This is a genomic window from Streptomyces sirii, assembly GCF_045690365.1.
GTDB classification, from domain to species: Bacteria; Actinomycetota; Actinomycetes; order Streptomycetales; family Streptomycetaceae; genus Streptomyces; species Streptomyces sirii.
Genome location: NZ_CP147982.1, coordinates 8,325,976 through 8,379,294, shown reverse-complemented (window position 1 = coordinate 8,379,294; position 53,319 = coordinate 8,325,976). Strand labels below are relative to the sequence as shown.

The 53,319-nt window shown below is 69.6% G+C and carries 60 protein-coding genes and 8 pseudogenes (2 of these 68 cut by a window edge); 32 read left to right on the top strand and 36 right to left on the bottom strand.

The features are described 5' to 3' along the window. The 11 genes from WAB15_RS37300 to WAB15_RS37250 form a co-directional block, all read right to left on the bottom strand. On the bottom strand, nt 1-118 hold the 5' portion of the coding sequence (locus tag WAB15_RS37300; protein ID WP_407289022.1) for a 2OG-Fe(II) oxygenase. It extends 623 nt beyond the left edge of the window; the window shows 118 of its 741 coding nt (coding positions 1-118); it begins with the start codon at nt 116-118; the stop codon falls past the left edge of the window. A gap of 63 nt (nt 119-181) precedes the next feature. Continuing rightward, nucleotides 182-700 (bottom strand): methylated-DNA--[protein]-cysteine S-methyltransferase, encoded by a 519-nt coding sequence (locus WAB15_RS37295; protein ID WP_407289021.1) that lies wholly within the window; start codon nt 698-700, stop codon nt 182-184. A gap of 56 nt (nt 701-756) precedes the next feature. Then, on the bottom strand, nt 757-2,304 hold the full coding sequence (locus WAB15_RS37290) for an AlkA N-terminal domain-containing protein (RefSeq protein ID WP_407289020.1): 1,548 nt from the start codon (nt 2,302-2,304) through the stop codon (nt 757-759). Nucleotides 2,305-2,466: 162 nt separating this feature from the next. Beyond that, complete coding sequence (locus tag WAB15_RS37285) at nt 2,467-2,637, bottom strand: hypothetical protein (protein WP_407289019.1); 171 nt, start codon at nt 2,635-2,637, stop codon at nt 2,467-2,469. 130 nt (nt 2,638-2,767) lie between these two features. Then, nucleotides 2,768-2,995, bottom strand: a complete 228-nt coding sequence (locus tag WAB15_RS37280; protein WP_393496191.1) for a hypothetical protein — start codon at nt 2,993-2,995, stop codon at nt 2,768-2,770. 391 nt (nt 2,996-3,386) lie between these two features. Then, on the bottom strand, nt 3,387-4,283 hold the full coding sequence (locus WAB15_RS37275; RefSeq protein WP_407289018.1) for a 2-hydroxy-3-oxopropionate reductase: 897 nt from the start codon (nt 4,281-4,283) through the stop codon (nt 3,387-3,389). Nucleotides 4,284-4,334: 51 nt separating this feature from the next. Further along, complete coding sequence (locus WAB15_RS37270; RefSeq protein ID WP_407289017.1) at nt 4,335-5,186, bottom strand: TIM barrel protein; 852 nt, start codon at nt 5,184-5,186, stop codon at nt 4,335-4,337. A gap of 136 nt (nt 5,187-5,322) precedes the next feature. Then, a complete protein-coding gene (gene gcl, locus WAB15_RS37265) occupies nt 5,323-7,104 on the bottom strand; it encodes a glyoxylate carboligase (RefSeq protein WP_399151164.1) in 1,782 nt (593 codons plus the stop codon). 338 nt (nt 7,105-7,442) lie between these two features. Continuing rightward, nucleotides 7,443-7,934 (bottom strand): cupin domain-containing protein, encoded by a 492-nt coding sequence (locus tag WAB15_RS37260; RefSeq protein ID WP_399151165.1) that lies wholly within the window; start codon nt 7,932-7,934, stop codon nt 7,443-7,445. A 282-nt stretch (nt 7,935-8,216) separates the two neighbouring features. After that, on the bottom strand, nt 8,217-8,654 hold the full coding sequence (locus tag WAB15_RS37255; RefSeq protein WP_399151166.1) for a VOC family protein: 438 nt from the start codon (nt 8,652-8,654) through the stop codon (nt 8,217-8,219). A 1-nt stretch (nt 8,655) separates the two neighbouring features. After that, nucleotides 8,656-9,228, bottom strand: coding sequence for a DinB family protein (locus WAB15_RS37250; protein WP_407289016.1), 573 nt, complete (start codon nt 9,226-9,228; stop codon nt 8,656-8,658). 61 nt (nt 9,229-9,289) lie between these two features. On the opposite strand from WAB15_RS37250, the gene WAB15_RS37245 reads away from it, so the two are divergent. From WAB15_RS37245 to WAB15_RS37235, 3 genes and pseudogenes are all read left to right on the top strand, one after another. Then, entirely contained in the window at nt 9,290-10,249 is a 960-nt protein-coding gene (locus WAB15_RS37245) for a helix-turn-helix transcriptional regulator (RefSeq protein ID WP_407289015.1), read from the top strand. A 306-nt stretch (nt 10,250-10,555) separates the two neighbouring features. Continuing rightward, nucleotides 10,556-10,996: a VOC family protein gene (locus WAB15_RS37240; protein WP_399151169.1), complete on the top strand. Its 441-nt coding sequence runs from the start codon at nt 10,556-10,558 to the stop codon at nt 10,994-10,996. 167 nt (nt 10,997-11,163) lie between these two features. Beyond that, nucleotides 11,164-11,439: pseudogene (locus tag WAB15_RS37235) on the top strand (GNAT family N-acetyltransferase); the annotation flags it as partial. 18 nt (nt 11,440-11,457) lie between these two features. Here WAB15_RS37235 and WAB15_RS37230 read toward each other — a convergent pair. Beyond that, nucleotides 11,458-11,903: pseudogene (locus WAB15_RS37230) on the bottom strand (pyridoxamine 5'-phosphate oxidase family protein). Nucleotides 11,904-12,119: 216 nt separating this feature from the next. Continuing rightward, complete coding sequence (locus WAB15_RS37225; RefSeq protein ID WP_407289014.1) at nt 12,120-13,532, bottom strand: globin domain-containing protein; 1,413 nt, start codon at nt 13,530-13,532, stop codon at nt 12,120-12,122. Nucleotides 13,533-13,701: 169 nt separating this feature from the next. On the opposite strand from WAB15_RS37225, the gene WAB15_RS37220 reads away from it, so the two are divergent. Beyond that, entirely contained in the window at nt 13,702-14,436 is a 735-nt protein-coding gene (locus WAB15_RS37220; protein WP_407289013.1) for a response regulator, read from the top strand. A 154-nt stretch (nt 14,437-14,590) separates the two neighbouring features. Here WAB15_RS37220 and WAB15_RS37215 read toward each other — a convergent pair whose 3' ends face one another. Further along, complete coding sequence (locus WAB15_RS37215) at nt 14,591-16,264, bottom strand: GAF domain-containing protein (protein WP_407289357.1); 1,674 nt, start codon at nt 16,262-16,264, stop codon at nt 14,591-14,593. A gap of 371 nt (nt 16,265-16,635) precedes the next feature. On the opposite strand from WAB15_RS37215, the gene ctaD reads away from it, so the two are divergent. Then, complete coding sequence (gene ctaD / locus WAB15_RS37210) at nt 16,636-18,609, top strand: cytochrome c oxidase subunit I (RefSeq protein ID WP_407289012.1); 1,974 nt, start codon at nt 16,636-16,638, stop codon at nt 18,607-18,609. 24 nt (nt 18,610-18,633) lie between these two features. On the opposite strand, the gene WAB15_RS37205 is transcribed toward ctaD, so the two are convergent. Beyond that, nucleotides 18,634-19,443, bottom strand: a complete 810-nt coding sequence (locus WAB15_RS37205) for an alpha/beta fold hydrolase (protein ID WP_407289011.1) — start codon at nt 19,441-19,443, stop codon at nt 18,634-18,636. A gap of 103 nt (nt 19,444-19,546) precedes the next feature. Here WAB15_RS37205 and WAB15_RS37200 point away from each other — a divergent pair, with 103 nt between their 5' ends. Further along, nucleotides 19,547-19,915, top strand: a complete 369-nt coding sequence (locus WAB15_RS37200) for a MerR family transcriptional regulator (protein ID WP_407289356.1) — start codon at nt 19,547-19,549, stop codon at nt 19,913-19,915. A 124-nt stretch (nt 19,916-20,039) separates the two neighbouring features. Here WAB15_RS37200 and WAB15_RS37195 read toward each other — a convergent pair whose 3' ends face one another. Next, nucleotides 20,040-20,282: a HisA/HisF-related TIM barrel protein gene (locus WAB15_RS37195; protein ID WP_407289010.1), complete on the bottom strand. Its 243-nt coding sequence runs from the start codon at nt 20,280-20,282 to the stop codon at nt 20,040-20,042. Beyond that, nucleotides 20,283-20,531, bottom strand: coding sequence for a hypothetical protein (locus WAB15_RS37190; protein ID WP_407289009.1), 249 nt, complete (start codon nt 20,529-20,531; stop codon nt 20,283-20,285). 319 nt (nt 20,532-20,850) lie between these two features. On the opposite strand from WAB15_RS37190, the gene WAB15_RS37185 reads away from it, so the two are divergent. Together WAB15_RS37185 and WAB15_RS37180 are read left to right on the top strand one after the other, a co-directional pair. Next, nucleotides 20,851-21,690 (top strand): MerR family transcriptional regulator, encoded by an 840-nt coding sequence (locus WAB15_RS37185; protein ID WP_407289008.1) that lies wholly within the window; start codon nt 20,851-20,853, stop codon nt 21,688-21,690. A 262-nt stretch (nt 21,691-21,952) separates the two neighbouring features. After that, nucleotides 21,953-22,567 carry a hypothetical protein gene (locus tag WAB15_RS37180; RefSeq protein ID WP_407289007.1) on the top strand — a complete coding sequence of 205 codons (615 nt, stop codon included), beginning with the start codon at nt 21,953-21,955 and terminating at the stop codon, nt 22,565-22,567. Nucleotides 22,568-23,137: 570 nt separating this feature from the next. Here WAB15_RS37180 and WAB15_RS37175 read toward each other — a convergent pair. Next, complete coding sequence (locus WAB15_RS37175) at nt 23,138-23,425, bottom strand: hypothetical protein (RefSeq protein ID WP_407289006.1); 288 nt, start codon at nt 23,423-23,425, stop codon at nt 23,138-23,140. A gap of 448 nt (nt 23,426-23,873) precedes the next feature. Here WAB15_RS37175 and WAB15_RS37170 point away from each other — a divergent pair, with 448 nt between their 5' ends. The 3 genes from WAB15_RS37170 to WAB15_RS37160 all read left to right on the top strand — a co-directional run bounded on the left by WAB15_RS37170 (nt 23,874) and on the right by WAB15_RS37160 (nt 26,620). Further along, nucleotides 23,874-24,971, top strand: a complete 1,098-nt coding sequence (locus tag WAB15_RS37170) for a PP2C family protein-serine/threonine phosphatase (protein WP_399151173.1) — start codon at nt 23,874-23,876, stop codon at nt 24,969-24,971. Between the two features lie 158 nt (nt 24,972-25,129). Next, nucleotides 25,130-25,870 carry a DUF6333 family protein gene (locus WAB15_RS37165; protein WP_407289005.1) on the top strand — a complete coding sequence of 247 codons (741 nt, stop codon included), beginning with the start codon at nt 25,130-25,132 and terminating at the stop codon, nt 25,868-25,870. A gap of 252 nt (nt 25,871-26,122) precedes the next feature. Continuing rightward, entirely contained in the window at nt 26,123-26,620 is a 498-nt protein-coding gene (locus WAB15_RS37160) for an N-acetyltransferase (protein WP_407289004.1), read from the top strand. Nucleotides 26,621-26,666: 46 nt separating this feature from the next. On the opposite strand, the gene WAB15_RS37155 is transcribed toward WAB15_RS37160, so the two are convergent. Further along, entirely contained in the window at nt 26,667-27,203 is a 537-nt protein-coding gene (locus tag WAB15_RS37155) for a GNAT family N-acetyltransferase (protein WP_407289003.1), read from the bottom strand. Nucleotides 27,204-27,541: 338 nt separating this feature from the next. On the opposite strand from WAB15_RS37155, the gene WAB15_RS37150 reads away from it, so the two are divergent. Further along, a complete protein-coding gene (locus WAB15_RS37150; RefSeq protein WP_399148128.1) occupies nt 27,542-27,988 on the top strand; it encodes a TIGR03618 family F420-dependent PPOX class oxidoreductase in 447 nt (148 codons plus the stop codon). 42 nt (nt 27,989-28,030) lie between these two features. On the opposite strand, the gene WAB15_RS37145 is transcribed toward WAB15_RS37150, so the two are convergent. After that, complete coding sequence (locus WAB15_RS37145) at nt 28,031-28,897, bottom strand: leucine-rich repeat domain-containing protein (protein WP_407289002.1); 867 nt, start codon at nt 28,895-28,897, stop codon at nt 28,031-28,033. On the opposite strand from WAB15_RS37145, the gene WAB15_RS37140 reads away from it, so the two are divergent. Then, entirely contained in the window at nt 28,896-29,261 is a 366-nt protein-coding gene (locus WAB15_RS37140) for a VOC family protein (protein WP_399148127.1), read from the top strand. The genes WAB15_RS37145 and WAB15_RS37140 overlap by 2 nt on opposite strands. Here the strand turns inward: WAB15_RS37140 and WAB15_RS37135 are convergent. Continuing rightward, nucleotides 29,259-29,351 (bottom strand): annotated as a pseudogene (locus WAB15_RS37135) (IS5/IS1182 family transposase); the annotation flags it as partial. The gene WAB15_RS37140 and the pseudogene WAB15_RS37135 overlap by 3 nt on opposite strands. Before the next feature lie 60 nt (nt 29,352-29,411). On the opposite strand from WAB15_RS37135, the gene WAB15_RS37130 reads away from it, so the two are divergent. The 3 genes and pseudogenes from WAB15_RS37130 to WAB15_RS37120 form a co-directional block, all read left to right on the top strand. Next, nucleotides 29,412-29,663 carry an LLM class flavin-dependent oxidoreductase gene (locus WAB15_RS37130; protein WP_407289001.1) on the top strand — a complete coding sequence of 84 codons (252 nt, stop codon included), beginning with the start codon at nt 29,412-29,414 and terminating at the stop codon, nt 29,661-29,663. Beyond that, a pseudogene (locus WAB15_RS37125) lies at nt 29,657-30,334 on the top strand (Imm21 family immunity protein); the annotation flags it as partial. The gene WAB15_RS37130 and the pseudogene WAB15_RS37125, both read left to right, overlap by 7 nt. A 631-nt stretch (nt 30,335-30,965) precedes the next feature. Then, a pseudogene (locus WAB15_RS37120) lies at nt 30,966-31,210 on the top strand (IS5/IS1182 family transposase); the annotation flags it as partial. Nucleotides 31,211-31,857: 647 nt separating this feature from the next. Here WAB15_RS37120 and WAB15_RS37115 read toward each other — a convergent pair. Both WAB15_RS37115 and WAB15_RS37110 read right to left on the bottom strand, forming a co-directional pair. Next, on the bottom strand, nt 31,858-32,151 hold the full coding sequence (locus WAB15_RS37115; RefSeq protein ID WP_407289000.1) for a hypothetical protein: 294 nt from the start codon (nt 32,149-32,151) through the stop codon (nt 31,858-31,860). 350 nt (nt 32,152-32,501) lie between these two features. Further along, nucleotides 32,502-32,626, bottom strand: a pseudogene (locus tag WAB15_RS37110) (IS5/IS1182 family transposase); the annotation flags it as partial. A 210-nt stretch (nt 32,627-32,836) separates the two neighbouring features. Between WAB15_RS37110 and WAB15_RS37105 the strand changes: the two are divergent. From WAB15_RS37105 to WAB15_RS37095, 3 genes are all read left to right on the top strand, one after another. Continuing rightward, nucleotides 32,837-33,046: an HTH domain-containing protein gene (locus WAB15_RS37105; protein ID WP_399148125.1), complete on the top strand. Its 210-nt coding sequence runs from the start codon at nt 32,837-32,839 to the stop codon at nt 33,044-33,046. 1 nt (nt 33,047) lies between these two features. Next, nucleotides 33,048-33,620, top strand: coding sequence for a Clp protease N-terminal domain-containing protein (locus tag WAB15_RS37100; RefSeq protein WP_407288999.1), 573 nt, complete (start codon nt 33,048-33,050; stop codon nt 33,618-33,620). Nucleotides 33,621-33,755: 135 nt separating this feature from the next. Continuing rightward, entirely contained in the window at nt 33,756-33,878 is a 123-nt protein-coding gene (locus WAB15_RS37095) for a hypothetical protein (RefSeq protein WP_407288998.1), read from the top strand. A 105-nt stretch (nt 33,879-33,983) separates the two neighbouring features. On the opposite strand, the gene WAB15_RS37090 is transcribed toward WAB15_RS37095, so the two are convergent. From WAB15_RS37090 to WAB15_RS37080, 3 genes are all read right to left on the bottom strand, one after another. Continuing rightward, on the bottom strand, nt 33,984-34,472 hold the full coding sequence (locus tag WAB15_RS37090) for a hypothetical protein (protein WP_407288997.1): 489 nt from the start codon (nt 34,470-34,472) through the stop codon (nt 33,984-33,986). A gap of 10 nt (nt 34,473-34,482) precedes the next feature. After that, nucleotides 34,483-34,629 (bottom strand): hypothetical protein, encoded by a 147-nt coding sequence (locus WAB15_RS37085; RefSeq protein ID WP_407288996.1) that lies wholly within the window; start codon nt 34,627-34,629, stop codon nt 34,483-34,485. 220 nt (nt 34,630-34,849) lie between these two features. Next, nucleotides 34,850-35,815, bottom strand: a complete 966-nt coding sequence (locus WAB15_RS37080) for a RimK family alpha-L-glutamate ligase (protein WP_407288995.1) — start codon at nt 35,813-35,815, stop codon at nt 34,850-34,852. Between the two features lie 246 nt (nt 35,816-36,061). On the opposite strand from WAB15_RS37080, the gene WAB15_RS37075 reads away from it, so the two are divergent. Next, the gene (locus WAB15_RS37075) at nt 36,062-36,550 is read left to right on the top strand and encodes a hypothetical protein (RefSeq protein WP_407288994.1); all 489 of its coding nucleotides are present in this window, start codon (nt 36,062-36,064) and stop codon (nt 36,548-36,550) included. A 244-nt stretch (nt 36,551-36,794) separates the two neighbouring features. After that, a complete protein-coding gene (locus tag WAB15_RS37070) occupies nt 36,795-37,184 on the top strand; it encodes a VOC family protein (RefSeq protein ID WP_407288993.1) in 390 nt (129 codons plus the stop codon). A gap of 151 nt (nt 37,185-37,335) precedes the next feature. On the opposite strand, the gene WAB15_RS37065 is transcribed toward WAB15_RS37070, so the two are convergent. Further along, complete coding sequence (locus WAB15_RS37065; RefSeq protein WP_407288992.1) at nt 37,336-37,878, bottom strand: MarR family winged helix-turn-helix transcriptional regulator; 543 nt, start codon at nt 37,876-37,878, stop codon at nt 37,336-37,338. A 58-nt stretch (nt 37,879-37,936) separates the two neighbouring features. Here WAB15_RS37065 and WAB15_RS37060 point away from each other — a divergent pair, with 58 nt between their 5' ends. After that, entirely contained in the window at nt 37,937-38,608 is a 672-nt protein-coding gene (locus WAB15_RS37060; protein WP_407288991.1) for a TIGR03086 family metal-binding protein, read from the top strand. A gap of 440 nt (nt 38,609-39,048) precedes the next feature. After that, a complete protein-coding gene (locus WAB15_RS37055; RefSeq protein ID WP_407288990.1) occupies nt 39,049-39,525 on the top strand; it encodes a DNA-binding protein in 477 nt (158 codons plus the stop codon). Between the two features lie 120 nt (nt 39,526-39,645). On the opposite strand, the pseudogene WAB15_RS37050 reads toward WAB15_RS37055, so the two are convergent. The 3 genes and pseudogenes from WAB15_RS37050 to WAB15_RS37040 all read right to left on the bottom strand — a co-directional run. Continuing rightward, nucleotides 39,646-39,812: pseudogene (locus WAB15_RS37050) on the bottom strand (XRE family transcriptional regulator); the annotation flags it as partial. 3 nt (nt 39,813-39,815) lie between these two features. Next, nucleotides 39,816-40,256, bottom strand: coding sequence for a hypothetical protein (locus WAB15_RS37045; protein ID WP_407288989.1), 441 nt, complete (start codon nt 40,254-40,256; stop codon nt 39,816-39,818). Between the two features lie 127 nt (nt 40,257-40,383). Then, on the bottom strand, nt 40,384-40,593 hold the full coding sequence (locus WAB15_RS37040) for a hypothetical protein (RefSeq protein ID WP_407288988.1): 210 nt from the start codon (nt 40,591-40,593) through the stop codon (nt 40,384-40,386). A gap of 177 nt (nt 40,594-40,770) precedes the next feature. On the opposite strand from WAB15_RS37040, the gene WAB15_RS37035 reads away from it, so the two are divergent. Both WAB15_RS37035 and WAB15_RS37030 read left to right on the top strand, forming a co-directional pair. Continuing rightward, entirely contained in the window at nt 40,771-41,697 is a 927-nt protein-coding gene (locus WAB15_RS37035; RefSeq protein WP_407288987.1) for an NADP-dependent oxidoreductase, read from the top strand. 4 nt (nt 41,698-41,701) lie between these two features. Next, complete coding sequence (locus WAB15_RS37030; RefSeq protein ID WP_407288986.1) at nt 41,702-42,640, top strand: AraC family transcriptional regulator; 939 nt, start codon at nt 41,702-41,704, stop codon at nt 42,638-42,640. Between the two features lie 573 nt (nt 42,641-43,213). Here WAB15_RS37030 and WAB15_RS37025 read toward each other — a convergent pair. Beyond that, complete coding sequence (locus WAB15_RS37025; protein ID WP_407288985.1) at nt 43,214-43,687, bottom strand: MarR family winged helix-turn-helix transcriptional regulator; 474 nt, start codon at nt 43,685-43,687, stop codon at nt 43,214-43,216. Between the two features lie 95 nt (nt 43,688-43,782). Here WAB15_RS37025 and WAB15_RS37020 point away from each other — a divergent pair, with 95 nt between their 5' ends. Then, on the top strand, nt 43,783-44,073 hold the full coding sequence (locus WAB15_RS37020) for a hypothetical protein (protein WP_407288984.1): 291 nt from the start codon (nt 43,783-43,785) through the stop codon (nt 44,071-44,073). A gap of 163 nt (nt 44,074-44,236) precedes the next feature. Here the strand turns inward: WAB15_RS37020 and WAB15_RS37015 are convergent, their stop codons facing one another. Together WAB15_RS37015 and WAB15_RS37010 are read right to left on the bottom strand one after the other, a co-directional pair. Then, nucleotides 44,237-44,704 carry a hypothetical protein gene (locus WAB15_RS37015; RefSeq protein ID WP_407288983.1) on the bottom strand — a complete coding sequence of 156 codons (468 nt, stop codon included), beginning with the start codon at nt 44,702-44,704 and terminating at the stop codon, nt 44,237-44,239. Nucleotides 44,705-44,838: 134 nt separating this feature from the next. Then, the gene (locus WAB15_RS37010) at nt 44,839-45,540 is read right to left on the bottom strand and encodes a MerR family transcriptional regulator (protein WP_407288982.1); all 702 of its coding nucleotides are present in this window, start codon (nt 45,538-45,540) and stop codon (nt 44,839-44,841) included. Between the two features lie 86 nt (nt 45,541-45,626). Here WAB15_RS37010 and WAB15_RS37005 point away from each other — a divergent pair, with 86 nt between their 5' ends. Beyond that, nucleotides 45,627-46,118 carry a DUF6194 family protein gene (locus WAB15_RS37005; RefSeq protein WP_407288981.1) on the top strand — a complete coding sequence of 164 codons (492 nt, stop codon included), beginning with the start codon at nt 45,627-45,629 and terminating at the stop codon, nt 46,116-46,118. A 208-nt stretch (nt 46,119-46,326) separates the two neighbouring features. On the opposite strand, the gene WAB15_RS37000 is transcribed toward WAB15_RS37005, so the two are convergent. Next, nucleotides 46,327-47,088 carry a MerR family transcriptional regulator gene (locus WAB15_RS37000; protein ID WP_407288980.1) on the bottom strand — a complete coding sequence of 254 codons (762 nt, stop codon included), beginning with the start codon at nt 47,086-47,088 and terminating at the stop codon, nt 46,327-46,329. Between the two features lie 145 nt (nt 47,089-47,233). On the opposite strand from WAB15_RS37000, the gene WAB15_RS36995 reads away from it, so the two are divergent. From WAB15_RS36995 to WAB15_RS36985, 3 genes and pseudogenes are all read left to right on the top strand, one after another. Further along, a complete protein-coding gene (locus WAB15_RS36995; RefSeq protein WP_407288979.1) occupies nt 47,234-47,425 on the top strand; it encodes a hypothetical protein in 192 nt (63 codons plus the stop codon). A 61-nt stretch (nt 47,426-47,486) separates the two neighbouring features. Then, nucleotides 47,487-48,179: pseudogene (locus WAB15_RS36990) on the top strand (flavodoxin-dependent (E)-4-hydroxy-3-methylbut-2-enyl-diphosphate synthase); the annotation flags it as partial. Nucleotides 48,180-48,683: 504 nt separating this feature from the next. Then, nucleotides 48,684-49,283 (top strand): hypothetical protein, encoded by a 600-nt coding sequence (locus WAB15_RS36985; RefSeq protein ID WP_407288978.1) that lies wholly within the window; start codon nt 48,684-48,686, stop codon nt 49,281-49,283. A gap of 625 nt (nt 49,284-49,908) precedes the next feature. Here the strand turns inward: WAB15_RS36985 and WAB15_RS36980 are convergent. Next, nucleotides 49,909-51,138 carry an acyl-CoA dehydrogenase family protein gene (locus tag WAB15_RS36980; RefSeq protein ID WP_407288977.1) on the bottom strand — a complete coding sequence of 410 codons (1,230 nt, stop codon included), beginning with the start codon at nt 51,136-51,138 and terminating at the stop codon, nt 49,909-49,911. Nucleotides 51,139-51,300: 162 nt separating this feature from the next. Here WAB15_RS36980 and WAB15_RS36975 point away from each other — a divergent pair, with 162 nt between their 5' ends. Then, nucleotides 51,301-51,948, top strand: a complete 648-nt coding sequence (locus tag WAB15_RS36975) for a TetR family transcriptional regulator (RefSeq protein WP_407288976.1) — start codon at nt 51,301-51,303, stop codon at nt 51,946-51,948. A gap of 75 nt (nt 51,949-52,023) precedes the next feature. Here WAB15_RS36975 and def read toward each other — a convergent pair whose 3' ends face one another. Further along, nucleotides 52,024-52,596 (bottom strand): peptide deformylase, encoded by a 573-nt coding sequence (def, locus tag WAB15_RS36970; RefSeq protein WP_407288975.1) that lies wholly within the window; start codon nt 52,594-52,596, stop codon nt 52,024-52,026. A 185-nt stretch (nt 52,597-52,781) separates the two neighbouring features. Between def and WAB15_RS36965 the strand changes: the two genes are divergently transcribed. Next, nucleotides 52,782-53,319: the start of a MurT ligase domain-containing protein gene (locus WAB15_RS36965; RefSeq protein WP_407288974.1), read on the top strand. Its footprint extends 701 nt past the window's final position; 538 of the gene's 1,239 nt are visible here — the first part of the coding sequence; its start codon is at nt 52,782-52,784; its stop codon lies beyond the right edge, outside the window.

The window sequence follows — 53,319 nt, the reverse complement described above, 5'->3', positions numbered from 1 at the left end:
GGGTCAAGGCGCACCCCGTGGCGTCGAGTTCCTCCCCGATGGCCGTCCAGTCGGCGGCCGCGACCCGGTCGGCGAGGACGGTTTCATGGGCTCGGCGCTTGAGGGTCGTGGTGGTCATGGCGGGCTCCCTTGGGGCGTCGGCGTTCAGGGGCGGCGCGCGGCCGGCCGGCGGCGGGCGCGCTCAGGCGGCGTCCGGTACGGCGCCCTCCAGGCCGAGGAGCTGCCGCTTGCGTTCCGGGCCCCCCGCGTAGCCCGAGAGCGATCCGTCCGCGGCGATCACCCGGTGGCAGGGCCGGACGACGAGCAGCGGATTGGCGCCGATCGCCGTGCCGACGGCGCGGACCGCGCCCCGCGCCGCCCCGATGTCGGCGGCGATCCGTCCGTAGGTGGTCGTGGTCCCGTACGGAATCTCCTCCAGCGCCTGCCATACGCGCCGCTGGAAGTCCGTGCCCGTGCCCGGGGTGGCCGTGAACTCGATGTCGAAGCGGGTCAGCGTCCCGTCGAAGTAGGCGCGCAGCTGGCGCGCGATCTCGGCGAACGCGTCGGGGGCGTACGTCCAGCCGTCCCGGACGGCCGCGCCGCCCTTCTGGCCGGGTACGGTCAGCGAGGTGAGTGCGGTGCCACCGGGTGCGGTGGCCGACTCCTCGCCCACCAGGAGGAGTTCACCCAGCGGGCTGTCGAGCGTGCCGTAGTGCGTCATGGTCCTGTTTCTTTTCTTTCCGTGGTCTGCGGATATGGGTCGGTACGGGGGCCGGTCTACGGACGTGGGTCGGTCTGCGGAGACGGTTCGGTCCGGGTACCGGCGGTGCCGCGGTGCCGGGGCTCCTCCGCTGCGGCCGGCGCGTTCCAGAAGTGGTGCATCGCGTAGGAGCTCCACGGGCGCCAGGCCTGCGCACGGTCCGTCAGATCGTCCGTCGGGGCGCCGGCCCGGCGCATTCCGGCCAGTACGGCCGCGTCGCCGGACAGCAGCACATCGGGGTCCGCCAGTGCGCGCATCCGGATGTAGCCGGCGGTCCAGGGGCCGATGCCGTGCAGGTCGAGGAGCCGGCGCTCGACCTCGTCGCGGTCCGCCCCGGAGTCCAGGGTGAGGGTGCCGTCGGCGAGCGCGGTGCTGAGGGTGCGCAGGGTGTTCCGCCGCTGCTCGGGCATGCCGAGCGCGGCGAGCGAGGTCTGCGCCAGGTCCTCGGGACGCGGGAAGAGGTGGGTGAGCCCGCCCGCCGGTTCGGGCAGCGGTTCCCCGTAGGCGGCGACCAGCGCGTCGCCGAGGGTGCGGCCCGCGGTGACCGAGATCTGCTGGCCCAGGACCGCGCGGATCGCGAGCTCGTGCGGGGCGGGTGTGCCCGGGGAGCGCAGCCCGGGGCGCTGGTCCACCAGCGGCGCCAACGCCGGGTCCGCGGCGAGCCGCTCGGCCACCGCGTACGGATCGGCGTCCAGGTCGAAGAGGCGGCGCACCCGCTGGCTCGCGGTGGTGAGATCGCGCAGCTCGGTCAGGTGCAGCCGGCACTCCAGCCAGCCCGCTCCGGGCGACTCGTCGACCTCGGCGACACCGGGTCCGTTCGGCAGGCGCAGGGTGCGCCGGTAGGTACGGGCTCCGGGCTCGCCGGTCACCTCCTCGACGCCGGTGATCGCGCGGCGCTGGAGGTGGTCGAAGATCTCCCGTGCGGCGTACGGTCCGCGGTAGGCCAGCCGTAGCGGCAATACGCCGGGGGTGGCGGGCGGGATCGTCGGGCCGCGTCGGGGCGCCTTCCCGGGACGGGCGGTGCGCAGCGCACTCGGGGTGAGCGCGTAGATCTCCTTGATGGTGTCGTTGAACTGGCGCACGCTGGCGAACCCGGCCGCGAAGGCGACCTCGGCCACCTGCAGGTCGGTGGTCTGCAGCAGGACCCGGGCGGTGTGGGCGCGTTGTGCCCGTGCCAGCGCCACCGGCCCCGCGCCCAGCTCCGCGGCCAGCTGCCGCTGGACCTGCCGCGCGCTGTAGCCGAGCCGCGCGGCCAGTCCGGACACGCCCTCCCGGTCCACCACCCCGTCGCCGATCAGCCGCATGGCGCGGCCGACGACATCGGCGCGGGCATTCCACTCGGCCGAACCGGGCACCGCGTCGGGCCGACAGCGGCGGCAGGCGCGAAATCCCGAGCCCTGCGCGGCCGCCGAGGTCGGGAAGAAGCTGACGTTGCGCCGCCGGGGCGTGGTCGCCGGGCAGCTCGGCCGGCAGTAGATCCCCGTCGTGGACACGGCGAAGAAGAACGCACCGTCGAACCTGGCGTCTCTGCTGCGCACCGCCTCGTACCTGCTGTCCTCGTTCATCACAGAGTCCACTGTGCGGCAGGCCGGACGGTGACGCTGGCGGAAATCGGACAGCGCGCTCGGCCGCCGAGGAGCGCTATGACGAGCGTGCGCAGAGCCGTACTGCGGAGGCCTACGGCATCGCCCGCGACATCGCCGATATCGCCACCGCTATGACGCCGGCTACGACGCCGCCGCGGCGAGGATCACCAGGATCAGAACGATGACCAGGGTCTCCCAGCGCATGGCTCTGCGTATGACGTCCATGCTCGGCACCGAAGCGGACCCGTGCCTCGTCGAGCCGCAGGTGCCATAGTCGTCGCCGCCGGAATCGCCGTCCCCGCCATCGCTCATAACCCAGCCCCCGTTCCTCACCATCATTGCCCCCGGCCACGACCTGACCGCTGTCCCTGTCATTCATACCCCCTGCCACCGACAGCGGAGTTGGCGCCCCTCCCGGCTGTCGCGGGTCGCGCGTCGCGCGTCACGGCGACGGCATCGGCCAGTCGTCCAGCGAGCCGCCACGCCACTCGACGAGACCGGGATCATCGAGCCGGATGTCCTCGGCCGGGCCGGCGACTCCCGCGCGACGCAGGAACTCGGCAACATCGCCGCGGCCGTGTGCCAGGCCGACGATCTGCCCACGCACGGTCACCCGTCGACCACCGGAGGGCGTCGGCGGGTGCACGATGACGGGCGGGTGCTCGGACATGCATCCAGCGTGCGCCGGGCTCCGCACCCCCGCACCTCGACAGCCTCCACAGGCGTCAATCCTCGGCGGGATGCCGCGGACGGTACGACGAAGCCCCGGCCAGACGGGGGGAACTGGCCGGGGCGGTTCGGGGCGGGTGCTTCGCCGCACCGCACGCCCGATTGAACGGTAAACAACGTATTGCCGTTCCGTGAAGGGGGCGTGAGGAGCGTCACGTCCCGAAATGCCCCCGATACATCACCCGATCCGTCAGGCGCGCCCCGGTGCGCACGGGCACACGGGCACACGGGCACACGAAGCATCCGAATGCATAAACCGGCGCCGCGACTGCAGTGCGGCAGTCGCGGCGCCGGCCGTGTGGCGGCGGTCCGGGGTAGCCCCCGTGACCGGTTCAGCTTTCGGTGGTGTGTCCGGAGAGGCGTTCGACGCCGCGCAGGAGGGCGGAGTGGTCCAGGCCGCCGTCTCCTTGGGCGCGCAGGGAGGCGACGAGGGAGGCGACGACGGTGCCGACGGGGAGGGCTGCGCCGACGGTGCGGGCGGCGTCGGTGACGATGCCCATGTCCTTGTGGTGCAGGTCGATGCGGAAGCCGGGCTTGAAGTCGCGGTTTTTGAAGTTGTCGGTCTTGCGGGCCAGGACGGTGGAGCCGGCCAGGCCGCCGCCCAGGACGTCGAGGGCGGCGGCGAGGTCGACGCCGGACTTCTCCAGGAAGACCACGGCTTCGGCGCAGGCTTGGATGTTGATGGCGACGATGAGCTGGTTGGCGGCCTTGACGGTCTGGCCGGAGCCGTGGGGGCCGCAGAGCACGATGGTCTTGCCGAGGGCTTCGAGGACGGGGCGGGCGGTGTCGAAGTCGTCCTGTTGGCCGCCGACCATGATCGACAGGACGGCTTCGATGGCGCCGGCCTCGCCGCCGGAGACGGGGGCGTCCAGGACGCGGATGCCCTTGTCGGCGGCGGCCTTGGCCAGGTCGATGGAGGTCTGGGGGGTGATCGAGGACATGTCGATCAGCAGGGCGCCGCGCTTGGCGTTGTCCAAGATGCCGTCGGGGCCGTAGGCGATGGCCTCGACCTGCGGGGAGGCCGGGACCATCGTGATGACGATGTCGGCGTCCTTGACCGCTTCGGCGATGGAGCCGGCCGCGGTGCCGCCGGCCGCGGCGAGGCGCTGGAGCTTGTCGGCTTCGAGGGTGTAGCCGGTGACGGTGTAGCCGGCCTTGATCAGGTTCTCGGCCATGGGCGAGCCCATGATGCCCAGCCCGACCCATGCGATCTTGGGGAGATTGCTCATTGGAAATGCCTCTTTCAAGCAGGTGCGTCAGCCGGCAGGTCGGCTGATAGGTCAGGAGGTGGTGGGGGTGGCGGCGCGCAGGGGGGCGGGGAGCCATTCGAAGGCGCCGGCGCTGGGGCCCTCGCCGGGCTTGTACTCCAGGCCGATGAAGCCGTCGTAGCCGGCCTTCCTCAGGCGGTCGATGAGGCCGTCGAAGTCGAGTTCGCCGGTGCCGGGGGCGCCGCGGCCGGGGTTGTCGGCGATCTGCACATGCGCGGTCTTGGCGGTGTAGCGGTCGATGACCTCGTCGAGGTCCTCGCCGTTCATCGACAGGTGGTACAGGTCCATCAGGAACCGGGCGTTGTCCAGCCCGGTCGCCGCGTTGACCGCGTCGATCACCTCGATGGCCCTGGGCGCCGAGACGATCGGGCACCGGGGCGACTCGGGCGCGTTGAGCGCCTCGATCAGCAGCGTCCCGTCGACCTCGCCCACCGCCCGCGCGGCGAAGGCGAGATTGGCCAGCGCCAGCTCGTCCTGCTCCGCGGGGTCCACACCCTCGACGCGGTTGCCGTACAGGGCGTTGAACGTGGTGCAGCCCAGCGAGGTGGCGAAGGCGATCGCGACCGGCACATTGGCGCGGAAACGCTCCGACTCCTCACCCGGCACCGACAGTGCGCCGCGGTCGGGGCCCGGCAGCCGACCGGCGTAGAAGTTCAGCCCCACCAGCCGCACCCCGGCGTCCTCGAGCGCGACCCGCAACGCATCCAGCTCCGCCTGCTCCGGTACCGGGGCGTCCACCCACGGCCACCACAGCTCCACCGCCGTGAACCCCGCCGCCCGCGCGGCCGCCGGCCGCTCCAGCAACGGAAGCTCGGTGAACAGGATCGACAGATTGACGTTGAAGCGCGTGTCCGTGAAACCCATAAAGGCCGGCGCTCCTTCCGGATAGCGGATTTTTGTTTCTGTTCTACGAGATAGTGGCGATGCCGGGCGCGCCGGTCAAGCGCGCCCGGCCCACCGTCCGGGCCGGATCCGGGTCAGGTCCGGATCCAGCTCGGCGTCAGGACTTGAGCGGCTTGATCGCGGTGGGGGCGTGCCCCGGCTCGGTCGCGATCTCCTCCCACTCGTTGACGCTGGCGATGTCGGAGCCGCTCATCGAGATGTTGGTGATCCGCTCCAGAACGGCCTCGACGACGACCGGGACGCGGTACTCGGCGGCCAGCTTCTTGGCCTCCTCGAAGGCGGCCCCCAGCTCGTTCGGGTCGGTGACCCGGATGGCCTTGCAGCCCAGGCCCTCGGCGACCTTGACGTGATCCACGCCGTAGACGCCGATCTCCGGCGAGTTGATGTTCTCGAACTCCAGGTTGACCTGGAAGTTGATGTCGAGGTTGCGCTGCGCCTGGCGGATCAGGCCCAGGTACGCGTTGTTCACCAGGACGTGGACGTAGGGGATCTTGTGCTGGGCGCCGACGGCCAGCTCCTCGATCATGAACTGGAAGTCGTAGTCGCCGGAGAGCGCGACGACCGGCGACTCCGGATCGGCGGTGGCGACACCCAGCGCGGCCGGGATGGTCCAGCCCAGGGGGCCGGCCTGGCCGCAGTTGATCCAGTGGCGCGGCTTGTAGACGTGCAGCATCTGGGCGCCGGCGATCTGGGAGAGGCCGATGGTGGTGACGTAGCGGGTTTCCGGACCGAAGGCCTTGTTCATCTCCTCGTAGACGCGCTGCGGCTTCATCGGGATGTTGTCGAAGTGCGTACGACGCTGGAGCTCGGCCTTGCGCTCCTGGGTGGAGGCGGCCCAGGCGCCGCGGTCGGGCAGCTTGCCGGCGGCCTTGAGCTCCTTGGCGACCTCGACGAACAGCTCCAGCGCGGCCTTGGCGTCCGAGGCGATGCCGAAGTCCGGGGCGAAGATCTTGCCGATCTGGGTCGGCTCGATGTCGACGTGGACGAACTTGCGGCCCTGGGTGTAGACGTCCAGCTTGCCGGTGTGGCGGTTGGCCCAGCGGTTGCCGATGCCCAGGACGAAGTCGGACTCCAGGAAGTTCGCGTTGCCGTAGCGGTGCGAGGTCTGCAGGCCGACCATGCCGGCGTTCAGCTCGTGGTCGTCGGCGAGGATTCCCCAGCCCATCAGGGTGGGGATGACCGGGATGCCGGTCAGCTCGGCGAACTCGACCAGCAGCTCGGAGGCGTCGGCGTTGATGATGCCGCCACCGGCGACGATCAGCGGGCGCTCGGACTCGTTGAGCAGCGCGATCGCCTTCTCGATCTGCGCCCGGGTCGCGGCGGGCTTGAAGGCCGGCAGCGGCTCGTATGTCTCGGGGTCGAAGTCGATCTCGGTCAGCTGGACATCGATCGGCAGGTCGATCAGGACCGGGCCGGGACGTCCGGAGCGCATCAGGTGGAAGGCCTGCTGGAAGACACCGGGGACCTGCGCGGCCTCCATCACGGTGGTCGCGGCCTTGGTCACCGGCTTGGCGATCGAGGCGATGTCGACGGCCTGGAAGTCCTCCTTCTGGATCACCGCGGTCGGCGCCTGGCCGGTGATGCACAGGATCGGGATGGAGTCACCGATCGCGGAGTAGAGGCCGGTGATCATGTCCGTGCCGGCCGGGCCGGAGGTGCCGATGCAGACGCCGATGTTGCCCGGGTGGGTACGGGTGTAGCCCTCCGCCATGTGCGAAGCGCCCTCGACGTGACGAGCCAGCGTGTGGTCGATCCCACCCGCGCCCTTGAGCGCGGCGTAGAAGGGGTTGATCGCGGCACCGGGCACTCCGAAGGCGTTGGTCACGCCCTCGCGCTTGAGGATCTCCACCGCGGCACGGGCGGCTGTCATTCGAGGCATCGAGTACTCCTGCGTCGACCTGTCACGGGCACGCTCCGGCGAAGGACCGGAGTTCCTTAATTCCGCATCATGGAATTAATGTTTTGCTTTATGGAAGGAAAGTAGAGCGCGCCGCATCGCCCGTCAAGGGGATGACGGGCGCCTGATGCCGGAATGTCCGCGATCGCGCGAGTTCGACGGACGGCGCGGGGGTGCCGGCCACCCCCGGACATCCAGCGGCAAGTACGCAAAAGGGGCCCCATCCCCTACGGGGTGGAGCCCCTGAGCCGCAGCGAAAGACCGCTCCTACCTGCTGGCTCTACGGCATCGTGGCTGTCCCTACAGCACCGCGGACGTCCCTACAGCACCGCGGATGAAGGGTCCTGGTAGGAGCTGGTCCGGTAGCGGCTGCGGAACTCTGCCAGTAGCTCGTCGGTCACCTCGGCTCCGGCACTCACGGCGGCGTGGACGTCGCGGAAGTAGTCCTCGTAGCCGGCGGGCGTGTAGAGACACAGGGCACGCGCGGGCACCGTTCCCGCATTGCGGAAGCCGTGCGGGGTGCCGCGGGTGGCGGCGAGCAGATGACCGGGGCCGGCCGTCACCTCACCGTCGCCGGTGTGGAGCGTCAGCTCCCCTTCGAGAACATAGAAGTACTCGTCGTGCCCGTCGTGTACATGCGGCCGGGCGCCTATGGTGCCGGGCGCGAGGCGGAACTCCTCGAAGGAGAAGCGCCCGCCGGTGTGTTCACCGGTGAGCTTGAAGAAGTGCTCGACGCCGGCGACGTCGAGGAGTTCACCGTCCTGAGGGCTGCGCAACAGCGGACGGTCGGGAGTACGGGCCTCATCAGTCATGACGGCATTGTTGCCCAGCGGAGCTGCGTTGCGGCCCGAACAGCCTGGGTTGCGGCTGCCGTCGGCGTACGCCGGGGCGCCGGAACACCCTGGGCACGGCGTCCGGCTCGATGCACGCCGCCGGGGCTTCGAGAGTCACGCGAGCCGATGCTCCCTTGAAGCGGCCCTGTGTCCGGCCGAACCGGCCGCGCCCCGTCGGCAGTTGACGTCCCCTGTGCGCGTCGCCGCCGGCCGGCTGAGCGATGCCGGCCGGCGCACGGATCAGCCGAGACAGAACCCATTTCAGTCGAGGCAGAACTCATTGCCCTCGGGGTCGGCCATCACGAGATGACCAGCCCCGAGCGGAGGAGCGGGCTCGGAGCGACGGAGCCGGGTGGCGCCCTGGGAGATCAGCCGCTCGGCCTCCTCCTCCAGGGCCGCCATCCGTGCGTCGCCCGCAAGCCCGGGGGCGGCTCGTACGTCGAGGTGCACGCGGTTCTTGGCCTGCTTGCGCTCCGGCACCCGCTGGAAGAACAGCCGCGGTCCGGAACCCTCGGGGTCGACCACCGCCGAGGCGTCGTTGCGTCTCTCGGGCGGCACCCCCATCGCCTCCAGGGCCTGCTCCCACGACGCGAAGCCCTGGGGCGGGTCCTGCAGTCGGTAGCCGAGGGCCTCGGCCCAGAACGCCGCCAGCCCGGCCGGGTCGGCGCAGTCGAACGTGATCTGGATGTCGCGCGCCATCTCAGCTCGTCTCCCGGCGGGTGTGCAGGTGGAGGTCGCGGAGCAGGCACACCTCGGACAAGTGGTGGATCAGCTCGCGGTTGATGTGCAGCACCAGCGACGCCATAGGACGCTCGCCGTACGGCGCCTCCGCCTCCCCGCACGGGCGCGCAAGGCCGGTGTCGCCGAGGGACTCGACCCCGGCCAGCCACGTGGCGTACTCCGCGTCGAGCTGGGCCAGCGCCTCGTCCGCGGTCCCTGCGTACTCGAACGACTGGTAGTCGGTGGCCGCGCGACCGAAGTGCGCGGCGTTGCGCATCGCGAGCACGCCGACGATCACGTGCCCGAGGCGCCAGGCGATCGTGGTGAACGGTCGCGGTTCCGGCTCCGGCATCGCGAAATCGATGGTCATCGCGCCGGTCCCGGCCTGGACCGGCGCGGTGCCGGTGCCGCGCGGGCGCACGCTCCAGCAGTCGGGCACCGGCTCCCAGAAGTACTCGTCGTCGGTGAGCCCGTCGAGGCGGTCGCGCAGCTGGTTGGCCCAGTGCCAGGAGATCTGGTCCCGGAGCAGGGGATTCCACGTCTGATCGGTCATGGACCCAGCCTTCCGCATATAGCGGACAGCTTCCTTCCGTAATGCGTGAAACGATGAGCGCATGACCGTTGAGGCGACGACCGAACGGGTGCTGCGGCTGCTGGCGCTGCTGCAGCGCCGGCCGTCATGGACCGCCGCCGAGCTCGCCGCCGAGCTGGGGGTCACCGACCGCTCGGTGCGCCGCGACGTGGAGCGGCTGCGTGCGGTCGGCTATCCCGTGCACGCTACGGCGGGCGTCGGCGGCGGCTACCAACTCGGCGCCGGCACCCGGCTGCCGCCGCTGCTCCTCGACGACGAGGAGGCGATCGCGACGGCGGTCTCCCTGCGGCTGGCGTCGGGCGGCACGGTCGCCGGGGCGGGCGAGGCGGCGCTGCGCGCGCTCGCGAAGCTCGACCAGGTGATGCCGCCCCGGCTGCGCGCCGAGGTGCGGGCCGTCCACGGCGCGACCGAGACCCTTGTCGGCCCCGGGGTCGAGATCGACGCGGAGCTGCTGGTGACGCTCGCGCGGGCCTGTCGCGACGCCGTACGGGTGCGCTTCCGCTATGCCGGACGCGGCGGCGGGGAGCGCGAGCGCACGGTCGAGCCGGTGCGGATGGTCGCCACCAGCCGTCGCTGGTACCTGATGGCCTGGGACGTCGACCGCGACGACTGGCGCACCTTCCGGCTGGACCGGATGCACGAGGCGGTGGCGACGACCTGGCGCTTCCGGGCGAGGGAGCATCCGGACCCGGTCGCCTACGTGCAGCGGTCCGTGACCGAGGCGCCGTACCGCTATCTCGCCCGGGTGCGGGTGCACGCCCGGCCCGACCAGGTACGGGAGTTGGTGCCGCCCCAGGTGGGTCGCGTCGAGGACGATCGCGACGGGTGGTGCGTACTCGTCGCCGGCGGGGACGACCTGGACTGGCTCGCCATGCACGTGGCCCGGCTGGGCTTCGACGCGGAAGTGCTGGAGCCGCCCGAGCTGCGGGCGGCCGCCACCGTGCTCGCCCGCCGCCTCGCGGCAATGGGCGGGACCGGCTGACCGGGGCTGACCGGGGCTGACCGGCCAGCATCGTGCCTGCGGCGGGAGCCCGGCCGAGAAACACGGCCTTGCCTCAGCCCACCATGATCACTAAGGTCGTTCGGGTGACTGCCGGGTCGGCCATGGGCCATACACGAGTGAGGTTCCCCCCGGCCTCTGCATGAGCGCGGTGGGAGTCCCCCCGCTCGAGCGAAGCCGAGAGTGGGGGAGGGCGAGAGCACCGCCCCCTTTCCGAGTCTTTCTGCCCGGCGCCCGCATGCGGCGCCCCTCCCAGCGGATTCCAAGACCGGAGAAGACACACCACCCATGCCGAACCACCTGCCGAACGAACAGCAGCCCCCGAACGCATCCGAGCCGCCGGCGGCCTCCATCCAGCTGAACCACACCGCCGTCTACGCCAGGGACCGGCAACTGTCGGCCGAATTCCTCGCCGCGATACTGGGGTTGAAGGTCGGCGCGCCCTTCGGGCCGTTCCTCCCCGTCGACCTCGGCAACGGCGTGACGCTCGACTACTACGAGAAGCGTGACGAGCCGATCCAGTCGCAGCACTACGCGTTCCTCGTGCCGGACGACCAGTTCGACACCATGATCGCCCGTCTGGAAACGGTCGGGGTCACCTACTACGCCGACCCCGGCCACACCGAACCCGGGCAGATCAACCGCCTCTTCGGCGGTCGCGGCGCGTACTTCGACGACCCGGACGGCCACAACATGGAAATCATGACCCGGCCCTACGTGCGCCCCTAGCCGACGACCGATCGGCCTCGCCGAACTCCTCCCCCTCGTCTGTCCCCGGGCCCACGCCCGGGGACGGACGAGGGGCGCTCGCCGAGGCTCCTGACGAAGAGTGTCGCGAAGAGGCACCCAGGTCCGACGGAGTCGTGTACTACTTCATCAAGGCGCAGGCCTGCAGCGCCTTCCCCGGTACGGGAATGGCCGGAGACCTGCTCCCCATTCCCGAGCCGGTGCACCCCGATCTGACGTTTGTGCGTGTGACGACCGATGAGCAGTTGCGCGCCTATGCGGACCTCAACTCGCGCGGCTATGGGATGCCGTTGGCAGACGGCCGCGACGGGCTCCTCGGATCCACGCACTGGACGAACGAGGTGTACGCCTACCTGGGCATGCGAGGCGACGTACCGGTGGCGTGCGCCGGTGCCGTCGAAGCAGACGGCCGTCTCTTCGTCGTTCCACCGGTGGCCGCCTGGCTAACGGGACAGCCGCAATCCCGTGACCAAGTCCGGGCGGATCCGCAGCGCGTAGGACATCCGGTGGTCGGCCCAGGGGTGCAGCAATGCCTGATAGTGCGCCAGATCGTCGGGGTCGCTCACCAGGTGGCAGTAGCCGGTCACCACCACGCTCCAGCCGCAGTGCGTGGCCGGGTCGATGGCGTCGGCCTCGTAGGCGACGACCACCCTTCGCCCTCGGCGTGCTCGGTCAGGCTGGTCAGTGCCGCGCCCTCGTGGGTGCGGATGATCACCTCGCCGTGGTGGAGGAGGTGGTTCACGGGGCGGATGGCCGGCAGCGCGTTCTGGGTGAAGACGATCCGGCCCAGCGACACGCTGCCCAACAGGCGGAGGGCCTCGGCGCGGTCCAGTTCGGTGCTGCGGCGGGAGGCTTCGCGGTCGGCCCAGGCCACCGGATCGGAGTCGATGGTGGTCCCGGTGGTGTGCCGGGCCGGGATGTCGTTCACGGCGTGCTCCCTGTCCTGGTGACACTGCAGATGCGCTGATGAGGCGCTGATGAGGCGCTGATGAGGCGCTGAGCTTTCGGCCAGTAGACGCCCCTCGGCGGCCACCCGCCAGGGCCGTTCGGCCCACCTCGGGCAGCGCGGTCGGCGGACCGTGCGACGTTCAGGGCCGGGTCGGCGTCACCGCGCCGCTCCGGCCACCGCGCCGTCCGCCGTGTGCGCCGGGCAGCGGTCGGCCGGCGGGGACAGTACGTCCGGCACCGGGTCGTGGCGGATCCGGTCGGCCGGCATGCCGGTCGCGGTCAGCCGCGCGACGGTGGCACCGACCATGGCCGGTGGACCGCTGACGAAGGCGAGGTGCTGCGACCACTTCCGGTCCCGCGCCACCGCCTCGGCCAGAGGCCCGTATTCGGACAGCGGGTCGCCACTGCCCGGGGCGACGTCCTCGTCCAGCACCCGGACCACCCGCAGCCGGTCGTGGCGCGTCGCCAACCGGGCCAGTGCCGCGGCGTCATACAGCTCGGCGCGGCTGCGGGCGCCGACGAAGAGGTGGACCCGGCCCACCGGGCGCTGCGGAAGTCCGGCGGACCCGCGGCGGCGGCCCTCCCACTCCTCCAGCAGCGCCTTGATCGGCGCCCAGCCCGTGCCGCCCGCCACCATGAGCAGATCGCGGGAGCGGTCCTCGTCCTGGAGCGTCATCGTGCCGTGCGCCGGGCCCAGCTGCAGGGTGTCGCCGACCCGGGTGCCAGTGACCAGGGCCTCGCTGACGTCGCCTGGGCCGGTCCGCCGGACGTGGAGGGCCACCTCGCCGTCGGGCCCCGGCGCCGACGCGAGGGAGTAGTGCCGCCACGCCTGCGGCATCAGTGGGGAGGCGACCGCCGCGTACTGGCCGGCCCGGTACGGATACGGCTCGTGGGGCCGCACCCGCAGCACCGCGAGGTCCGGGCGGCGCCGCTCGTGGGCGGTCACCGTGCCCTGCCAGCACGGGGGTTCGGCGAGCGCCGCGTCGGCACCCTCGACCATCGACGCGACGGCGAACCGCAGCATCCGTACCCACGCCTGTTCCACCGCCTCGGCCCAGCGGGGCCCGGCGGTGCTCCGCAGCGCCGCGCACAGCGCCGTCTCGAAGGCCTCGTAGTGCACCGGCCGCACCCCGAGCTTGCGGTGGTCATGACCAAGCTGCCGGAAGTAGGCGGCCACCTCGGCGGGGCGGTGCAGATTCTCGATCAGGTACCAGAAGGCGCGGGCCAGATGTGCGCGCTGGAACTCCATGGACGCGGGGAACAGCGATCGCAGGTAGGGCCACCGGGCGAACATCTCGTCGTAGAGGCGGGCGATCAGGTCGCCGAACGGCGTGACCAGGTCGAGGTACTGGGTGATCAGCCGCTGGTCCGCGGCACCGTCGTAGGCGGCGGGCGTTAAGTCCGGTGCGGGTGCCCGGCCCTGGCCGAGGATGCGCTGCCGCAGCCGCATGGCGTCGTGCCGGGCGAGCAGGGCGTGGTACTCGCCGCCGACGGTGTCCGCGGCAGGGCATCCGGACGGTACGGACGAAGCGGAACGCGGGGGCTGGTACGGCTGGATGGGCTGATGCATGGGGGCGACCTCCTGACGGGGGGCGTCAGTATCGCAACGCGGTGCCCTGCCCGAAGGGCCCCGATCCCCCAGGGCCGTTCGGCCCTTGCGCCGGCCGCCGGGCCCGACGAACCTCGTGGTCGGGACCGTTGTGCCCCGCCGAACCGCGAGAACCACAGAGCGAGAGTGCATGAACCAGCAGCCCGTTCACCCCGCCCCCGACACGCCCGTCGACGCCCCCGATGCGCCGCTGCGCGTCTTCATCCTCGACGACCACGAGGTGGTCCGCCGCGGAGTACGGGACCTTCTGGAGGCGGAGGAGGACATAAAGGTCGTCGGGGAGGCGGGGGACGCCCGGCAGGCCCTCGCCCGGGTGCCCGCGGTCCGGCCGCAGGTGGCCGTCCTCGACGTCCGGCTCGGCGGCACCGGCGGGCCCGAAAGCGACCACGAAGGGATCGAGGTCTGCCGGGAGTTGCGGGCCCGCATGCCGGAGCTGGCCTGCTTGATGCTGACGTCCTTCGACGACGACGAGGCGCTGTTCGACGCCATCATGGCCGGGGCGGCCGGCTATGTACTCAAGCAGATCGACGGCAGTGCGCTGGTGCACGCGATCCGCACGGTCGCGGCGGGGCAGTCGATGCTGGATCCGCGCACCGCGACGCGGGTGATGGAGCGACTGCGCGACCCGGGCCGGGGCCAGGCGGCTGAGGCGGAGACGTCCGAACTGGGCCTGCTCTCACCGCGCGAGCGGGAGGTGTTGGACCTGATCGGCGAGGGCTTGACGAACCGCCAGATCGCGGACCGGCTGTTCCTCTCGGAGAAGACGGTCAAGAACCGGGTGTCCGCGATCCTGTCCAAGCTGGGGGTGGGCCGCCGGCTCCAGGCGGCGATGGTCGTCGAACGGCTGAAGGGGCCACGGGTGTGACAGTGGCAACCCCGGGAACGCCGAGGGCCTGACCTGCCGCTCCCGGGGTGCCGCGAGCCGAACGGTGCCCCGGCGTCACTCCGGCATCCCGCATCCCCTCGTCCGGCACCGGAACGGGCCGGTCAGTCGGGCAGCGAAACCGGAACGGGCCGGGTCAGTCGGGCAGTGGCACCCGCCACACGATGCGAGTGCCGCCGCCCTCCGGTCTCTCGACGGCCAGCCGGCCGCCGTGCATATCGGCTCGGGCCCGCATGTTGGCCAGGCCGCCGGTATGCGGTGCGTCCCCGACCCCCATCCCGTCGTCCGTCACCGTCAGCGTCACCGCGTCCGCGGTCACCGACAGCGTCACGTCCAGGTGGCGGGCGTCGGCGTGGCGGGCGGCGTTGCTCAGCGCCTCCGCGGTCACCGCCACCAGGTGCTGGGACAGCTCGTCGGGGACCGCGGCGTCTACCGGGCCGTCGATCCGCAGCGCCGGGCTGAAGCCGAGAGGACCGGCCGCCCGCTGCACGGTCTCGGTCAGATCGCGGCGCAGACCGCGGCCGCCCTTGCCGTCCCCGGTGGTGCGCAGCCCGAAGATGGTGGAGCGGATGATCTTGATGGTGGTGTCCAGGTCGCTGACCGCGCGGCCGACCCGTTCGGCGGCCTCCGGACGGTCGATCAGCCGGGTCGCGCTCTGCAGGGTGATGCCGGTCGCGAACAGCCGCTGGATGGCGAGGTCGTGCAGGTCCCGGGCGATCCGATCACGGTCGTGGAGGACCGTGAGCTCCTCCGACTCGTCCCGTCGGCGGGCGAGTTCGAGGGCTATCACGGCCTGGTCCGCGAAGCCCGATATCAGGGTGACCTCGGCGTCGTCGAAGGCGGGCCGCCCGGCCAGACGGCTCAGCCGCAGTGCGCCGCAGCCGGTGTCCACCTGGAGCGGGACGGCGACCGTCGGCCCGTACGCCTCCACGGACTCGCCGTTCGATGCGGCGCCGCGCGACTTCGCTTCCCCGGGCGGATGCACGGCCTCGGTGCCGGGGGCGTCCGGGCCGAGCGGGTACGCCCGTGGGTCGGCCCGTAGATCGGCACTGACCACGGGGCGGCCGCTGCGGACGGCCATCCCGGGCAGTGAGCCGTCGGCCGGTACGCGCAGCCCCAGGATCCGGCTCGCGCCCGTACCGCATGCCACCGCCACCGTCAGCTGGTGCGCGGACGAGGGCGCCGGCAGCAGGACCGCCGCGCAGTCCGCGCCGGCGACATCCTGCGCGTGCTGTGCGATCAACCGCAGCACCTCGTCGGCGTCGGTACCGGACAGCAGGCTGCGGGTGATCTCGCCCAGCGCCTCCGACCACCGTTCGCGGCGGCGGCTCTCGTGGTACATGCGGGCGTTGTCGATCGCCACTCCCGCCGCGATGGACAGCGTGGTCAACACGGCCTCGTCGTCGACGTCGAACGAGCCGCCGCCCCGCTTCTCGGTGAGGTAGAGATTGCCGAACACCTCGTCGCGGACCCGGACCGGCACGCCCAGGAAGGTCCGCATCGGGGGATGGTTGGCCGGAAAGCCATAGCTGTGCGGATGCCGGGTGAGGTCGGTGAGCCGCAGCGGCGCCGGGTTGCGGATCAGCTCCCCGAGGATGCCGCGCCCGCACGGCGTCCGGCCGATCAGCCCGATGAGCTCGTCGGACATCCCGACGGGCAGGAACTGCGACAGCTGCCCGTCCCCGACCACGCCGAGCGCCCCGTACTCCGCGTCGGTGAGGGTGACCGCCGCCTCCACTATGCCCCTGAGCACCTGCGGGAGTTCGAGCCCCCGCCCCAGGCTCATCACGGCGTCGAGCAGGCTGCGCATCCGGTCCGGTGCGTGGAGCTGCGGCCCGTGCGGACCGCTCGCGGACGGTGCGTACTGCTGCGATTCGGACATGACCGTGCTGCTCCAAAGATCCCGTACGTCTGCTCGGAAGCGTACGTGATCACCGCGGCGGCGCCCTCGGGCACCGGTGCCGACCGGCCACTCGTAGACGTCTGCGACGGGGTCCGACCGTCCCGCCGCCGAGGGCCGGTCGCGGTCCGAGGGAGGGCTGTTCGGCCCTGGGGTCCGCGCAGCCGCCCGGCTGACGATGTGTCTGCCGGGAAGGGCCGGTCTCCCCCGTGCCAATGGCTCTTCCCGGCTCCGGCCGCTCCCGGCCCGGTTCCCGTTTCCGAAGTGGAGGACACAGCACGGTGAATGGTGGGGAAGTACGGACGAAGGCGGTCGGAGAACCGGCGCGCGGACGGGCCGCGGCCCGGGCCCCGCGCCGGCACAAGGCGGCGGGGTGGCACACGGCGGTGGAGTGGCTCACGACCACCGACCACAAGCAGATCGGAACGCTCTACCTCGTCTCGGCGTTCGCCTTCTTCCTCATCGGCGGGGTGATGGCCCTGCTGATGCGTGCCGAACTGGCCCGCCCCGGCACCCAGATCCTCTCCAACGAGCAGTTCAACCAGGCGTTCACCATGCACGGTTCGGTGATGCTGCTGCTGTTCGCCATGCCGCTGTTCACCGGCTTCGCCAACTGGCTGATGCCGCTGCAGATCGGCGCTCCCGATGTGGCCTTCCCTCGGCTGAACATGCTCGCCTTCTGGCTGTTCCTGTTCGGATCGCTGATCGCCGCGGCCGGCTTCCTGACCCCGCAGGGCGCCGCGGACTTCGGCTGGTTCGCCTATGCGCCGCTGTCCGACGCCGTCCACTCACCCGGTGTGGGCGCCGATATGTGGATCATGGGTGTGGCCCTCTCCGGCTTCGGCTCCATCCTGGGCGCGGTCAACTTCATCACCACCATCGTCTGTATGCGCGCCCCCGGCCTGACGATGTTCCGGATGCCGATCTTCACCTGGAACGTGCTGCTGACCGCGGTACTGATCCTGATGGTCTTCCCGGTCCTCGCCGCCGCGCTGTTCGCCCTGGAGATGGACCGCAAGTTCGGCTCCCACGTCTTCGACGCGGCCAACGGGGGCGCGCTGCTGTGGCAGCACCTGTTCTGGTTCTTCGGCCATCCCGAGGTCTACGTCCTCGCCCTGCCGTTCTTCGGCATCGTCTCCGAGGTCATACCGGTCTTCGCCCGCAAGCCGATGTTCGGCTACATCGGCCTGATCGCCGCGACGATCTCCATCGCCGGCCTGTCGGTGACGGTCTGGGCGCACCACATGTACGTCACCGGGGGCGTCCTGCTGCCGTTCTTCTCCTTCATGACCTTCCTGATCGCCGTCCCCACCGGGGTGAAGTTCTTCAACTGGATCGGCACCATGTGGCGCGGCTCACTGTCCTTCGAAACCCCGATGCTGTGGGCCACCGGCTTCCTGGTCACCTTCGTCTTCGGGGGCCTGACCGGCGTCATCCTGGCCTCCCCGCCGCTGGACTTCCACGTCTCCGACACGTACTTCGTCGTCGCGCACTTCCACTACACGCTCTTCGGCACCGTGGTGTACGCGATGTTCGCCGGGTTCCACTTCTGGTGGCCCAAGTTCACCGGCAAAATGCTCGATGAGCGGCTCGGCAAGATCACCTTCTGGACGCTCACCGTCGGCTTCAACCTCACCTTCCTCGTCCAGCGCTGGCTCGGCTCCGCCGGTATGCCCCGGCGGTACACGGACTACCTCGCCGCCGACGGCTTCACCACCCTCAACACCCTCTCCACCATCGGCTCCTTCCTCCTCGGCCTCTCCTTCCTGCCGTTCTTCTACAACGTCTGGAAGACCGCCAAATACGGCACCGTGGTCGGCTGCGACGACCCCTGGGGCTACGGCCGCTCCCTGGAGTGGGCCACCTCCTGCCCGCCGCGACCGACCTACGAGCCGGCGCCGACCGCCCCACGTCCCGATGCCTCGCGGCCGCCGCCTGCCTCACCGGCTGGGCAACGATCGCGCTGTCGGCCCCCCTGCTCCTGGCGGCCGCCTCCTGGACCACACTCGGCGCCGTCACCGCCCTCGGCTCCACCGCCGCCCTGCTCCTCGCCGCCCTCGCCCGCACCCACCGCGCCCTGGAGCGGCGCGCAACCCGTCAAACCTGGGCCGCACTGCGCCTACGGCCCCCCGCCCCACGGAAACCCGGATGGTCCCACCCGAGCCGGACCTTCCTCCCACCGATGCGCTGCGCGCCGGCGACTTCGGCCGAGCCATTCCGACCCCGGATATTTGGTAACCACCGGAGGACGTTGAGCCCGGCGGCCGGCCGGCTGGGTGTCACGAGGCAGTCTCGACGAGGAACCGCCGTACGTGTCCCAGCCACACCGCACGGTCCGCCTCGTCCAGGATGTGCCCGCCACCGGGGATCTCGACCGTCGTGGCGCCGGGAATACCCGCGGCGAGTCGACGCGGGCTGTCGGGCAGCACCAGCCGGTCGCCGGTCGGCACCGCCACCAGGGTGGGTACGCGTACGTGCCCGAGGTCGTCGCGGACGTCCAAGCGCGTGATCAGCTCGAAGTGGGCCAGCATTCCGGCGGGCATCGCGGCCAGCACGCCGTCGACGGCCACCTCGACGTCCTCCGGGGACATCGCGGCGAGCTGGCGCTCCGAGAGGCAGGAGAGCAGCGCGAGCCGGGACACGGCCCGCCACTCCCCCGCCATCCCAAGGGTAGCGAGGAGTTGCGCCGCACCCCCGAGCACGGGGTCGGCGACCGCGAATCCGGCGGTGAGCACGAGGGCCGCGACGCGTTCGGGGTGCCGGACCGCGGCCCGGACCGCCACTGCGGAGCCCAGCGATTCGCCGATCACGGCGAACCGTTCGTGTCCGCTGTCGACGGCGGAGGCCACGACGGCGTCGGCGAGCGCGTCGAGGTCGAGCGGTGCGTCCGGGAGGGGCGTACGGCCCACGCCCGGGTAGGACGGACCGATCGTCGTGTGGTCCCGTCCCAAATCGTCGAGTACGAGCCCGAAGTTGCCCTCGACACCGCCGCCGGCCCCGTGCGCGAGGAGCAGCGCGGGTCCGTCGCCCCGTACGTCGACATCGAGCTGGTAGCGGTGCGCCTGGAGAAATGCCTGTTCAGAAGCCATGTCCAGGACGTTAAACTCTGACATCGGTGTCAGAGTCAAGTCGTTCAGAATCAAGTCGTTCAGAGTCAAGTCTCTGAGTCGGGGGGAGATGGTTCAGGTGCGGATGAAGGAGATGGCCCAGCGGTCCGGCGTGCACGAACGCTCGTTGCGCTACTACGAGAAGCAGGGCCTGCTCGCACCCCAGCGTCTGTCCAGCGGCTACCGCGAGTACAGCGAGGCGGACCTGGAGACCGTGCGCCGCATCCGCTGCCTGCTGATGGCCGGGTTGTCGACCGTCGTCATCGCCCAGGTCCTCCCCTGCCTCCGCGACGACGACAGCCGTCTCGCGCCCACGTGTCCCGACCTCGTCGGTCAGCTGAGGGGCGAACGGGAGCGCATGACCCGCGAGATCAAGGCGCTGAACACCTCCCGCGCTCTCCTCGACACCGTCCTCGATGCCGCACCCCGGGAATTCGCCTGCCAGGCTGACTGAGGCCGGGCTGTCCCATTGGTAGCCGTGGCTGTGACTGAGCGTTCTGGTCGGCCAGTTGAGCATGGCACCTGGCATGGGCCGGGCCCTGGGACGTGGCGTCCCCATGTCCCCGGCGACACACCTACTACGCACTGCTGGCCACGAAGGCCAGCGCCTGGGAGAGGGAGAAGGCCCCGGTGTACAGGGCGCGGCCGACGAGGGCGCCGTCGACTCCGTTCGGGGCCAGTGCGGCCACTGCCCGCAGGTCGTCCAGGGTGGCGATGCCGCCAGCGGCCAGCACGGCAGCAGCGGTCCGGCCGCACACGTCGCTGATGAGTTCCGAGTTGGGGCTGGTCAGGCTTCCTTCCCGGCTGACGTCGGTGACCACTTAGCGGGCGCAGCCGGCGTCGTCGAGCATGGTGAGCGCGCTCCACAGGTCGCCGGCGTCCGTGCCACGCCCCGGACCGGCCAGGCGTGGGCCGCGGTCGGTCAGGTGGACCGGCAAGCTGACGCCGATCCGCTCGCCGTGCCGGGCGATCGCCGTGGCGCACCAGCGGAGGTCGGTCAGGGCGCTGCGCCTGAGGTTGAAGCGGGCGCAACCGGTGGCAAGAGCGCGTTCGAGGGCAGCCTCGTACACAGCGCAAACCCGTCACCCGGACCCGGCTCCGTTCTCACTGGCCGCTGGCAATGACGGGTCCGCAGGCACTCGACTGACCAAGGGCAGCGCTCACTGGCCATCTCCTTCAGGCCCTCAGCCGCAGTGTTCTGGCGCTGGTGTGCGGTGGAGCCGGCGGCTTGGAGGATGTCGTCTCACGTGGTGCGGCGTCACGGGGCACTTCGTTTGCTGACGGCTTCATCCCGTGGAGCAGACGACATCCTCGCGTTCTTGCTGTCCGTCGCAGGCCAAGTAGCTTCTTGACCCTCACACCGTGTCAGGCGCTGCACTTGGAGACATCATGTTCACCATCGGAGACTTCGCCCGGCACGGCCGCGTCTCGGTCCGGATGCTGCGTCACTACGACGCGACCGGGCTGCTGCGCCCGGCCCATGTCGACCCCGCAACCGGCTACCGCTACTACGCCGCCGCCCAGCTCACCCGACTCAACCGCGTCATCGCGCTCAAGGACCTCGGCTTCACCCTCCAGCAGGTGCAGGACATCGTGGAGGAGAAGGTCGCCACGGAGGAGCTGCGGGGCATGCTGCGGCTGCGGCGGGCCGAGCTGGAGACCGCCATGACTGCGGCGGCCCTGCGTCTGGTGCAGGTCGAGGCGAGGCTCCGAGCAATCGAGAGCGAGGGGCACATGCCCACGAACGACGTCGTCATCAAGAGCGTCCCGGCTGTGCGGGTGGCGGAGCTGACCGCGACCGCCGCGAGCTTCGAGCCCGAGGACATCGGCCCCGTCATCGGGCCTCTCTACGACGAGCTGTTCCAGCTCCTGGCTACGGCGGGTATCACTCCCACGGGCCCCGGTGTCGCCTACTACGAGGATGCCCCGGAGGGCGACGGCCGGATCCGCGTTCACGCCGCCGTCCAGGTCTCCGCCGCCGTCCAGGTCTCCACCCCTCTCCAGGACAGCGCCTTCCAGGTGCTCGACCTGCCGCCCCTTGCCCAGGCGGCGACCATCGTGCACCGCGGCTCGATGGACAGCGTGCTGCCCACGGCCCAGACCCTGGCCCGCTGGATCGACGGCAACGGCTACCAGTCGGCCGGATACCCCCGGGAGATCAACCTGGAGTGCCCGGATAACCGCGACGACTGGGTGACGGAACTTCAGGCACCGGTGACCCGGGCCTGACCGGGGTCGGCTCAGGGCTCCCCAAGCGGTCGCGCACCTGGGAAAACCTAGACCTGCTGCTGTCGTGCCCGCCCGATCACGTACCGCTGATCGCCGAGTGGTGGCGCCAGGCGGCACCCCGATTGGAAGTCCTGCACGAGCCGTTCGCCCACGTCACCAGTGGAGCCTCCGAGCGAACTCAGGATACGTTCGAGCAGATCTGGCCTGATGCCGGGCACCGCCTTGCGTCGGCCGACGGCCTGGCTGAACGTGAGGGAGCACCTTGATCTCGGAGTACCAGCAGCAATTGCGCGAACGGTTCGTCTCCGTCCCCGAGATTCCTCCGCCTGCTCCCTGGAGCCCGGTCCTGAGCCAACGGAATCCCATTGGCGGCCTGCTCGGCATCGGCTTCGCCGTCGCTCCCGACACCGGCCACGACCTCGTCATGGTGGTCTCGGTCGACGGGCACGGGCTCTTCGACACCCTCACCGGAGAGAAGATAGCCCGGGACCGCGACCCTGATCTCGACGACTGCACGCCAGATGCAGTGCCTGACCTCTCATGCCCCGGACTCGGACCGATCGCCGGGACCCGAGTGCGTATCGCCGGACTCTTCGGAGGCGGTCTCCACACCACCACTTCCGACGGCTGGAGCCTGGAAGTCGTCAGCCCCGAATGGCCTCACCACCGGGTCCTGCTCTCCGCCGACGGAGGAATGCCCCACAGGGGACCACACGGCGAGCGCTGGTGGCACATCTTCGACTCCAACTACTCAGAACTGCGGACCGCCGGCTTCTCACCGTCCGGACTCACCCTGGCCGTCGCCACCAGCAGCGACCTCACCCTTTGGACCCGTCGAAGCGCCGAAGCAGGCCCCACGGGTAACACCGACGCATGACGCGCGAGGAACTCGCCGGGATGCTCACCGAGCAAACAGGGGCTTGCGGGCCCGCGCGCGCTCGCGACGTTTTCTCATCGGGGCACGGTACTCGCCTGCACCGGAATCACCCTCACCGACGGCCCGCACGAGCGGGGCTAGGGCATAGGGCGCAGTCGAATGGATGGCCGGAGGCCGACGAGCTGGCCCAGCCGCGGGGAGGCCCGTAGTCGACTTCCCGACCACCGCGGGAGTTCTTGGTAGCCGGCGTTCAGGCGCGTGAGCTGCTCGGCGTCGTGGTCCGCGGGACCTTTCCCGCGCCGTCGGTGAGTGCGGAAAAGTCGGCGGGCCGGTACAGGACGGGGACGCCGTCACGGCTCACCTGATGCCCGCTGGGACTCGCTCGGGGCTACGGCGACCGCCGTCACCACGGGCGCGACCCCGACCACCGCGGCCGGGCCATGTGACGGCCAGGCTCACCAGAGGTGAAGGAAGCTCCGGATATCGTCGAGGCCGTCGACGGCTCGACCGTCCACGTCCGACAGATCCTCTTCAGCACGCGCCGCCAGCAACTCCGCCAGTTCAAGGGCCTCATCGCTGAGTCGGATGCCCCGGCCCGGCGAACCTACGCGACCACAGCCCTAGCCGCTGATATGGATGAGGGCGGTGCGTTGCGCCCCGACCGTCCTCGGCGAGGAAGTGCACGACCGCCTTCTTGCCGATCATGTGGCTGGGGCCTTCCAGGGCGACGGCGGTGGCGTTCCCCGGCGGTGCCAGCCACTCGGCGTCGTCGGTGAGGACGGCGGAGATCCGATCGGCGTCGTGGCTGGCGAACGCTTTCCATGCGTTCTCCACGACGCTGCGGTTGCGTTGCGACATGCCTTGGACCTCAGGAAGGCGTGGCCGGCGAGGCTGGCGGTATTCCGACGTCACCGCCCTGTGAAGCGAACGCAACCTGATAGGCCCCGAGGTCGTTCACTCGGTCGGCGGGCAGCTCGGATCGTTTCCCGGAGGTGTTCGTCGGCCGCCCTGAAGCCACGTCTGCAGAATGCGGAGACCGTGCACATCCGGGCGAATCGTTCACTTGTTCGAGTTCGGCGGAGACGGCCCCTCCGTCTAGCCGAATCTTGATGATCATTGGGTTTGCGCCGTCGATCCCTGATGGTGCCCGTCAAGCCGCGCGAGCGCCGGGAGGCGCGAGCGCGCAGTGCCGGCCACCACGCGACAGGCCCCAGAGGCATTGGCGAGGCGGCGGGCGAGCGGGATGGGCGGCCGACCACGATCCGCCGGAACGCTATGTCCTGATTCCACCGATATTCTGTGGAGTGTGATCGAGTCTGGACGGCCGCGGCTCCGTCGCAACCACGGCCGGGGGAAGCTTGTGCGGCTGTCGCCGGTGATCTTGACCGTCGTCATCGCCAGCCTGGCCTACGCCACTCCCCCGGACATGGCCTTCAGCCGCCTCCTGCCGGCGGCGCCGGCCCTCGCGGCCGCCATGTGGCCGGTGCTCCCCACCATCCTGCTGGGCACGGTCTGCCTCTTTCTGATGATCGGCCTCAGCGTCGTCTTCCCCGGTCTGGGGACGTGGTGGACGGCTGCGGGGATCATCGCGGTCACCGTGGCGGCCGCGTACGGAAGTCATGTCCGGCTCCAGCGGGAGCGGACCCTCTTCCAGGTGCGGCTCGTCGCCGACGCCGCGCAGCAGGTGGTGCTCAGTCCGATGCCCCGCCGCTTGGGAAGCGTGGAGATCGAGTCGCTGTACCTCGCGGCCGCGGCGGAGGCACGGATCGGCGGGGACTTCTACGAGGTGGTCGACACGCGATACGGGGTCAGGCTGCTCATCGGTGACGTACGGGGCAAGGGCCTGCCGGCAGTGGGGGCGGCCGCGGCGATCGTCAACTCCTTCCGCGAGGCCGCCTACAGCGAAGCCGACATGGTCGAGGTCGCCCGCCGCCTCGACGCCAGCAGCACCCGCTACAACGCCGCCTATCCCCCCGAAGGGCCCATGGAACGCTTCGCCACCGGCCTCCTCGTCCAGATCCCGCACGGAGGCAGGCGTATGGAGATCCTCAACTGCGGACACCCCCCGCCGTTGCTCCTGAACCGCCGGGGACTGCGTGCCCTCGAGCCCACCGCGCCCTCGCCGCTGCTCAACCTCGCAGACCTGATCGGCGATGACTACACCGTCGACACCTACGACTTCACCCCCGACGACCTCCTGCTCCTCTACACCGACGGGATCGCCGAAGCCCGCACCCACAACGGCCAGTTCTTCCCCCTGGCAGCCTGGATGCGCCAACAATCCACGGCGACACCCCACGAGTTGCTCACGGCCCTTCACCGCGACCTCCTCCGCTACAGCAAAGGACGCCTCGACGACGACATCGCCGCCCTCGCCGTACGCCTACGCACACCGCCGGAATAGGCCCGACCGGCCGATCAGTGCCTGGTCGAAGCGCGCGGCTGGAGGTGCGACTCCAAAGCGGCGTAGACCTTCCGCCAGGCATCCGCGCCGGCTCGCGGATCGTAATCCTCCGGGCCGGGTTCGCGCCGGTGTCAGTGGTCGTCGCTACGGTGCCTGTCATGAACGACCTCTCTTTCTGGACGTGCCCGCCCGAGACGGCCGTCCGCAGTTCGAACTCCGACGAATACCTCATCACCCTCCTGGACCCGCCGCGGCACGAGAGCACCGCCGAGTTGCCGCCTCACGACCACGTGCGGGCACGCGCGTTCGCTGAGGCCTTCCCTACGGTCGACGCGGTGCTGGAAGAACTTCCTCCCCTGCCTGCGTCCGAGGCTCTGCATGCGGAGACGCTCTCGGACCTGGATCTGATCACGATCGGCTGCTGGGGCGCCGTGACCCGCATATCCGATCCGGCCCTCGCCACTTACGACGCCGGCATGGACCCGGTCCTGAAGCAGGTCACAGCCCTCCACGAGCGCTACTCCAGTGCCCTGATCGTGGGCTCCGCCGCGCCAGACTTCGGTGAGACGCACACGGAGGACGTGATCTGTCTTCCCGACGGTCTGACGCTCTTCGCTTCCGGGTTCCCCGCTTACGAATCCCCGTGGTTCGTCGACGGGGATCCCCGAACCGTCCTGAACGCCCTTGGCATCGACCTGGCGGATCTGACCGATGAGGACCGCGAATACCTCTACTTGGACGAAGAACCCCACCTCACCAACTGGGGGATGCTGGGAGAACTGGTCCTTGAACACTGTGGCCGCAGGTTGCGAACAGGGCTTGAGATGTCCGTGTTCCGCGTCCGCCACACCGAGGACTACACCTCGATGATGGAGGAGATGTGGATGTGGTCGCGCTAAGGGCTGTCCCGTAATCCCTGGTGGATCAGCGCACGGCGTCAGATGCGGTGCATCGCAAGGCGGAGGGACGTCCGGATACTGGGCGTATCCGGATGTTCCGACAACGCGGCGAGGTGCCGTAGCTGTCTTCGTGCGCCCGCCAGGGGTTACGGGACAGCCCTTAGGGACCGTCTGTGGGATCACTTGGTCCGCAGGAAGACTGCTGCGATGTGCAGGGCGGCTTGGTGGATGCGGGATGTAGCCTCGGCCCTTATGAGTTGGCTGCCCGACGACTTCGTCCACCCCGTCCACGTGCCCGTGCCCGACACCGCGCTTCACCTGCGGCCGATCCGGGAGGCGGACACCGGGATCGACTACCCCGCCGTGATGGGCTCCCGAGAGCGTCTGTGGGAGATCTTCGGCCCGGCCTGGGCTTGGCCCCAGGAGACGATGACCTATGAAGAGGACCGCATCGACTTGCTGCGGCACGAGAAGGAGATAGCCGCGCACCAGTCGTTCAACTACGCGCTGTTGAACGAGGAGGAGACGGCGCTCCTCGGCTGCGTCTACATCGACCCACCCGAGCGCACCGGCTCCGATGGAGAGGTCTCCTGGTGGGTAGTGGACGACCTCGTCGGCGGCGAGGCGGAGAGCGCGCTCGACGCGCTGGTGCCACAGTGGATCGCCGCCGACTGGCCCTTCCAGCGGCCCCGTTATCTGGGCCGCGACATCACGTGGCAGGACTGGCTCGCGCTGCCGCGCGCTTCGTGACACGTCCGGGCGGCGTCCGGACTCGCCCGCGCCCCGCCCCCAGAGCTCAATCGACCGGCGTGACCGGGGACCACATGCCGAACCACTGCTCGGCGCCGTAGGCCTCATACCGCTCCACCTCGATGAACCCCAGCTTCGCCGCGAGGCGCATCGAGCGGACGTTGGCGGTCTGGGTGGCGAGTACCACGGGTTCGCCGGGAAGTGCGCGGGCGAACCAGTCGAGTGCCGCTCCGCACGCCTCGGCGGCGTATCCGCCTCCCCACGCTTCCGGCAGGAACAGGTAGCCGAGTTCGGCCTTCCCGGCAGCCTGACGAAGGTGCCCCGTTTCTCTGGTGAGCGTGATCTGGCCGATCATCACTCCGTCGAGATCGACTATGAAAAGGCCGGGGCGCCGGCTGGGCACCCCGGGCATCTCGCTCTCAAGCTCGTCACGCGTTCGAGGGCCACCGAGGTAAGTGCCCACCTCTGGCGAGGCCAGCAGCTCGATGACCGCCGCACGGTCCCGGGCCTCGGGCTCACGGAGCACGAGCCGCTCGGTCCTGATCGGGGCAGGTGGCCAGGCGACGGGACCAAGTTGAGTCATGCCGACCAACCAATCAGCAGGCTCAGCAGCGATCAAGACTCGCGGACCGATGAACCCACCGGCCCAGGCCCACACTCGCCAACGGGTCCGCCTGGCGCCGAGGCTGTGGACTACCGGCCGATCGCTCTCTGAGCCAGGCGTATGGGGCACCCGACTTGGCGTTCGGAACGGGGTCGGGTTGCGGCGAAGCCGTAGGAATCGGTGCCGGTTTCGATGATGTTGCCGCCGAAAGCGAGGCGGTCAGCGATGGCGACGCAGAGGCGGGGTCGGCGAAGGCCCTTGGTCCAGCGTGCGCGGCCCCGAAACATGCTGGTGATCATGATTGGTAGCCTGCCGGGATGACTGCGACCTTCGACGAAGCCGTCCGCGCCCGTCTGCAAGCCCCCAACATCTGGTACGTCGGCACCGTGTTCGCCGACGGGGCACCGCAGGTCAGCCCGATGTGGGTCGATCTGGAGGGAGACGGGGAGTTGACGTTCAACACCTCGGTAGGCCGGGTGAAGGAGGAGAACCTGCGTCGCGACCCCCGCGTCTATCTCTCGCACGCGGACTCCACCGATCCCTTCGACCGAGTGCAGATCAGTGGTGAGGTGGCCCGCTTCATAGAGGGCGAGGAGGCGCGCGACCGAATGGATCGGCTTGCCCAGAAGTACCTGGGCAGCGAGCGCTTCGAGTGGCTCATGCCGGGGGAGCAACGGGTCGCGGTGATCGTGCGCCCGGTCAAGGTCCGGCACATCGTCGGCGTGGAACGTTTTCGGCCCGGCGGCCCCTGCCCCGCTCCCTGATCCGGGTTTCGCCGATAGAGCGGTGGCCTTGGTACCGGTGGTTCACAGGAGGACGACGCACCCGCGCTCTTCCAGCTCGGTCAGAACGTGGTGGGAGGGCATGCAGGTGTTCCAGCGCAGATCGAGCTTCTCCAGCGCAGGCATCCGTGCGACCCAATGCGGCAACCGACCGATGCGGTTGCTGCGCAGGTCGAGCTGACGAAGCCGTGGAAGGTCGACCAGGGTCTCCGGCAACTCGGTGAGTGCGTTCTCCCGTAGGTCCAGGTGCCGCAGTTCACCCAGGTCCGTCATCGAGGGCGGCAGATTTGTGAGCTTGTTCCCTCGCAGCCAGAGTTCGCGCAACTGGTGGAGGTGACCGAGGCTGTCGGGCAACCTGGTCAGCCGATTGTGCTGAGCTCGGAGCTCGATCAGACCCGCCATCCGGCCGATGGTTTCGGGCAGGGCGGTGAGAGGGTTTTCGCCGACGTTGAGGTAACGCAGCCGCGTCAGGTTTCCCAGCGTGTCCGGGAGCCGGGACAGGTTGTTGTCGTGCAGGTAGAGGCAGCCGCTGAGTTCCGTCAGGTCGCCCAGAGTGTCGGGCAGCGATGTGAGCTTGTTGTGGCCAAGGTCCAAGGTGGTGAGCCTGTGCAGTTCTCCGATCTCGGATGGGAGAGCGGTGAGCCCGTTGTCTGCCAGGATCAGCACCTGGACCTCGGTTCGCTGCCAGACCGACTCGGGTACTTCCCCCAGTTGATGGCGCCAGAAGTTGAGTGTGGGCTGCACGGCCTTGTCCTCTCCGTCGGCGGTTTGGCTCCAGATTCTCGTGTGGATCTTGAGGCCGCGCAGCTGCGTGTGTCGCCGCGCCCGACCGGGGCGGATCAACGGAAAACCATGCGACAACTTCCTGGTGATAACGGAGAGTTGACGCATGCTAGATCACATTGCCATCCAAGTGCATGACATCGCGGCCAGCGCCGCTTTCTACGACGCCGTACTCGCTCCGTTAGGTGGCGAGCGTAAGAAGCAGTTCGGCGAGAACATCAGCTTCGGGGTCACGGGCCACCCGTTGTGGCTGGTCCCCGCGACCGACGCCGCGCCTGCGCGTGAGCTGCACATCGCATTCGCCGCGGCCGACCGCGCCGCCGTGGACGGCTTCCACGCAGCGGCCCTCGCGGTGGGTGCCGAGGTCCTGCACGCGCCCCGACTCTGGCCGGAATACCACGAGTCCTACTACGGATCCTTCGTCCGCGATCCCGATGGGAACAACGTCGAGGCCGTCTGCCATCGGCCTTGAGGACAGGGGCCGCAGCCCGCCCCCACCGGCCAGGTGGATCTTGGTGGTGAGCCCGCGGCGGGAGCGGCCCAGGCACTCATCGTCCCTGTGCGCGTGCCCGCATCCCCCGCTCTCGCGGGCCGGCCGTGGAAGGCCTGAGGACCGCGGCGCATGCGGCGGCGCCACGTGCTCTCCGCCGGGCGGTTCAGTCTCGGGGTCGGGGTCGGGGTCGGCTGGTCGGCCGAGGAATTCGCAGCGCTCGGAGTCCCCTTCGCCGGGCGCGGGCGGCGCACCGAAGAGTACCTCGCCGCGATGCGCGCCCCCTGGGCCGAGGACCCGGCCTCCTTCACAGGGGAGTTCACCCGTTTCGACGCGATCCGGGTCAACCCCAAGCCCTGCGCGGCGGCCGGCTCCCGGTGGTAGTCGGCGGCAACAGCGACGCCGCCTTGCTGCGCGCGGTCACACTCGCCGACGGCTGGTACGGCTTCAACGTCCCAGCCGCCGACGTCCCGGCGCGCGTCGCCGTTCTCACGGACGAGTGCGCCCGCCACGGTCGTGCGTTTGACGAGCTCACGGTCGCCGTCGCGCTGAGCGACGGCATCCCGGAGCACCTCCCCGCACTCGGTGCGGCGGGCGTCACCGAACTCGTCATCGTCGGCGCACCCCCGCCCGCTCCCGACGCGGCGGCCACCTGGGTCGCGGAACTCACCACAGCCGGCTCAACCGCGTCTTCGCCCACCTGGGTCGAGTCGACGGGTGGCCCGCTGATAGCAGTGCCGGTTTCCGCGTTGGCCCGGTGGCGTGGTTGCACAGAATCGGGGATGGTCGTCGGCGGCGGGGACGTTCGGGACGACTATGACCGCGCCGGCGAGGTAGAGGGTCTGGCCGGGGTGATTTCCATCGGCGAGGAGGGCGCCCAGGGAGTCGTCTTGGCGGACGAGCCCGCCAGCAGCTGCTATCTGCCGGAACTCCAAGCGTTCGTCCGCCGGCTGGGCGCCGACTGCGAGGGCGATCTGATCGCCGCGGCCGAGGCGGTGCTTGCCGACCCCACCACCGAGTGGGAGGAATCCGGTGTGTGGGATACGGATGGCCCGGCGGTGCTCATGGACTCCGTGACAGCCGGGGCCGAGCTGGGTGTCGAGTACCCGGCCGGCGGTGACCTGCCGGAGCAGGCGCGGGTTCGAGCATGGCGTCAACCACATCGACACGGCCGCCTTCTACTTCTCGCCCCCTGCGGTCCGCGAACGAACTCATCCCCGACACCGCGGGCACTCGGGCCCCGTCGCGCTGGTACCGACCTGCGAGCGCGACGGACACCTTTGACGGCTGACCGATGACTGCAGCGCTTGCGCACCAGCCACCCACACACCGCGGCATCGTGATGTCTGCGGCTTACTGAAGCCGACCGGTTGGCGCACGTGTGCGCGATGGCGCCGGGCACCTGGCTCCTGGCACCTTGACCGCCGAACTCGACCGTCTCGCTGCTGTTGGCATTGCGGCGTCATGGTCGTATGACCCGGCGACAGAAGACGTTTCACGTGGCCCCTGGCCCGTTGCCAAGAGGTCCGCAATGGCACACGACCGGCAGGTGGTCGCGGCATTCCCCGCGGCGTTGCTTTGACGCAGAGTCAGGCGCCGGCGCCTGTCGCAACGTGACAGTTCACCGCGCCGGTACCGGCCTGCCGTGGCGGGATCTGGCGGCCACGGTTCGGCAAGTGGAAGACAGCGCACAGCTCGCGACGCAACCGCCGTTGCCTGCGCCGCCGCCAGATCGGCCACACCATCCCCGAGCCGGAGAACCAGCGGACAAACCGGCAGCGGCGCGGAAGCGCAGGAGGCCGGCCCACCGCCTTCGACGCGGCGCGGTACACCCGCAGGAACGAAGTCGAGCGGCGATGCGCTTCGACAAGCGGGCTTACGTCTTTCACGGGACGGTCACCCTCGCCGCGATCAGGCTGTGGCTCCGGTGATGACCTCGGCTTCGCTTCAGGGAGCGGGGCGGCCCTTCGTGGCCCCCCGCCACGACCGCGGAAGCCCGAGGAGCCGGTGTGCCCACGCACCTTCGTGAACCATCAGGCTGCGTGCCGCGTCCTCCTGATGCGCGGCCCGTGCCGGGGGCGCTGCGCGAGGGAGAGCAGGGGGCGGATGACGGGTGAAACGATCGGTCTCGGGCTGGCCGAATTGGCGGGCCTGGTGAGTCTGTGGGCCGGTGCGCGGGAGGCACGGCTGCAGATGCGGCTGAGCCGCCACGGGCTGCATGCCGAGGGGGTGGTGGTGGACCAGGAGCATGCGCCAGCGGACGATTGTTCGATGCCCGTCATCGAGTTCCAACCCCGGCGACTGTTAACAACGCTCGTGATCAGTACACCTAGCCCTGGCTGTGCCCCTGCCCCTGGCCCTGAAAAGGCAGACGCAGCTGGTCAGCTGGTCCCCAGATGAGTCCGCAGGTCCGGGGGCGTCGATCGGCAGGCTGTAGGCGGAAGGCTGCCGGCAGCAGCGCCACCGCGATCGGGGAGAAGCTCAGGACCCGTCCGATGACTTACGGCCCGGATGACGGCCGCACGACAACGCCCGCCCCGATGGTGTCGGGGCGGGCGTCAACTGTCTGTCGGAGCGATCAGACGTTGTTCTCGGCGTCTTCGTACGCCTTGATCCGGTTATCGATGGCGCGCGCCTCGGCGCGGGCACGCTCTGCCGCCTCGTGCTCGCCGTCCTGGTCCAGTCGGTTGGCCTTGGCCTTCAGGTCGGCGGACTGCTGGCGCAGCTCGTCGAGGTTGACGTGGATGCTGCCCGCCCGGGCCACCGCGGCGTGCGAGCCGGTGGTCGTGGCGGCGTGTGCGGGCAGGGCCGCGAACAGTACACCTCCGGCCATTGCGGCCGTGACGGCGAAAGCGGAAATGCGTCGACGCATAGGGTCCCCCTGGTCGAAAACAGTGGTTACTTGCGGATAAGTGTACGCGAAATGATCTTGCGCTCTTGCACTCGATGCCACGTCAGGGGGGAATTGACCTGGGATGACGCAACCGACTCGCTCAATCTCCTTGGATTTATGGGGTGTTGCCGTCAGTCTCCCTCTGCGGGGGGGTCGGTACACGGGGCCGTCGGTTCAGGGCCTGACGGGAGAGGATGGTGCGGGCGAAGCCCTCGATCGCTGCCGCGATACGGGGACGGGCGCTCGAGCCCGCCCCCGCCAGCAGGCGGTACATGTGCCTGGTGGGCGACGCGGAAGGCAGCGACCCGGTACCCGCCGTGGGATGCCGGTTGGCGAAAGAGAATGCCGGTGATCACCCGGCGGTGGCTCTTCCCCGTCCGCCGCGCCCAATGTTCCGCGGCAGGTGCGCCTTCGACCGAGCCCACTCCGCGCCGGACAAGTCACCACGTCCCACGAGGGGCGGAACGACATGGATTCCGCCCAGTCATCAGATCCATCGGACACTGACCAGGCACGCGGCCCACGCACCGCCAGCATCGCGCTCAGGGTTCCTACTGCCGTCCCGAACATGCCCGCCCCGAAGGACAACACTCCGGCAGAGCACTCCACCTCACCCGTCAACCACGATTGACAACAACTCTCGCGTCAACGTAAGTTGACAACCATGACCGAGGCAACCGATCTCGCCGAGCGAGCAGGGGACCGTGACCCGCGGGTCGGGCTGCGGGCCGTGGCCGCGCTGCGTCGACTGCTGGAGCAGCTTGAGTCCGTACAAGTCAGAAGCGCCCGGAACCAAGGCTGGTCGTGGCAGGAGATCGCCAAGGAATTGGGCGTCAGCAGGCAGGCTGTACACAAGAAGTACGGGAGGCATTGACGTGTTCGAGAAGTTCACCAGGAGCGCACGCGACGTGGTCAAAGGCGCGATCAGCCACTCCGGGCGGGCCGGGGCCACGGCCGTCACCGAGGAGCATCTGCTGCTGTCGCTGCTCGACGCAGAGGGCACCACAGCCTCATCCGCCTTGGCCTCGCTCGGCGTGGATCGGCGCCGCGAGGCCCTGGAGGGAGCGCTGCGGGAGGCCCGGCAGCGCGGCGGGATCTCTCGGGCGGACGCCGAAGCGCTGGCCGGCTTCGGTATCGACGTCGACGAGGTCGTCGCCCGTGTCGAGGCCACCCACGGAAGCGGCGCGCTGGCCGCCGACCGCACAACCAAGCGCTGGCGGCCCGCAGGACATCGCCCCTTCACCCCCGAGGCGAAAGCCGTGCTGGAGCGCTCCCTGAGGGCCGCGCTGGCCCGCGGCGACCGGCACATCGGCGACGAGCACATCCTGTTGGCGCTTGCCGCCCACCCTGGCGTGGTGGCGGACGTGCTCACCGAGTACGGAGCCGACCAGGCCGAGGTCGAGCGCGCGCTCAGGGACGGCGGGCCAGGGCGAGCCAGGGCGAGCTGAGCGCTCGGGGGTCAGCAGCTCGCAGTCAAGGTCAGGCATGGTGCGCCCTGCGCGGTCAGAGACGCCTTGAAAACATCGGACAGGGCGCTCAAGCGGTATGGGTCAAATTCTCCGCGAATAACGGGGAGTCCGACCGTGCCTTCCGTGAATGTGGTGGTCGTCGACGGCCACCAACTGATGCGGGACGACCTGCAAAACATCCTGGAGAGCGGTGACGACATCCGCGTATCCGCGTATCCGCGTATCCGCGACAAGTAACGGTCGTACAGCCGTGGACCGCGGCTGTACGACGCCGGCCTGTCGGCGGGCGCGCGTCAATGAGACGGCTTCTTGAACTCATGAGGTGGACCGGTCTCGGCCGCTCTACGCGAGCCTGTAGTCGTAGTAGTCGCGGGGACCGGTCAAGATGGCCTGAAAGTAGAGCGGCTCGCCATCGGTGTCGAGGGGGACTTCATGACCGGCTACACGTGTGAAGCCCATGGAGAGCTGTGGCACGAAGGCGTAGAGAGTTTCGTCCAGCACGGTCAGGCCCATCCCCTCCAACTGCTTCAGTAGCTCGCGAGCTGGAGTCCGGAAGACATCGATTCCACGGAAGCGCACGGTGATCTCTTCAACACCGGGGCGCGGGATCCACATCTCGGCAGCAGTGAGGGTCTTCCCGTCTTCGATATGGAAGACGATCTCGAACTGCGGATGCAGGGCAAGAACCTTCATGTAGTGGACAGGGTCGGCGGACCCATCATCCCGCACCTTGACCTGCCCCAGTTCCGCGGCAACTGCTCGTACGGTGTCGGCAGCTGCCCCGAGGGGAAAGCCGGTGATGCCGTTCGGTGGGTCCAGCTCGAAGTCCATGTTGCTCATTTCAGGAAACAGGTTCGGGCCTTTCGGCCATTGTCTGCCAGGAGTATTTCTGGAAGGTTGTTGTGCGGCAGATGGCCGACCGGCTCTTTGGTCGCAGCATCGCACTTGCTGCATGCACGCGCCGGATCTTGTCGATGTCCGTCTTCATGGCCTCGTCCGATTCTCCTTGCGCGCGATGGGCGCTCGGCTCCACGCGCCGCGCGCCATCGGCCGGATGCCCTCCCGGAAACAACTTCTCCGAACCGGCACACCGAACCATTGGCTTCCGCTCCCGACGCGGTGGTGGGGTTCCGCGAGAGCCCCCAATCTCGCTTCCATTCCCCACTTGCTCGAACCGAATGCATCCGAAGTCGCCCAGATGTTTTGACCTAGGGCGTGGCCGACGGGTGGGACATCTGAGACATCTGACGGTGGCGCTCGATGCAGGCAGTGATGGCGGGAATCACCGCTGTCATCTCCGGGCGCCAGCCTGGGACCGCGTTGACCTCGCAGATGGTGTGGGCACCGGTCGCGGTGAAGAGGAGGTCAACGCCTGCGATGGTCAGGCCCAGCGTCCGTGCGGCCAGAACCGCGAGGGACTCGGCCTCTGGATAGCGGCCTCGGCAGAGGCTGACGGCGCCGCCTCGGGCGAGGTTCGAGGCAAGGGCGTCGTCGCGCGCGGTGCGTACCGCGGCGGCGACGGGTTCGCCCTCCACGATGACGACGCGCAGGTCGCGTCCGTGCGAGGGGGCCACGTACTCCTGGAAGAGGAGGGGCATGTCGTGGGCGGCGCCGTCGGCCGCCTGACGCAACGTGGGGAGGTCCGGGACAAGGGACACCTGGCGGCCCTGGTAGCCGTTGACGGGCTTGACCACGCAGGGCACGTCAAGGCCTGGGGTGCGGACGACGCCGTTCAGCGGTGCCGTGGCGTAGGAGAGCGACGCGGGCACCGGAAGGCCGGCCGCGGCCAGTTCTTGCAGCTGCCAGAACTTGTTCCGGCAGGTGATCTGCGATTCGAGTGAGTTGAGGAGCGTGCTCCCCATGCGCTCCAAGTGCCGCAGGAGCGTCACTTCGCGGTCGTGGTGCATCGAGCCGGGTACCTGTCGTACGCATACGACCTTCGGGGCGGGCATCTCCTCTCCGACCAGCGTGCGCAGGCTCAACCTTCCGTCGCGGACGCCGAGGAGGAGCTCGTCCGTGTGCCAGACGGCGAAGCGCGAGCCGTACGCCGCGGTCAGCGCATCGGCCAGAGCACGTGTCGCCCCCACCGGCTCAGCCGGATGGGCACGCACCAGCATCCAGATATCGGGAAACGACCGCTCTAACGACAACGACTCCGCCATGTGTCCGCTCATCCCCATGAGACAACCAGTAACGGCAGGAGATTCTCGTCGAGGCGGCACCAGGTCGTGATGACTCGCCGGACGCGCTCCCTCGGCCGAACCTTCGGTCCGCCGCAGTGCCATTCGATCAACGTCTCGACATCGGCGGGGAGCGTTGCGTCGGCCTGTCGCGATGCTGGTTGCCCCAGGCGCTGGAGCGGGCTCGCCTCCTGCGAGCATGTGGCCCGTGCGGGCGGATCACAGGAGAGGTGGAGAGCCGTGGAGACGTTGGTCGACGAGGCCGTCATGGCGGTACTTCGCGGCGGGGACGGAGCGACGGTCCGTCTGTACGTAGCCGCCTGCGCCGAACGCATGGCACCGCTGTTTGTGGGACTGCGGGCCGGCGCAGCGGGCCGGGAGACCGACGTGGATTTCTACGCGGAGTCCGTATGCGACCTTTGGTATGCCGACCGCCCGCTCTCCGACGCCGCGGAGCGCGTACGTGCGCTGGAGCGGTTCCCCGAGCTGCAGCCGCGCGACGAGGAGGTCACCGACGTCGCCGGTACCTACACCTTCTTCGCCGCCCTTGTCCTGCGTTACGCCCTGCTGGCCAACGACTCCGGGAGCCCGGCTGACGCGGTGTCCTGCGGCCACGCGGCGCTCACCGCGATGGGGATGCTGGACCAGAACGTGGTCGGCGCCGGCTTCCGTGCGCAGGAGCACGGACTCCAGGCCCGCTCGGTGTCCGGTGACGCCGCGGGGCTGTGAGGAGCGAGTGCCGAGGCGGGGCGCGAACGGTTCCGCACCGCGCTTGGCCGTACCGCCGGCAGCTCGGGCCGAGGGCACACGACGCCGAATCCGGGCCCGACCGCTCTCTCCAGCGGTACATGAGGTGAGCCGCGTACTTGGCCAAGCGGGCCAGGTGTGGTGCTCAGTGCGGCGCTCAGTCACCACGGCGACGGCGCAGGTCGTGGCGCCATGCGCGGCCCCGCGCGCCGGAGAGGATCGGGGCATGGCGGACTCACCTATGCGGATCAATGCCCTCATCGTCGATGCCACCGACCCCGCGCGGCTTGCCGCGTTCTGGTCCGAGCTGCTCGGCCGACCGGTCGTGGGCCGCACGGGACCGTACGTATGGCTGCGGCGCGAGAACGGCCTGGGTCTGGGGTTCCAGCAGACCGCCGAACCCAAATCCGGCAAGAACCGCATGCACTTCGACATCGCCTCGCCCGACCCGGCCGCCGAGCAGCAGCGAGTCGAGGCGCTCGGCGGGCACCGGCTGGAGCAGTACGCCGACGGAGGGTTCCTGGTGATGGCCGACCCCGAGGGCAACGAGTTCTGCATCATCCCCGACGGCCCCTTCGAGCTCGACGACGAAGGGCGGGCGAACTACCTCAGCTGACCGACATTCCCGCCTGAGCCCAAACGTCATCGACCGGTCCCTGCGGCCTGCCCCCCTGCCCCCTGCCCCCTGTCTCTCAGATCAGCACCGGGATCGGTCCGTCCCTCCCCGACTCCCCGATGGCCGAAGCGGCCCCGCATGCACGAGGTCGTTAGGAGCTGCCTCTCTGGCCAGGGTCAGGGCCGGGCCCAGGAGAGGATTGCGGCGAGCCCCGCCCCGTCTTCCGCGACGTCAGTTCCGGCAGCTCGGACAGCGTCTGCAGCGCCTTCAGGAAGCCGGCGCGGTCGGCGGCCGGCAGCTGGGTGAGCAGTTGCTCCTCGCCTCGCTGGATCGCGGCCTGTACCGCATCCCGCAGCCGCCTGCCCGCAGCGGTGAGCGACAGCAGACGAACCCGCCGGTCCTTGGGATCCGGCTGACGGCAAATCAGCTCCCTGGCCTCCAGGTCGTCGAGGACGGGGATGATCCGGGTCTTGTCCGCCCGGATGGCCTCGGCCAGCGCCGCTTGCGTACGGATCGGTGACTCGTCGAGGTGCAGCAGTACCGAGTACGCCCACATCGTCAGGCCGTGCGCGTCGAGGATGGGCTGCTCCGCTGCCATGAGCGCACGGCCCAGGGGCACGATCATCGCCGCCAGATCGGGACGGGTCGGCCGCCCCTTGGATGTGGTGCCGCTGTCGGCTGCGCTCTCGGCCATGGTCAAGAAAATACCCGTTGACAATTCATGTGCTCACACAGATCGTAAGCATATGCATATGAATAACGAAGGTGCGTCCACACCGCGCGCGGACTTCGCGCGCCTGAGGCGTCTCAACGCCCAGGCGGTACGGGACAGCGTGAACCTGGTACGCCGGACGACCCCCGGCGATCTCCGCAAGCCAACGCCCTGCTCGGCGTGGACACTGTCGGATCTGCTCGCCCATATGACGGCCCAGCACCACGGGTTCGCGGCGGCGGCGCTCGGACACGGGCAGGACCTGTCGCACTGGTCGGTCCGGCCGCTCGGCGAGGATCCCGTCACGGAATACGTCGACGCCGCCGAGCACGTCATCGCCGCGTTCACGAACCTGGAGAGCCCCGACCGCGAGTTCGCGCTCCCCGAATTCACCCTCAACCGGACCTTCCCCGCAGCCCGCGCGATCGGCTTCCACCTCATCGACTACGTGGTGCACAGCTGGGACGTCGCCCGCACGCTGGACCTCACGTACGCACCCGGCTCCGAACTTCTCCAGGCCGCACTGCCGATAGCCCGCGCCGTCCCGGACGACGACTCCCGCCTCGCCCCAGGCAGTGCCTTTCGGCCGGGACTGAGCGCGAACGAAGACACCAACCCACTGGAGAAGATCCTGGCGGCGCTCGGCCGCTCACCGAACTGGCGCAGCCCCCTCTCGAGCCCTTCCCCCACCCCGCCTGCCTCCACCAGCTGACGTTGCTCACGAGCTGGCGTCGTTCACGAGCTTGAGCAGCGCTTGTTCACGACTTCGGGTTCTGGCTCAACTTCCGCGACCCGCTATTTCGGTCCGCCACTGCGGTCCCTTACGCACGGGCAGCAGCAGGCGTGCAGATGCTGCCCTGCTCGTCGCTCCATCGCTCCCACGAAGACGCGGTGCCGGTGGCGCGACATGGGCGGTACTGACAGGCCATCAGGCGACTGCCAGACACTGGGCAGCAAGATGGGCGACGGGCGAGGTGGGTCTCCCGCAGCTCCCCCGTCGTACGCCCCCCACCGAGGGACGGGCCATTGGTGGCGACGACCTCCAGGGCAGCGGCGAACTGTCAATGTTCACACGGGCCTTGACGAGCCAGCAAACATTCTGTTCACAATTATTCGTTGACAACAATTAGTGAGCCACCTCATCCTGGGTACATGGCATCAACTCCCGATCAGCCCGCCGACCCCTTCACGCCCCCGCATCCGGACCAGGCGCGTGCGCACCGTGTATATGCGTCCCTGTTCCGCATCTCCGAGCGACACGCGGCCACCGACGAGCAACGCCGCCGACAGATCCACCCGTCCACCCTCGGGCCGCACGAAGCCATCAGGCTCGTATCGTTCCTGCTCAGCGGAGCCGCACGGCTCGAGGACGGCGAGCCAGAGGTGGACCACACCGATATCACCGCCGCCTTGAGCCTCGTGCCACTGGCTCGCGGCGAGATGGACGAGCTGGAAGCCGGGCTCCTCCAGATGGCACGGGGCCGCGGCATGACCTGGCCGGAGATCGCATTCAGCCTCGGGCTCGGCACCCCTCAAGCCGCCAGACAGCGCTACGAACGACTGATCGCACGTACCACCACAGACACAGAGCAAGGACCGGAGCAGAACAGCTCCTCGTCGCCTCGATGACCCTCTTCGTGATGAGACGCTGACCGCCGCGACGGCGAGGGTGGCCGTGCTGTGGCCGAGGGAAAATGGTGAAACCAACCATCAAGCAAGGAGAGTCGCGCGCCGCGAAGGTCGGCGCCCGTACCACTCCACGGTGCGCTGGGAGACCCCGAGCACCTCCGCGACCGGCTTGGTGCCCTTGAGCTGCTTGACCAGGTACTTCATCTGCGCCTGGGCGTCTTGGGAATGGGACGGGTGAACGCCCCCTCCAGCGCACGGTCCAGGCTGTCCCCGACCGAGTCCGCCATGACCTACTCGCCTTCTCCGGCCGTCGGGTCGTTCTTGATCAGGTTGGCGACGTTGCAGACGCCGCCGCGCTCCTCGAAATGCTCCTCGGCCCACAGAACGGTCCGGGTGCCCTGGTGCTTGACCATCCCGGGCGAGACCCCGAGGCGGAACGTGCCCGGCGCCGGCTTGCCTTCCGGGGTGTGCGGAAGGACGTCCAGTGGGGACGGGCCGGGCGAGGGAGAGACGATGGCGTCGGTGCCGATCGCGACCGGGTACAGGTCGGCGGCGGCCGCGGTCTTCATCAGCTTGCGGTGGATGCCGATCCGCTGGTTGGCCAGCACGGCGGCCCGGATGTCGGGGCGCCACGTCTCCCGGGCGAGGGCCGGCCACGGCGCCCCGTTGCCGCGCACCACGTTGACCTGCTGCGGGGTGAGCGTCGCTGTCGGCGTCGTCGACGGGTTCACGCTGCCGTAGTACGTCGCCCTTTAGGAATTGTTCGCCGGCAGGTAGCTGAACGCCTTCCGGCTGGTGATCACCAGCCCCGGCTCCGGGGCACCAATGTCGTCCAGGTGCTGAATCCACCGCAGCTCATCAGCGATCGGATCGGACGCCGGATCCGACCACGGCCGCGCGGCCATCGGCATATTCTCCGCCGGCCCCCCAATCGACCTCCAGCGTCAGCCCGTTCTCCTGCACCAGCTCGAACTTGCCGTCGGCCAGCACGTCACCGGCCGCCAGCTCCAGCCGCGACCGGATCGCCTCCCCATGGCGTTCCACGTCGTCATACAGCAACTCGATCAACCGGAACGACCGCGGCCCCGCGGTGGTCGCCCCGCGTGCCGGCGGCTGGGCGAGGAAGGTTGAGAGTATCCAGGCGGAAGACGATGGGACATGTTTCCGAGACGGTAGACCATTACGCAGCTCATTCGATCTCCCTAACGTTGAGGGCATCAACCCAAACGACAAGGGAGAGTTCCCATGCGTGCTGTTGTCCAGAATTCCTTCGGTGGACCCGAGGTCCTGGAGACCGTCGACATCGACCGGCCCGAGCCCCTCGGCGGAGAGGTGCTCATCCGCGTTCGGGCCAGTGGCGTGAACCCCGTGGACGTTGCCGTCAGGTCGGGAGCCTATCCGCTGCTGGGCGAGCCGAGTTTCGGTGTGGGTTGGGACATCTCCGGAGTCGTGGAGGAGGTCGGTCCGGGAGCCCGGTTCAAGGTGGGGGACGAGGTGTTCGGGATGCCGTTCTTCCCGCGTGCCGCGACCGGGTATGCCGAGTACGTCGCCGCACCCTCGCGGCAGGTCGCCCGCAAGCCCGCCTCGCTCGACCATGTGCAGGCCGCCGCTGTGCCGCTGGCCGCGCTGACGGCTTGGCAGGGGCTGGTGGACGCGGCGGGGGTGAAGGCCGGCGACCGGGTGCTGATCCACCGCGCCGCCGGGGGAGTCGGGCACTTCGCGGTGCAGATCGCCAAGGCGCGGGGCGCGCATGTGATCGCGTTGGCGAGTGAGACGCGGCACGAGTTCGTACGGAGCCTCGGGGCGGATGAGGTGATCGACTACCGGGTTACCGACTTCGCTGATGCGGTACATGATCTCGATATCGTCTTCGACTCGAACGCCCAGGGTTCGCGTTCGCTGAGGGTGCTGCGACCCGGCGGCACGCTGGTGAGCATCATGGAGCACTGGAACCAGGAGTTGGCGGCCGAAGTCGAGGCGGCGGGGCGGAACTTCGCAGGCGTGTCGGTCGAGCCCGACTACGCGTCGCTGGAGGCGATCGCCGCGCTGATCGATGCGGGACGGATCCGGCCCCATGTACAGGAGACCTTCCCGCTCGAAGAGGCGGGCAAGGCGCACGAACTGGTCGGATCCGGGCGGGTGCAGGGCAAGGTCGTGCTCACCATAGGGTGAGGGCGTGGACATCCTGACCGAGGCGCTGAGTTCGATGCGGACCGGGCTTCCCACGTCCGTCCGCACCGACGGCCGTGCCCCCTGGGGGCTTCGGCTTCCGTGCGTCGCAGGGGCCGGCTTCCACGTAGTGCTGTACGGAACGTGCTGGCTGGTGCCCCTGGAGAATGCCCCGCCCCACACGGAGCCGATCGCCCTGAGTCCGGGTGATGTGGTCTTCCTGCGCGACGGCCGTGGCCACATCCTCGCCGACCATCCGTCCACACCGGCCGAGGTGGAGAGGCCCGAGCAGTTCCGCCCGGGATCGCCGGTCGGCACGGTGAAGCTGGGCGGCGACGGCGCGCTGACCAGCCTGCTGTGCGGCAACTACCACTTGGACCAGGGGCGGCCGCACCCGTTGGTGCGGCAGCTGCCCGAGGTGATCCATCTAAGGACACGGCACGGCCGCCACCCCGAGCTGAGCGCCGCCGTCCAACTGCTCGGGATGGAGCTGGAGAACCCACGGATCGGATCGGCCGGCATCGTCCCCACGCTGATCGACTCGCTACTGCTCTACATCCTGCGCGCCTGGCTGGAGGACCAGCCCCCGGCCGCCGCGCGGGGCTGGGCCGCGGCGCTCGGCGACTCGGCGGTCGCCCCGGCGCTGGCGGCCATCCACGGGGACCCCTCGGCCCCGTGGACCGTCGAGTCGCTGGCCGATCGGGCCGGGCTCTCGCGGGCGGCCTTCGCGCGGCGGTTCGCAGCGCTTGTCGGCGAGCCGCCCATGGCCTATCTGACCCGTTGGCGCATGACGACCGCGGCCCGACTGCTGCGCGAGTCCGACAACCCACTGATCGCTGTCGCCGCGCAAGCCGGATACAGCTCCGAGTTCGCCTTCGCGAAAGCCTTCAAACGCGAGTACGGCCTGGCCCCCGGCGGATATCGCCGCCAGGCCCGGACCGCCTGACGACAGATCCGCCACCGGGCACGAAGGCCAGCTGACCATGGGCGACGCGATAGCCCTGGACGGCTTCCTGGACGAAGAGGCCGTGCCCGGCGACCTGAACGGGTCGACGGCGCGATTCCAGCTGCGCGCCACCGGCTACCTGCGGCTGCCGCGCACACCGGACGAGCCGATGTGGCTGTCCGTCGGTCAGCTCGAAGTCCTCGCCAGCACCTCACTCCTGACGGACCCAGCCGCCGTGGCTACGGCCGTCGTTGAGCGGTGCGGCCCGTATATCTGCATTCTCGACACAGAGAGACCAGCCAGGTGCCGGTGTGGACCGAGGCCGGCACCTGGGTGGGCACCGCTGCTGAGTCGAACGACCTGGGGAAACTGATCGAAGCCTTCGAACAGCGCCAGGCCGCCGGCGGCGGATGACGGAGCCGCCGTGCCCATCCCTCCCGAGTCCGGTACCCACGTGCATGGCGTGCATGGCGTGCATGGCGTGCATGGCGTGCAGGCTACCGCCCGGGACTGACGCCGAAGGCCACTCGGTGGCCCGTACTCCGGCGCCCCCCGTGAAGCCCGTGACCCGCATCAGCGCGAACGGTCCGCCTCACCCTGAGCGAGCGCCTCCGTCAGACGCTCCAGGCGCATGGCGAAGGCAGCGGCCTCACCCGGCGGCCACGTCGCCATCTCCTCGGCCAGGAAGGACTCCATCGCCCCTCGCAACGCCGTGACCGCCCGCTCACCTTCAACCGTGAGGTCAAGCCTGGTAGCACGGGCGTCAGCAGGGTCGGGGTGACGGACGATCAGCCCGGCCTCCTGCAACCTGGTCGCATAGCGGGTGGTGACGGTGCGGTCCATCCCGATCGCCTCGGCGAGTTTGGTGGCGGTGACGGGGCCCACGCGAGCGAGCCCGGACAACACCGGGTAGGTCGTGGCGTCCACGCCCTCCACCCCGGAGGTCAACCGGCCGTAGAGCCCGACACGGGTGGCCCGCAGGGTCAGCGCCCCGATGGCGGCGGCCACGCGGGCGGCGGACGTGCTGTTACCTGTCGTTTCACTCACACCTCGATGATACGTGCAAAAAGCACGGAGTCCTGCTACCTTCAAATGCGTGCAGAAAGCACGTGCATCCAACACGCAAAATGCAAAGGACAGTCATGTCGCATTCGTCGTCGCACCCGCAGCAGCCCGCCGTACGCCCCGAAGACGTTCTGCCCGAGGGCGTCGACTCGACCGCGATCAACGGGCAGACCGTCCGCAAGGGCTCGGTGGCTGCATTCGTCGCCAACGCCCTACGACTGGACGACCTCACCGAGGGCACTCCCGAGCACGCAGCCGTCGTCACGCAGATGCGAGAACTCGCTCCCGTCCTGCGCACCATCGGCCTCCTCGACGTCTTCCGGCCCCGCTCCCCCGCAGTGGAGCGGATCCTCGCCGAGGACGCGTAGCGCGCGGCGCGTGCGGCCGGCGGCCGTTCAGCGCCTGGGGAAGCGCGAACAGCCCCGGCCCGCCCGCAACCATGCCCACACCCCCGATCGCGTCCACACCGACCGGGGCACCGCCGACCGGGGCGCAACTGCCGCGTGAGCACGGCATTTCCGAAGTCGGGCGTCAGGGAATCCACGCCTCGCCGTGTCGATGTCGGCCCAATCCCACGCATGAGAACTCGTCCTCGCCGACACTTGCCATCACGCCCAGCCGCCGCAGTGCCTGAGAGATCGGGCTGCCGGCAGGCGCGAAACCCGGCCCCTCCACCTGGAGCGGCCCCAGCACGATGGTGCCCCCGTCCCACACGGCAGCACGCTGCTCGCCCACACCCCCGAAGTACTCGGCCTCCACGTAGGCCACCGGCCCACCGGTCGACCAGTCGGCGAGGGTCCTCTCGAACCCGCCCGGCAACCGCCAGAAGCCCAACGTGCCGACATCGCTGCCGTCTGCCACGAGATCGAACAGCGCGTCTGTCATCGGCATGAGCGAGAGGCCCTGTCCGAGCGACGCCAGCCGAGCAGCAGGCAGGTCCCGCGCCGCGCCGCGGAGCACCTCCACGTCAGCGATCACTGCTTGCAGGTCGTAACTCATCCCCGACGCCCCCTACGGATCGGAGGCCGATCTTGCCCCACATGCAAGATCCGCGTGATGCTGATGCGCCATCGGTTTCCGGACGTCGCGTCCGGCTGCTACCGCGGTCATCTCCGATCCGACGGTCCTGGCGATCAGGTCGCTCCCCTGCGCAGGGAGAACACCGCACCGAGCGCGACGGCACCGTCAAGCAGGGCCTCGGAACGAGCCGCGATGTCGGCCTCTCGGGCAGCCAGCGCGGAGGCGACATCCTCCAATCGGCGGGCGCGCCGTAGGTCCGGCATGAGGGCCCGGAGGGGTGCGATGCGGTAGCCCGCTTTGCGCAGTTGGTGGACGATCCGCGCATCCCGCACCTGAGCTGGGGTGTATCGACGCGTTCCGCGCACGGGGTCGCGATCCGGGACGACGAGATCCTCCGCATCCCAGTGCCGCAATGTCGAAGGACGCACGCCGAGGGCGGCGGCGAGTTCGGACACGTCCATCGAGTCCGACGCGCGTACGTCGTCGATCGGCTCGCTGGAGATCGCCTCGGCGGCCTCCCTGGCCCGGCTCAGTTCCGTGCGCTCCGTGTCGAGCCGGGCGTGCGCCGCGTCGAGAAGGGCGAGAGCCCGCGAAGTGGGCACCTGGTGGACGGCCCGAACGATCTCCTTGGCCCCGGTCGGACCCGCGCCGGCCGCGAGGGCGCGATAGGCCAGCGCGGACTGCAGATGCATCTCCCCATAGATGCGGTAGCCCGTGGCTGTGCGCGTCGCCGGCGGAAGCACACCGTCGCGCTCGAGATTGCGAATCTGTTGAACGGAGTACCCGGCACGCCGCGCGACATCGGCGGTACGCATCTCCCCCGATTTGAGACTTGACACCCTAAACCCCTCCGCCTCCGCTCCAAAGTCTCCACAAGCACTTCAATGCAACGCTAGAGCACATGACCACAGACGAGCACCTGACCATGGACGAGATCATCAGCTTCGTGGACGGCCTCGACGGCGTCCTGACCATGAGGCCGGAACCCGGCGACGGCTCGCCGGAAATCAGCTGGGGCGACACGTTCTTCCACTACGCACCTGACGGCGTCGCCCCGACAGCAACCCAGCCGTTCGCGACGATCGTGACCAAGGACTACCCCGGCGACGAGGCATCCCGTCTGGACCGAGCGGGCACCTTCCGTGTGAACATCGCTGCCGGGAAGGAAGCGTTCATCCGGTGGACCGGCCACGCGCCACGCGACCCAGCCACCACCGAGATCGACCCCGGCACCACCGACACCGTGATCGCACACCCCGTCTACGGCGCCGTCGGCTGGCTGGCAGTGGTGAACCCGGGCGAGCGCACTGAAGCGGCGACCCGTGAGCTGCTGCATGCGGCCTATCACCTCGCACGCTCACGTTACGAGCGACGTGCTGAAGCCACTGCGTGATGACGCGGTCCCAAGCGTGGGCGTAGCCGGGGTGGCGGGCACACGCCGTCGCCCCGGGTGACGGGCTGTCAGCGCGGGTGGAGCCGCTTCGGGGCGGCGCCGCACCGCACGGGAGACGCTGCCAGGAGAGGGGAGCGAGTGGAGGGGGGAAGCGGGGCGGAAGGCGCCAGACTGCTGGGGTCTGCAGCCCCCAGCAGCCGGTGACCGGTCAGCTCAGCCTGGCGTCGGCGTAGGCGACGATGGCGTCCCGCTGGTATTCGGCCAACCCGGCAGCGACCTGGTCGTAGGCCGCACGCCACTGCGCGTCGTCGACGTAGTTCTGCCCCAGGGCCTTGAACGCGGCCGCGTCCGGGGTCCACATCCGGCAGATGCCCTGGTAATGCATGTCGACCTCGGCCTGCACGGCGGGATCGGCCGCCGGTGTGGCGGCCTGCATGAACTCGGCCATACGGACCATGGCCGCGGTCGCCTCGCCCTGCAGCCGCTCCATCTCCACCTCAGTGAGCGTGGCGGCGAACCGCGCCGACTGCTGCGCCTGGTCGGGCCACTGCTCGCGCGCGGCCGACTCGTAGCGGGCGGTGTCGAAGCCCGCGAACAAATTCTCCGGTTTGTCGATCGTTCCCATGTCGGGTGTCTCCTCGTCCTCCTCCAGTTCGGCGATGGTGCGGGCGACCGTGCGGGCGAGCACATCGAGGCGGTCCCGCTCGGCCAGCAGCCTGCGCTGGTGCTCGCGCAGCGCGGCCGCCTGGTCTATCTGGCGCTCCAGGACCGCCGTGATCTCCCGCAGCCCGAGGCCCAGTTCCCGCAGCAGCAGGATCTGCTGCAGCCGCAGCAGTCCGGCCTGCTCGTAGTAGCGATGGCCGTTGCCGCCGATGTACGCGGGAACCAGCAATCCGATCTCGTCGTAGTGGCGCAGGGTCCGGGACGTCACCCCGGACATCCGAGCCACATCCGCGATCGACCAGGCCATGGCCGCACCTTTCCTCGCCGGGCCGGTCCGTCCGGCCACACCAGTGACCGTAGGAGTTGACGCAACGGAAAGCGCAAGCCGCACCGAAATGCCCCTTCAACACGTTCAACGTGTCCGGTGCGGCTTTCCCTCCCCTCACCACCGCATGGCTGGCCTCCTGGAATTGCAACGCACCGGCGGGGTGGGTGCGGCACTGGCTCAACTGTGCCTGGACGCGGGCGTGACCACCCCGGTCCACGCCCTCGGCCTGCCCCGCGCCTTCATCCCCAGGGCTCCCGCACCGCGCTGCTCGCCGATGCCGGATTGGACGCCGCAGGTCTCGTATGCACCGTCCTGAGCGCTCTTCGCGGCCACCGCCCGGCCATGGCCCCGCGCCTCGACACCCCCGGAGCGACACCCTGACCGCGATCGACCTCGGCCTGCCCACCCCGCCCCCGGCGAACCCCTCACGCCGCCGTACCCGGCAGATTCAGGTCGGCTCGGTAGCCGTAGGTGGTGGCGCACCCGTCTCGGTGCACACCATGACCACCACGATCACCGCCGACGTGGACGCCACCTTGCGGCAGATCGCCGAAGTGACCGCCGCCGGCTGCGACATCGTCCGGGTCGCCGTCCCCTCCGCCGACGACGCCCAGGCGCTGCCCCGGATCACCGCGAAATCGCCGATCCCGGTGATCGCCGACATCCACTTCCAGCCCCGCTACGTCTTCGCCGCGATCGATGCCGGCTGTGCGGCCGTGCGCGTCAACCCGGGCAACATCAAACGGTTCGACGACCGGGTCGGCGAGATCGCCGAGGCCGCGTCCGCCGCCGGTGTGCCGATCCGCATCGGGGTCAACGCCGGTTCCCTGGATGCGCGCCTCCTCGCCGAGTACGGCCGGGCCACCGCCGAGGCGCTGGTGAACTCCGCGCTGTGGGAGTGCTCCCTGTTCGAGGAGCACGGCTTCACCGACCTCAAGATCGCGGTCAAGCATCACGACCCGCGCACCATGGTCGCGGCGAACCGGCTGCTGGCAGACCGCTGCGACTACCCGCTGCACCTGGGGGTGACCGAGGCCGGGCCCGCCTTCCAGGGCGACGTGGACGTTGCGCGGATCGTTCGTCTCGATGAACGTGTCGTCACTGACGGCTGCCTCCGAAAGCGCCCAGTGGGAGCCCGCTGCCTTCAGCCGCTGGCCGGGCGGATGGTGTCTGCACAGCTCGATCAGTTCCGGCAGCGACTTGGGATAGCCGATTGTGGGAGCTTCTGGGGTGTGAGCTGTCCTGGGGTTGTCGTGCTTGCGCGTCCAGGGGCTGTTGAAGACGCTGTCCATGCTCATCGCCGAGCCTCTTCCAGCGGCTTCTTCCAGTGAAGCCCGCCCCCGCGCCCGGCGCATCCTCGATGCGGTCAGCCCCTCACCGGCTCGGGGAACAACGGACCTCCCGGACCCGTACACGGAAGAAACGGTCTCCCCGGCGGTCTGTCCGTGATCCCCAGAGAGGCCCTGGCTGATTGGGGCGGTAACTCACCGTTGCCGCAGGCGCTTCGGCTTGCCAGTGATTCCGCTTTGGTGAAACCTGGAGTTGTGGTATCTGTCCGCTGGCAATGTCGCTCTTTGCCGCAGCGCCTGCTGATGTACGGCTCCTCGGTAGCCCTGGCTGCAGGAGGTGTACTGATTCCCGGCGACGCATTGACTGCCGCAGCGATGCCACACCACGCCGCAGCATCCACGGTTGCCGCCGGCATTAACATCCCCGCCGTGGAATGGGCGGAGGTTACTGACCCCCCGAGTGGCGTCACAGCCCGGCTTCCGGGAGAGGTCAAGGTCACTGAATCCAATGACCCGCACTGTCGAATGTACTCGGCCCTCACGGCCGACACGCACGTGGTCTTCGCCGTCTGCGATCTCCCAGAAACCCCAACGATGGAGGGCCTGCACGAAACCGCCAAGGGAGGGACTGATTCCTTCCGCAAGAATTCTGGCAACGTGGCAATCAAGTCCAGCACACGCGAGACCGAATTCGATGGCCACCCGACTCTCGAACTCCGCCTGTCCACCAAGGAGGGCGGTCCTGATAGCCCCGTCGGCGCCTTTCGCTACATCGCCGACGACTCCCGCGTCATCGCTGCCGAGACCGTTGCCTATGCACAGAACGAGAAGTCACTGAACTCGACACACAAGCAACTCATCGCCGGCATCCGCATTCCAGACTGAGCCGTTCGTTCAGCGCCGCGAGGTAGGGGTAGGTGGGTTCATCTTTCATAGGTTCCATCCTCCGGGCTGGTGCTGTGCGGTCTCGCGAGGCATGCGTGAGGCCCCTGACGGAAGGAATCCAAGGGCCTCACGCAGGCGTCGGGGTCATCCGATAAGGAGGAGTTGTCCTCCGCCGCCTCGGTGCTGCTTACTGAGTCGTGCGAGGAGCCAAGGCGCGTGCCGGCATCCGACCGGTCCTGGGCGTCGAGGGCATGGTGCCGCACGGACTCCGGCACAGCCACAAGGTCTGGCTGGACGAAGGCGGACATTCCCGCGTCGCCGTCGAGGCCCGTATGGGCCATGTACTGCAGGGCGTGGAGGGTGTCTACTCGCATGTGACGCTGCCCATGGAACTGAGGATCGCCGATCAGTTGCAAGGCTTGTGTGAGGACTCCCTCCGCCCGGTCCTGGATCGTCGCGAGTACGGGCCGTTCCCGAGCTCACATCTCCCCGCCGCAAACGATCTCCCAAAAATCTCCCACAAGCTGTTTGAGACGTCTGGGAGACACCCAAGGGCCCCACTCCGAGAAGAGCGGGGCCCTACTTCATTCGCCGCGAACTACACGCGTTTTACAGGGAGTTGTCCCTAGCGGATCGGCATCCCCGACAGGGTTCGGGCGATCACCAGGCGCTGGATTTCGCTGGTGCCTTCGAAGATGGTGTAGATGGCGGCGTCGCGGTGCATGCGCTCGACCGGGTATTCGCGGGTGAAGCCGTTGCCGCCGAGGATCTGGATGGCCTGGGCGGTGACCTTCTTGGCGGTCTCGCTGGCGAAGAGTTTGGACTGGGAGCCCTCCGCGGCGGTGAACGGCCTTCCGTTGACGGCCATCCAGGAGGCGCGCCAGACCAGCAGTCGGGCCGCGTCGATGGAGGTGCGCATGTCGGCGAGCTGGAAGGCGACGCCCTGGTTGTCGATGATCGGGCGGCCGAACTGCTCGCGGGTCTTGGCGTATTCCAGGGCTTCCTCGTACGCGGCGCGGGCGGTGCCGACGGCCATCGCGCCGACGGCCGGGCGGGAGGCCTCGAAGGTGGCCATCGCGGCGTTCTTCACGCGCTCGCCGCCGCCCGCCTTGGCGCGCTCGCGGGCACGGGCCAGGCGCTCGTCCAGCTTTTCCTTGCCGCCGAGCAGGCAGTTGCCGGGGATCCGCACGTCCTCCAGGACGACCTCGGCGGTGTGCGAGGCGCGGATGCCGTGCTTCTGGAACTTCTGGCCCTGGGAGAGGCCGGGGGTGTTCGGCGGGACGATGAAGGAGGCGTGGCCCTTGGAGCCGAGTTCCGCGTCGACGGAGGCGACCACGACGTGGACGTTGGCGATGCCGCCGTTGGTGGCCCAGGTCTTGGTGCCGTTGATGACCCACTCGTCCTTGGCCTCGTCGTACACCGCGCGGGTACGCATCGAGGCGACGTCCGAGCCGGCGTCGGGCTCGGAGGAGCAGAAGGCGGCGACCTTCACGTCGTCGGCGTCGCCGTACATCTGCGGCACCCAGGTGCCGATCTGCTCCTCGGTGCCGTTGGCGAGCACGCCGACCGCGGCGAGGCCGGTGCCGACGATGGACAGCGCGATGCCCGCGTCGCCCCAGAAGAGCTCCTCCATGGCCATGGGGATGCCGAGGCCGGTGGGGTCGAAGTACTGCTGCGCGTAGAAGTCCAGCGAGTAGATTCCGATCTTGGCGGCCTCCTGGATGACCGGCCAGGGGGTCTCCTCGCGCTCGTCCCACTCCGCGGCGGCGGGGCGCATGACATCGGCGGCGAAGCCGTGAATCCAGTCACGGACTTCCTTCTGCTCGTCGTTGAGCTCCATGATGAACTCGGCCATGTCCCCTCCAGCGCTGCAGGCAGTACGATGTTACTAGCGGTAACCCGTAGTGTGTTACTCGCCAGTAAGCACTGTCAACTCCCCCGGCGACCAATTCACGGTGGAGCGCGGGTGTTACGTTGCGCGAGCGCCACAGATTCACAACGGGTGGGGAGCACGACCATGGAGAGCACAGAGCACAGCGACGGCCGTCATTCGGCGACCGAGCGCAGGCGGCGGGAGCTGCTGGAGGCCGCGGAGCGCATCGTGCTGCGCGACGGCCCGGACGCCTCGATGAACGCCATCGCCGCCGAGGCGGGCATCACCAAGCCGATCCTCTACCGGCACTTCGGCGACAAGGGCGGGCTGTACCGCGCGCTGGCCGTACGGCACACCGACGCCCTGCTGGACAATCTGCGCACCGCGCTGGACGCGCCGGTCCTGCGCCGGGACCGGGTCGAGGCCACCCTCGACGCCTATCTGCTCGCGATCGAGACCCGCCCCCAGGTGTACCGCTTCCTGATGCACCCCTCGGACGAGGAGACCTCCCCGGAGTCCGGTTTCGACGTGGGGCGGCACTCCGCTCCGCTGCTGCGCCGGCTCGGCGAGGAACTGGCCAAGGTCATCACCGACCGGCTCGACCTGGGTCCGGGCGGCGAGCTGCGGGCCCGGGTATGGGGGCACGGCATCGTCGGCATGATGCACGGCGCCGGCGACTGGTGGCTGCGCGAACGCCCCTGCTCCCGCGAGCAGTTGGTCGAGCAGCTGACCGATCTGCTATGGGGGCAGCTGGCCAGGGTCAAGGACCTCGCGGGCGGCCCCGGCTTCTGAGCCGGAGTGGCGACGCGGAAGCCGGGGCCGCAGGAGCCGCGACAACCGGGCCCGTCGTCCGCCGGGCCCGCCGCCTCAGCGGGCGGCCGCCTCCTCCGCGGGCCCGGACTGCCCCGCCCAGGGGGACCGGGCGGCCGTGCGCAGCACCCGGCGCCGGCGCAGGCCGGTGAGCCGGTCGACGTACAGCTGGCCGTCGAGGTGGTCGCACTCGTGCTGGAGGCAGCGGGCGAAGTATCCGGTGCCGGTCACCGTCCTCGGCTCGCCGGTGACGGTGAAACCGGTCACGACGGCGCGGTCGTGGCGCGGGGTGCCGGCCTCGATCCCGGGGAGCGAGAGACAGCCCTCCGGCCCGCGGACGACCGGTCCGTCGACCTCGACGAGCCGGGGGTTGACGAGGTGTCCCAGATGGCGGACGTCCTCGTCGTCGGGGCAGTCGTAGACGAACACCCGCAGCGGGACGCCGATCTGGTTGGCGGCGAGGCCGACGCCTTCGGCGGCGTACATCGTCGCGAACATGTCCTCGACCAGCCGGGCCAGCTCGCCGTCGAAGACGGTGGCGTCCTGACAGGTATCGGTCAGGACCGGATCGCCGAGCAGGCGCATCGGGCGAAGGCGGCCGGAACTGCCGGGAATGGTGCGGGAGCGCATGGGGCCAAGCGTACGGTCCGTGAACGCCGGATGACGCTGCACGGGTGGCGGGGTTCGGGCCCGCGGCCGGATCTCGATAGGCTGATCCCCGACCGAAGCCTCCGGCCGGTCATCGGCGGCGGAGGAGGCGTTCCACCGGCAGCCACACCGCAGGGGGGCGCCGGATGCAAGGAGGATCTAGGACGATGGCAGGCAACACGGACCCGCTGTCGCCGCGGGCCAAGCTGGCCGTGACGGCAGGCAAGGCCGCGGCGGCGGTATCGCGCGCGGCGGGCCGCGGCAGCGGATCGGTGATCGGTGGCCGGGTGGCGCTCAAACTCGACCCCGACCTGCTCGCGCGGCTGGCCCGGCACCTGGACGTCATCCTGGTGTCGGCCACGAACGGCAAGACCACCACGACGCGGCTGATCGCGGAGGCGCTGCGGGCCAGCGGCCCGGTGGTCTCCAACGCGCTCGGCGCCAACATGCCGGCGGGCATCACATCCGCGCTGGCCGGCGGCTCGGACGCGAAGTACGGCGTGATCGAGGTCGACGAGAAGTACCTGGCCGGTGTGGCACGCGATGTGACGCCGAAGGCCATAGCGCTGCTGAACCTCTCGCGCGACCAGCTCGACCGCGCCGCCGAGACCCGGATGCTGGCGGAGCGCTGGCGCGAGGGCCTGGCCGACTCCAAGGCGCTGATCGTCGCCAACGCGGACGACCCGCTGATCGTCTGGGCGGCCT

Excerpts from the sequence above, each read along its gene's own strand:
- WAB15_RS37295 (WP_407289021.1), bottom strand. The coding sequence starts at position 700 with ATGACGCACTACGGCACGCTCGACAGCCCGCTGGGTGAACTCCTCCTG.
- WAB15_RS37290 (WP_407289020.1), bottom strand. The coding sequence starts at position 2,304 with ATGAACGAGGACAGCAGGTACGAGGCGGTGCGCAGCAGAGACGCCAGG.
- WAB15_RS37285 (WP_407289019.1), bottom strand. The coding sequence starts at position 2,637 with ATGAGCGATGGCGGGGACGGCGATTCCGGCGGCGACGACTATGGCACC.
- WAB15_RS37280 (WP_393496191.1), bottom strand. The coding sequence starts at position 2,995 with ATGTCCGAGCACCCGCCCGTCATCGTGCACCCGCCGACGCCCTCCGGT.
- WAB15_RS37275 (WP_407289018.1), bottom strand. The coding sequence starts at position 4,283 with ATGAGCAATCTCCCCAAGATCGCATGGGTCGGGCTGGGCATCATGGGC.
- WAB15_RS37270 (WP_407289017.1), bottom strand. The coding sequence starts at position 5,186 with ATGGGTTTCACGGACACGCGCTTCAACGTCAATCTGTCGATCCTGTTC.
- gcl (WP_399151164.1), bottom strand. The coding sequence starts at position 7,104 with ATGCCTCGAATGACAGCCGCCCGTGCCGCGGTGGAGATCCTCAAGCGC.
- WAB15_RS37260 (WP_399151165.1), bottom strand. The coding sequence starts at position 7,934 with ATGACTGATGAGGCCCGTACTCCCGACCGTCCGCTGTTGCGCAGCCCT.
- WAB15_RS37255 (WP_399151166.1), bottom strand. The coding sequence starts at position 8,654 with ATGGCGCGCGACATCCAGATCACGTTCGACTGCGCCGACCCGGCCGGG.
- WAB15_RS37250 (WP_407289016.1), bottom strand. The coding sequence starts at position 9,228 with ATGACCGATCAGACGTGGAATCCCCTGCTCCGGGACCAGATCTCCTGG.
- WAB15_RS37245 (WP_407289015.1), top strand. The coding sequence starts at position 9,290 with ATGACCGTTGAGGCGACGACCGAACGGGTGCTGCGGCTGCTGGCGCTG.
- WAB15_RS37240 (WP_399151169.1), top strand. The coding sequence starts at position 10,556 with ATGCCGAACCACCTGCCGAACGAACAGCAGCCCCCGAACGCATCCGAG.
- WAB15_RS37225 (WP_407289014.1), bottom strand. The coding sequence starts at position 13,532 with ATGCATCAGCCCATCCAGCCGTACCAGCCCCCGCGTTCCGCTTCGTCC.
- WAB15_RS37220 (WP_407289013.1), top strand. The coding sequence starts at position 13,702 with ATGAACCAGCAGCCCGTTCACCCCGCCCCCGACACGCCCGTCGACGCC.
- WAB15_RS37215 (WP_407289357.1), bottom strand. The coding sequence starts at position 16,264 with ATGCGCAGCCTGCTCGACGCCGTGATGAGCCTGGGGCGGGGGCTCGAA.
- WAB15_RS37205 (WP_407289011.1), bottom strand. The coding sequence starts at position 19,443 with ATGGCTTCTGAACAGGCATTTCTCCAGGCGCACCGCTACCAGCTCGAT.
- WAB15_RS37200 (WP_407289356.1), top strand. The coding sequence starts at position 19,547 with ATGAAGGAGATGGCCCAGCGGTCCGGCGTGCACGAACGCTCGTTGCGC.
- WAB15_RS37185 (WP_407289008.1), top strand. The coding sequence starts at position 20,851 with ATGTTCACCATCGGAGACTTCGCCCGGCACGGCCGCGTCTCGGTCCGG.
- WAB15_RS37175 (WP_407289006.1), bottom strand. The coding sequence starts at position 23,425 with ATGTCGCAACGCAACCGCAGCGTCGTGGAGAACGCATGGAAAGCGTTC.
- WAB15_RS37165 (WP_407289005.1), top strand. The coding sequence starts at position 25,130 with ATGAACGACCTCTCTTTCTGGACGTGCCCGCCCGAGACGGCCGTCCGC.
- WAB15_RS37160 (WP_407289004.1), top strand. The coding sequence starts at position 26,123 with ATGAGTTGGCTGCCCGACGACTTCGTCCACCCCGTCCACGTGCCCGTG.
- WAB15_RS37155 (WP_407289003.1), bottom strand. The coding sequence starts at position 27,203 with ATGACTCAACTTGGTCCCGTCGCCTGGCCACCTGCCCCGATCAGGACC.
- WAB15_RS37150 (WP_399148128.1), top strand. The coding sequence starts at position 27,542 with ATGACTGCGACCTTCGACGAAGCCGTCCGCGCCCGTCTGCAAGCCCCC.
- WAB15_RS37140 (WP_399148127.1), top strand. The coding sequence starts at position 28,896 with ATGCTAGATCACATTGCCATCCAAGTGCATGACATCGCGGCCAGCGCC.
- WAB15_RS37145 (WP_407289002.1), bottom strand. The coding sequence starts at position 28,897 with ATGCGTCAACTCTCCGTTATCACCAGGAAGTTGTCGCATGGTTTTCCG.
- WAB15_RS37130 (WP_407289001.1), top strand. The coding sequence starts at position 29,412 with ATGCGGCGGCGCCACGTGCTCTCCGCCGGGCGGTTCAGTCTCGGGGTC.
- WAB15_RS37115 (WP_407289000.1), bottom strand. The coding sequence starts at position 32,151 with ATGCGTCGACGCATTTCCGCTTTCGCCGTCACGGCCGCAATGGCCGGA.
- WAB15_RS37105 (WP_399148125.1), top strand. The coding sequence starts at position 32,837 with ATGACCGAGGCAACCGATCTCGCCGAGCGAGCAGGGGACCGTGACCCG.
- WAB15_RS37090 (WP_407288997.1), bottom strand. The coding sequence starts at position 34,472 with ATGGACTTCGAGCTGGACCCACCGAACGGCATCACCGGCTTTCCCCTC.
- WAB15_RS37085 (WP_407288996.1), bottom strand. The coding sequence starts at position 34,629 with ATGAAGACGGACATCGACAAGATCCGGCGCGTGCATGCAGCAAGTGCG.
- WAB15_RS37080 (WP_407288995.1), bottom strand. The coding sequence starts at position 35,815 with ATGAGCGGACACATGGCGGAGTCGTTGTCGTTAGAGCGGTCGTTTCCC.
- WAB15_RS37070 (WP_407288993.1), top strand. The coding sequence starts at position 36,795 with ATGGCGGACTCACCTATGCGGATCAATGCCCTCATCGTCGATGCCACC.
- WAB15_RS37065 (WP_407288992.1), bottom strand. The coding sequence starts at position 37,878 with ATGGCCGAGAGCGCAGCCGACAGCGGCACCACATCCAAGGGGCGGCCG.
- WAB15_RS37060 (WP_407288991.1), top strand. The coding sequence starts at position 37,937 with ATGAATAACGAAGGTGCGTCCACACCGCGCGCGGACTTCGCGCGCCTG.
- WAB15_RS37055 (WP_407288990.1), top strand. The coding sequence starts at position 39,049 with ATGGCATCAACTCCCGATCAGCCCGCCGACCCCTTCACGCCCCCGCAT.
- WAB15_RS37035 (WP_407288987.1), top strand. The coding sequence starts at position 40,771 with ATGCGTGCTGTTGTCCAGAATTCCTTCGGTGGACCCGAGGTCCTGGAG.
- WAB15_RS37020 (WP_407288984.1), top strand. The coding sequence starts at position 43,783 with ATGTCGCATTCGTCGTCGCACCCGCAGCAGCCCGCCGTACGCCCCGAA.
- WAB15_RS37015 (WP_407288983.1), bottom strand. The coding sequence starts at position 44,704 with ATGAGTTACGACCTGCAAGCAGTGATCGCTGACGTGGAGGTGCTCCGC.
- WAB15_RS37010 (WP_407288982.1), bottom strand. The coding sequence starts at position 45,540 with ATGCGTACCGCCGATGTCGCGCGGCGTGCCGGGTACTCCGTTCAACAG.
- WAB15_RS37005 (WP_407288981.1), top strand. The coding sequence starts at position 45,627 with ATGACCACAGACGAGCACCTGACCATGGACGAGATCATCAGCTTCGTG.
- WAB15_RS37000 (WP_407288980.1), bottom strand. The coding sequence starts at position 47,088 with ATGGCCTGGTCGATCGCGGATGTGGCTCGGATGTCCGGGGTGACGTCC.
- WAB15_RS36995 (WP_407288979.1), top strand. The coding sequence starts at position 47,234 with ATGGCTGGCCTCCTGGAATTGCAACGCACCGGCGGGGTGGGTGCGGCA.
- WAB15_RS36980 (WP_407288977.1), bottom strand. The coding sequence starts at position 51,138 with ATGGCCGAGTTCATCATGGAGCTCAACGACGAGCAGAAGGAAGTCCGT.
- WAB15_RS36975 (WP_407288976.1), top strand. The coding sequence starts at position 51,301 with ATGGAGAGCACAGAGCACAGCGACGGCCGTCATTCGGCGACCGAGCGC.
- def (WP_407288975.1), bottom strand. The coding sequence starts at position 52,596 with ATGCGCTCCCGCACCATTCCCGGCAGTTCCGGCCGCCTTCGCCCGATG.